Source organism: Rhizobium sp. Leaf453, assembly GCF_001425605.1.
Lineage (GTDB): Bacteria > Pseudomonadota > Alphaproteobacteria > Rhizobiales > Rhizobiaceae > Pararhizobium.
Genome location: NZ_LMRG01000008.1, coordinates 57,672 through 114,470, shown reverse-complemented (window position 1 = coordinate 114,470; position 56,799 = coordinate 57,672). Strand labels below are relative to the sequence as shown.

54 protein-coding genes and 1 riboswitch (2 of these 55 running past the window's edge) are annotated in these 56,799 nt (G+C 61.0%); of the genes, 36 read left to right on the top strand and 18 right to left on the bottom strand.

The annotated features are described in order from the left end of the window. The 3 genes in view from ASG68_RS11610 to denD are tightly spaced (each overlapping or abutting the next) and all read right to left on the bottom strand, a layout consistent with a single transcriptional unit that may run on beyond the window. On the bottom strand, positions 1-1,090 hold the 5' portion of the coding sequence (locus ASG68_RS11610; RefSeq protein ID WP_062578240.1) for an IlvD/Edd family dehydratase. Its footprint begins 695 nt before the window's first position; 1,090 of the gene's 1,785 nt are visible here — the first part of the coding sequence; the start codon lies at positions 1,088-1,090; its stop codon lies off the left edge, out of view. Further along, positions 1,087-1,998: an NAD(P)-dependent oxidoreductase gene (locus tag ASG68_RS11605; protein ID WP_062578238.1), complete on the bottom strand. Its 912-nt coding sequence runs from the start codon at positions 1,996-1,998 to the stop codon at positions 1,087-1,089. The genes ASG68_RS11610 and ASG68_RS11605 overlap by 4 nt, the downstream gene beginning before the upstream one ends. Next, positions 1,998-2,981, bottom strand: a complete 984-nt coding sequence (gene denD / locus ASG68_RS11600; protein WP_062578236.1) for a D-erythronate dehydrogenase — start codon at positions 2,979-2,981, stop codon at positions 1,998-2,000. The genes ASG68_RS11605 and denD overlap by 1 nt, the downstream gene beginning before the upstream one ends. A gap of 183 nt (positions 2,982-3,164) precedes the next feature. Here denD and ASG68_RS11595 point away from each other — a divergent pair, with 183 nt between their 5' ends. From ASG68_RS11595 to ASG68_RS11570, 6 genes are all read left to right on the top strand, one after another. Then, a complete protein-coding gene (locus ASG68_RS11595; protein WP_082478583.1) occupies positions 3,165-4,598 on the top strand; it encodes an FAD-binding oxidoreductase in 1,434 nt (477 codons plus the stop codon). 26 nt (positions 4,599-4,624) lie between these two features. Then, positions 4,625-5,341 carry a FadR/GntR family transcriptional regulator gene (locus ASG68_RS11590; RefSeq protein ID WP_062578234.1) on the top strand — a complete coding sequence of 239 codons (717 nt, stop codon included), beginning with the start codon at positions 4,625-4,627 and terminating at the stop codon, positions 5,339-5,341. Between the two features lie 203 nt (positions 5,342-5,544). Continuing rightward, the gene (locus tag ASG68_RS11585) at positions 5,545-6,705 is read left to right on the top strand and encodes a fumarylacetoacetate hydrolase family protein (protein WP_062578232.1); all 1,161 of its coding nucleotides are present in this window, start codon (positions 5,545-5,547) and stop codon (positions 6,703-6,705) included. 19 nt (positions 6,706-6,724) lie between these two features. Beyond that, positions 6,725-7,258, top strand: a complete 534-nt coding sequence (locus ASG68_RS11580) for a TRAP transporter small permease (protein ID WP_062578230.1) — start codon at positions 6,725-6,727, stop codon at positions 7,256-7,258. Then, on the top strand, positions 7,258-8,535 hold the full coding sequence (locus ASG68_RS11575) for a TRAP transporter large permease (protein ID WP_062578228.1): 1,278 nt from the start codon (positions 7,258-7,260) through the stop codon (positions 8,533-8,535). Before ASG68_RS11580 ends, ASG68_RS11575 begins: the two co-directional genes overlap by 1 nt. A 44-nt stretch (positions 8,536-8,579) precedes the next feature. Then, a complete protein-coding gene (locus tag ASG68_RS11570; RefSeq protein WP_062578226.1) occupies positions 8,580-9,584 on the top strand; it encodes a TRAP transporter substrate-binding protein in 1,005 nt (334 codons plus the stop codon). 86 nt (positions 9,585-9,670) lie between these two features. Here the strand turns inward: ASG68_RS11570 and ASG68_RS11565 are convergent, their stop codons facing one another. Further along, a complete protein-coding gene (locus ASG68_RS11565) occupies positions 9,671-10,594 on the bottom strand; it encodes a DMT family transporter (protein ID WP_062578223.1) in 924 nt (307 codons plus the stop codon). A gap of 18 nt (positions 10,595-10,612) precedes the next feature. Next, positions 10,613-11,815, bottom strand: coding sequence for a mandelate racemase/muconate lactonizing enzyme family protein (locus ASG68_RS11560; protein ID WP_062578222.1), 1,203 nt, complete (start codon positions 11,813-11,815; stop codon positions 10,613-10,615). 493 nt (positions 11,816-12,308) lie between these two features. Between ASG68_RS11560 and ASG68_RS11555 the strand changes: the two genes are divergently transcribed. Then, positions 12,309-13,145 carry an alpha/beta fold hydrolase gene (locus ASG68_RS11555; RefSeq protein WP_062603987.1) on the top strand — a complete coding sequence of 279 codons (837 nt, stop codon included), beginning with the start codon at positions 12,309-12,311 and terminating at the stop codon, positions 13,143-13,145. Positions 13,146-13,208: 63 nt separating this feature from the next. On the opposite strand, the gene ASG68_RS11550 is transcribed toward ASG68_RS11555, so the two are convergent. Beyond that, positions 13,209-13,628 carry an Rrf2 family transcriptional regulator gene (locus ASG68_RS11550; protein ID WP_062578218.1) on the bottom strand — a complete coding sequence of 140 codons (420 nt, stop codon included), beginning with the start codon at positions 13,626-13,628 and terminating at the stop codon, positions 13,209-13,211. Positions 13,629-13,729: 101 nt separating this feature from the next. Between ASG68_RS11550 and ASG68_RS30560 the strand changes: the two genes are divergently transcribed. Both ASG68_RS30560 and hmpA read left to right on the top strand, forming a co-directional pair. After that, a complete protein-coding gene (locus ASG68_RS30560) occupies positions 13,730-14,398 on the top strand; it encodes a DUF1971 domain-containing protein (RefSeq protein WP_082478581.1) in 669 nt (222 codons plus the stop codon). A gap of 18 nt (positions 14,399-14,416) precedes the next feature. Continuing rightward, the gene (gene hmpA / locus ASG68_RS11540; RefSeq protein WP_062578216.1) at positions 14,417-15,631 is read left to right on the top strand and encodes an NO-inducible flavohemoprotein; all 1,215 of its coding nucleotides are present in this window, start codon (positions 14,417-14,419) and stop codon (positions 15,629-15,631) included. Between the two features lie 77 nt (positions 15,632-15,708). Here the strand turns inward: hmpA and ASG68_RS11535 are convergent, their stop codons facing one another. The 4 genes from ASG68_RS11535 to ASG68_RS11520 form a co-directional block, all read right to left on the bottom strand. Further along, positions 15,709-17,361 (bottom strand): OFA family MFS transporter, encoded by a 1,653-nt coding sequence (locus ASG68_RS11535; protein ID WP_062578214.1) that lies wholly within the window; start codon positions 17,359-17,361, stop codon positions 15,709-15,711. 240 nt (positions 17,362-17,601) lie between these two features. Further along, positions 17,602-19,620 (bottom strand): cache domain-containing protein, encoded by a 2,019-nt coding sequence (locus ASG68_RS11530; RefSeq protein WP_062578211.1) that lies wholly within the window; start codon positions 19,618-19,620, stop codon positions 17,602-17,604. Beyond that, a complete protein-coding gene (locus ASG68_RS11525) occupies positions 19,613-20,998 on the bottom strand; it encodes a sigma-54-dependent transcriptional regulator (RefSeq protein WP_062578209.1) in 1,386 nt (461 codons plus the stop codon). The genes ASG68_RS11530 and ASG68_RS11525 overlap by 8 nt, the downstream gene beginning before the upstream one ends. Positions 20,999-21,131: 133 nt before the next feature. Further along, positions 21,132-21,338, bottom strand: a complete 207-nt coding sequence (locus tag ASG68_RS11520; protein ID WP_062578207.1) for a hypothetical protein — start codon at positions 21,336-21,338, stop codon at positions 21,132-21,134. 281 nt (positions 21,339-21,619) lie between these two features. Here ASG68_RS11520 and ASG68_RS30555 point away from each other — a divergent pair, with 281 nt between their 5' ends. Both ASG68_RS30555 and ASG68_RS11515 read left to right on the top strand, forming a co-directional pair. After that, complete coding sequence (locus tag ASG68_RS30555) at positions 21,620-21,766, top strand: DUF1127 domain-containing protein (RefSeq protein ID WP_082478580.1); 147 nt, start codon at positions 21,620-21,622, stop codon at positions 21,764-21,766. Between the two features lie 454 nt (positions 21,767-22,220). Further along, positions 22,221-23,312 (top strand): lactonase family protein, encoded by a 1,092-nt coding sequence (locus tag ASG68_RS11515; RefSeq protein WP_062578205.1) that lies wholly within the window; start codon positions 22,221-22,223, stop codon positions 23,310-23,312. A gap of 21 nt (positions 23,313-23,333) precedes the next feature. Here ASG68_RS11515 and ASG68_RS11510 read toward each other — a convergent pair whose 3' ends face one another. Beyond that, positions 23,334-23,567 (bottom strand): hypothetical protein, encoded by a 234-nt coding sequence (locus ASG68_RS11510; RefSeq protein WP_062578334.1) that lies wholly within the window; start codon positions 23,565-23,567, stop codon positions 23,334-23,336. A gap of 406 nt (positions 23,568-23,973) precedes the next feature. Between ASG68_RS11510 and ASG68_RS11505 the strand changes: the two genes are divergently transcribed. After that, positions 23,974-24,801 carry a homocysteine S-methyltransferase family protein gene (locus tag ASG68_RS11505; RefSeq protein ID WP_062578203.1) on the top strand — a complete coding sequence of 276 codons (828 nt, stop codon included), beginning with the start codon at positions 23,974-23,976 and terminating at the stop codon, positions 24,799-24,801. A 69-nt stretch (positions 24,802-24,870) separates the two neighbouring features. Here ASG68_RS11505 and ASG68_RS11500 read toward each other — a convergent pair whose 3' ends face one another. After that, complete coding sequence (locus ASG68_RS11500; RefSeq protein WP_062578201.1) at positions 24,871-25,374, bottom strand: hypothetical protein; 504 nt, start codon at positions 25,372-25,374, stop codon at positions 24,871-24,873. 160 nt (positions 25,375-25,534) lie between these two features. Here ASG68_RS11500 and ASG68_RS11495 point away from each other — a divergent pair, with 160 nt between their 5' ends. The 3 genes from ASG68_RS11495 (at position 25,535) to ASG68_RS11485 (ending at position 28,101) form a co-directional block, all read left to right on the top strand. Then, entirely contained in the window at positions 25,535-26,368 is an 834-nt protein-coding gene (locus ASG68_RS11495) for a hypothetical protein (protein WP_062603982.1), read from the top strand. A 150-nt stretch (positions 26,369-26,518) separates the two neighbouring features. Continuing rightward, complete coding sequence (locus ASG68_RS11490) at positions 26,519-27,547, top strand: GH25 family lysozyme (RefSeq protein ID WP_062578197.1); 1,029 nt, start codon at positions 26,519-26,521, stop codon at positions 27,545-27,547. A gap of 125 nt (positions 27,548-27,672) precedes the next feature. Beyond that, on the top strand, positions 27,673-28,101 hold the full coding sequence (locus tag ASG68_RS11485) for a DUF1801 domain-containing protein (RefSeq protein WP_062578195.1): 429 nt from the start codon (positions 27,673-27,675) through the stop codon (positions 28,099-28,101). 9 nt (positions 28,102-28,110) lie between these two features. On the opposite strand, the gene ASG68_RS11480 is transcribed toward ASG68_RS11485, so the two are convergent. Then, a complete protein-coding gene (locus ASG68_RS11480) occupies positions 28,111-28,947 on the bottom strand; it encodes an IclR family transcriptional regulator (protein WP_062578194.1) in 837 nt (278 codons plus the stop codon). Between the two features lie 381 nt (positions 28,948-29,328). Here ASG68_RS11480 and gcl point away from each other — a divergent pair, with 381 nt between their 5' ends. The 5 genes from gcl to ASG68_RS11455 all read left to right on the top strand — a co-directional run bounded on the left by gcl (position 29,329) and on the right by ASG68_RS11455 (position 34,700). Further along, positions 29,329-31,113, top strand: coding sequence for a glyoxylate carboligase (gene gcl, locus ASG68_RS11475; protein WP_062578332.1), 1,785 nt, complete (start codon positions 29,329-29,331; stop codon positions 31,111-31,113). 22 nt (positions 31,114-31,135) lie between these two features. After that, positions 31,136-31,948: a hydroxypyruvate isomerase gene (gene hyi, locus ASG68_RS11470; RefSeq protein WP_062578192.1), complete on the top strand. Its 813-nt coding sequence runs from the start codon at positions 31,136-31,138 to the stop codon at positions 31,946-31,948. Between the two features lie 5 nt (positions 31,949-31,953). Then, complete coding sequence (locus ASG68_RS11465) at positions 31,954-32,838, top strand: 2-hydroxy-3-oxopropionate reductase (protein ID WP_062578190.1); 885 nt, start codon at positions 31,954-31,956, stop codon at positions 32,836-32,838. 65 nt (positions 32,839-32,903) lie between these two features. Further along, positions 32,904-34,172, top strand: a complete 1,269-nt coding sequence (locus ASG68_RS11460) for a glycerate kinase (RefSeq protein ID WP_062578188.1) — start codon at positions 32,904-32,906, stop codon at positions 34,170-34,172. 108 nt (positions 34,173-34,280) lie between these two features. Continuing rightward, positions 34,281-34,700, top strand: a complete 420-nt coding sequence (locus ASG68_RS11455; RefSeq protein WP_162243612.1) for a DUF4174 domain-containing protein — start codon at positions 34,281-34,283, stop codon at positions 34,698-34,700. Positions 34,701-35,061: 361 nt separating this feature from the next. On the opposite strand, the gene ASG68_RS32760 is transcribed toward ASG68_RS11455, so the two are convergent. Together ASG68_RS32760 and ASG68_RS11450 are read right to left on the bottom strand one after the other, a co-directional pair. Continuing rightward, on the bottom strand, positions 35,062-35,196 hold the full coding sequence (locus tag ASG68_RS32760) for a hypothetical protein (protein ID WP_274534215.1): 135 nt from the start codon (positions 35,194-35,196) through the stop codon (positions 35,062-35,064). A gap of 19 nt (positions 35,197-35,215) precedes the next feature. Then, entirely contained in the window at positions 35,216-36,439 is a 1,224-nt protein-coding gene (locus tag ASG68_RS11450; RefSeq protein ID WP_062578330.1) for a TIGR03862 family flavoprotein, read from the bottom strand. Between the two features lie 250 nt (positions 36,440-36,689). Here ASG68_RS11450 and ASG68_RS11445 point away from each other — a divergent pair, with 250 nt between their 5' ends. The 14 genes from ASG68_RS11445 to ASG68_RS11380 all read left to right on the top strand — a co-directional run bounded on the left by ASG68_RS11445 (position 36,690) and on the right by ASG68_RS11380 (position 52,305). Beyond that, positions 36,690-37,853 carry an isovaleryl-CoA dehydrogenase gene (locus ASG68_RS11445; RefSeq protein WP_062578183.1) on the top strand — a complete coding sequence of 388 codons (1,164 nt, stop codon included), beginning with the start codon at positions 36,690-36,692 and terminating at the stop codon, positions 37,851-37,853. A gap of 46 nt (positions 37,854-37,899) precedes the next feature. Then, complete coding sequence (locus tag ASG68_RS11440; protein ID WP_062609733.1) at positions 37,900-39,507, top strand: carboxyl transferase domain-containing protein; 1,608 nt, start codon at positions 37,900-37,902, stop codon at positions 39,505-39,507. A gap of 11 nt (positions 39,508-39,518) precedes the next feature. Then, positions 39,519-39,902, top strand: coding sequence for a RidA family protein (locus ASG68_RS11435; RefSeq protein WP_062578180.1), 384 nt, complete (start codon positions 39,519-39,521; stop codon positions 39,900-39,902). Positions 39,903-39,914: 12 nt separating this feature from the next. Next, a complete protein-coding gene (locus tag ASG68_RS11430; RefSeq protein WP_062578179.1) occupies positions 39,915-41,900 on the top strand; it encodes an acetyl/propionyl/methylcrotonyl-CoA carboxylase subunit alpha in 1,986 nt (661 codons plus the stop codon). Then, a complete protein-coding gene (locus tag ASG68_RS11425) occupies positions 41,900-42,772 on the top strand; it encodes a hydroxymethylglutaryl-CoA lyase (protein ID WP_062578328.1) in 873 nt (290 codons plus the stop codon). Before ASG68_RS11430 ends, ASG68_RS11425 begins: the two co-directional genes overlap by 1 nt. After that, positions 42,769-43,560, top strand: coding sequence for a crotonase/enoyl-CoA hydratase family protein (locus tag ASG68_RS11420; protein WP_062609731.1), 792 nt, complete (start codon positions 42,769-42,771; stop codon positions 43,558-43,560). Before ASG68_RS11425 ends, ASG68_RS11420 begins: the two co-directional genes overlap by 4 nt. Positions 43,561-43,637: 77 nt before the next feature. Then, entirely contained in the window at positions 43,638-44,009 is a 372-nt protein-coding gene (locus tag ASG68_RS11415; RefSeq protein WP_062578326.1) for an antitoxin Xre/MbcA/ParS toxin-binding domain-containing protein, read from the top strand. Beyond that, positions 44,002-44,517 carry an RES family NAD+ phosphorylase gene (locus tag ASG68_RS11410; protein ID WP_062578175.1) on the top strand — a complete coding sequence of 172 codons (516 nt, stop codon included), beginning with the start codon at positions 44,002-44,004 and terminating at the stop codon, positions 44,515-44,517. Before ASG68_RS11415 ends, ASG68_RS11410 begins: the two co-directional genes overlap by 8 nt. A 103-nt stretch (positions 44,518-44,620) precedes the next feature. Next, positions 44,621-45,835: an ROK family transcriptional regulator gene (locus ASG68_RS11405; protein WP_062578173.1), complete on the top strand. Its 1,215-nt coding sequence runs from the start codon at positions 44,621-44,623 to the stop codon at positions 45,833-45,835. Positions 45,836-46,109: 274 nt separating this feature from the next. Further along, the gene (locus tag ASG68_RS11400; protein WP_156384864.1) at positions 46,110-47,936 is read left to right on the top strand and encodes a tetratricopeptide repeat protein; all 1,827 of its coding nucleotides are present in this window, start codon (positions 46,110-46,112) and stop codon (positions 47,934-47,936) included. A gap of 128 nt (positions 47,937-48,064) precedes the next feature. Continuing rightward, positions 48,065-48,853 carry an SDR family NAD(P)-dependent oxidoreductase gene (locus tag ASG68_RS11395; protein WP_062578169.1) on the top strand — a complete coding sequence of 263 codons (789 nt, stop codon included), beginning with the start codon at positions 48,065-48,067 and terminating at the stop codon, positions 48,851-48,853. Positions 48,854-48,947: 94 nt separating this feature from the next. Further along, positions 48,948-49,192: riboswitch (cobalamin riboswitch) on the top strand. Positions 49,193-49,451: 259 nt separating this feature from the next. Then, positions 49,452-50,495 (top strand): ABC transporter substrate-binding protein, encoded by a 1,044-nt coding sequence (locus ASG68_RS11390; RefSeq protein ID WP_082478577.1) that lies wholly within the window; start codon positions 49,452-49,454, stop codon positions 50,493-50,495. An 89-nt stretch (positions 50,496-50,584) separates the two neighbouring features. Next, positions 50,585-51,544 carry a FecCD family ABC transporter permease gene (locus ASG68_RS11385; RefSeq protein ID WP_156373964.1) on the top strand — a complete coding sequence of 320 codons (960 nt, stop codon included), beginning with the start codon at positions 50,585-50,587 and terminating at the stop codon, positions 51,542-51,544. Beyond that, positions 51,541-52,305, top strand: a complete 765-nt coding sequence (locus tag ASG68_RS11380; RefSeq protein ID WP_062578167.1) for an ABC transporter ATP-binding protein — start codon at positions 51,541-51,543, stop codon at positions 52,303-52,305. The genes ASG68_RS11385 and ASG68_RS11380 overlap by 4 nt, the downstream gene beginning before the upstream one ends. A 52-nt stretch (positions 52,306-52,357) precedes the next feature. On the opposite strand, the gene ASG68_RS11375 is transcribed toward ASG68_RS11380, so the two are convergent. After that, positions 52,358-53,350 (bottom strand): substrate-binding domain-containing protein, encoded by a 993-nt coding sequence (locus ASG68_RS11375; protein ID WP_062578165.1) that lies wholly within the window; start codon positions 53,348-53,350, stop codon positions 52,358-52,360. Between the two features lie 44 nt (positions 53,351-53,394). Continuing rightward, a complete protein-coding gene (locus tag ASG68_RS11370; RefSeq protein ID WP_062578163.1) occupies positions 53,395-54,375 on the bottom strand; it encodes an NAD-dependent epimerase/dehydratase family protein in 981 nt (326 codons plus the stop codon). A gap of 80 nt (positions 54,376-54,455) precedes the next feature. On the opposite strand from ASG68_RS11370, the gene ASG68_RS11365 reads away from it, so the two are divergent. After that, complete coding sequence (locus tag ASG68_RS11365; protein WP_082478576.1) at positions 54,456-55,367, top strand: ATP-binding cassette domain-containing protein; 912 nt, start codon at positions 54,456-54,458, stop codon at positions 55,365-55,367. 39 nt (positions 55,368-55,406) lie between these two features. After that, positions 55,407-56,405: an ABC transporter permease gene (locus ASG68_RS11360; protein ID WP_062578160.1), complete on the top strand. Its 999-nt coding sequence runs from the start codon at positions 55,407-55,409 to the stop codon at positions 56,403-56,405. Positions 56,406-56,427: 22 nt separating this feature from the next. Here the strand turns inward: ASG68_RS11360 and ASG68_RS11355 are convergent, their stop codons facing one another. Further along, positions 56,428-56,799: the 3' portion of a Gfo/Idh/MocA family protein gene (locus ASG68_RS11355; protein ID WP_062578157.1), read on the bottom strand. It continues 621 nt past the right edge of the window; the window shows 372 of its 993 coding nt (coding positions 622-993); the start codon falls outside the window, past its right edge; the stop codon is at positions 56,428-56,430.

Here is a 56,799-nt window from a genome sequence, read left to right as displayed (position 1 = left end):
GCCCTTCCAGATTTTCGGCCATCGTTTTGCCGGTAACCGTCGGACAGTCGCCATCCAGTTTTCCAGCCTGAAGCAGTTCCCACATGATCGCGGGCACGCCACCGGCGCGGTGGAACCGCTCGCCCAGATAGGCGCCTGCCGGCTGGACATTGGCGAGCAGGGGGATATCGAAGCCGTGAACCTGCCAGTCGTCGGGGCGCAGATCGACGCCGGCATGCTTGGCCATCGCCATCAGATGCGGCTGGGCGTTGGTCGATCCGCCGATGGCGGAGTTGACCTTGATGGCGTTGAGGAAGGCGGCGCGGGTCAGGATATCGGATGGGCGAATGTCCTGCAGCACGAGTTCGACGGCGCGCCGGCCGGTTCGGTAAGCCATCTGGCCGCGTTCGCGATAGGCGGCCGGAATGGCGGCGCCGCCGGTCAGCGACATGCCGAGCGCCTCGGCCATGGCGTTCATGGTGGAGGCCGTGCCCATCGTGTTGCAGTGACCGATGGACGGGGCCGAACTCAGCGCCGCTTCCAGGAATTGCTCGCGGTCGATCTCGCCGGCGGCATATTTGCGGCGCGAGCGCCAGATCACCGTGCCGGAGCCGACCAGATCGCCGTCATGGTAGCCGTCGAGCATTGGGCCGCCGGAGAACACGATCGCCGGAATATCAACGGTCGAGGCTGCCATCAGCGCGGATGGTGTGGTCTTGTCGCAGCCGGTCGTCAGGACGACGCCGTCGAGCGGATAGCCGTAGAGGATTTCGACCAGACCGAGATAGGCGAGGTTGCGATCGAGGGCGGCGGTGGGGCGCTTGCAGTTTTCGAACAGCGGATGGGTCGGAAATTCGATGGCAATGCCCCCGGCATCGCGAATGCCGTCGCGCAGGCGTTTCGCGAGTTCGAGGTGGTGGCGGTTGCACGGGTTCAGATCACTGCCCGATTGGGCGATCCCGATGATCGGCTTGCCGCTGCGCAATTCCTCCGGCGTCGTGCCGTAATTCATGAACCGCTCGAGATAGAGCGCGGTCAGGTCGAGATGGTCGGGATTGTCGAACCAGTCCTGCGAGCGCAGCCGGCGTTTTTCGTTCTGGTCTTCACTCACCGGACCTTCTCCCCATGGTGGCCGTTGATCTTTTCGAGATGCAGCAACAGGCCACTATGGTCGGTTTCGCCATGGCCGTCGGCAACGAAATCACTGAATTCGTTCCGTATCACCGATGTCAGCGGCAGGTCGAGTGCGAACAGTTCCGCCATCGCGGCGACGGCGTCGAGATCCTTGAGCTGCAGCCGCGACAGCCCGCCGGGCTGGAACGCGCGATCCACCATCCGCTTGCCGTGAAGCTCCAGAATGCGGCTTTCGGCAAATCCGCCCCGGATCGCATCGCGGAATTTGCCGCGATCGGCACCACCGGCTTCCACCAGCATCATCGCCTCGGCAACGGCCCCGATCGTGATGGCGACGATCTGCTGGTTGGCGAGCTTGCAGATCTGGCCTGCGCCGGACGGGCCGACATGGGTGACTCGGCCGAGGATGGAGAATATGTCGGCGGCACTGTCGATGATTGTGCTATCGCCGCCCGCCATGATCGCAAGCGTGCCTGCTTCAGCGCCAACGACGCCGCCGGAAACAGGTGCATCGATATGATGCACCTGCCGCTTGGCCAGCATTTCAGCATGCTGACGCGCGATCGGGGGCGCGATTGACGATGTGTCGATGACAACGGCGCCGACTTTCAGCACGTCCGCCACGCCCTGATCAATCAGGACGCTGCTGACAGCATTGCCGTCACTCAGCATGGTGAAGACGACATCGGCATCGCGCGCCGCGTCGGCTGCCGTGGCCGCGATGGTTACTCTTTCCTCCGCCAGAGCATCCGTCTTGGAGCGATCACGGTTCCAGGCCGTGACGGCATAGCCGGCTTTCAGCAGGCGGCGTGCCATCGGCGCGCCCATCAGGCCGGTCCCGAGAAAGGCGATGCGCTCCCCTTTTTGCCCCGCTCCGGTGGTCATCACAAACGGCCTCCAAGCTCATCCTCGATATGGACCTTGATGATGTCATCGAAGGACTTTTCGGCGGTGAAGCCGAGCGAGGTTGCGCGCTTTGCCTCAAATCCCGGTGCCCAGCCGGCGCACATGCGCATGATCATTTCGTCGGGCTCTCGGCGGATCAGCGCCACCGCCTTTTCGCCGGCGACGCGGCGAAGCGCCTCGATCTGCTCGCCGACCGTCGCGCTAAGCCCCGGCATCGAGAGGTTACGCCGGGGGCCGACCTTCTCGACGTCGATCGTCGCGCCATGGGTAAGAAAACCGACGGCGGACCTGGGCGATGCATGCCAGTGGCGTACGTCGTCCGGAACGGGCAGGACGGCTTCCTGCCCGACAAGCGGCTCGCGCAGGATGTTCGAGAAGAAGCCGGAGGCCGCCTTGTTTGGTTTTCCGGGACGAATGCAAATCGTCGGAAGGCGAATACCGATGCCGTCGAAAAAGCCGCGCCGCGAATAGTCTGACAGCAGCAGTTCGCAGATCGCCTTCTGCGTTCCATAGCTGGTCAATGGCGTGCTGTGAAACTCGTCCGGAATGGGGTAGGGCAGCGGGGCGCCGAAGACGGCGATGGAGGAAGTAAAGACCACGCGCGGCTTGTAGCCATCTTCGCCATGGGCGATGCGGATGGCGTCGAACAGATAACGCGTGCCGTCGAGGTTGATGCGATAACCCTTGTCGAAATCGAGTTCGGCTTCTCCCGAAACGATGGCCGCGAGGTGAAAGATCACGTCTGGGCGCCTTGCGATGAGCCGCGTTGCTTCGCCCGGTGCGGAAAGGTCCACGGTTTCCAGCACCACCCTGCCGCCAAAACCGTCCGGCGCGTCGGGCGCCACCACATCAACGAGCGTCATGGCCTCGATCGGGTGACCGCCCAGACTTCCGTCCCTGGCCAGTCTCTGCGTCAGCTTGCGTCCGACCATGCCTGCGGCGCCAATTATCAGAATATGCACGTGATCCTCCTCCCGGTTTTCTGCGCACCGCTCTGAAGCGAAAGAGTCGGCATTGCAACAAAACTATTGTAAGGTTGTCTGATAACCTTATATCATCTTTTTGAAAACAGAATATTTGATCCGGCGCCACCGGGTCATGCCCAAAAGGCGAGAGCGATCGTGAACGGAGAAGTTGACGCGGTGATGGGGTCTAGCCGGCAAGCGGCCTGCGTCGATGCGTTGGTTCGGGCGCTCGGCGCCGACATGGTCCTGTGCGGCGCGGCAACCGAAAAATACTGCCGGGATTGGCATGGCGACGTGACGTCGGGAGCGGTTGCTGTCCTGCGTCCGCGCACGACGGAAGAAGTATCCGCGGCCGTCAAGGCTTGTACCGCGATCGGCCTGTCCATTGTTCCGCAGGGTGGCAATACGGGTCTGGTGCTGGGCGCGATACCCGATAGACCGGACGATCAGGTCGTGATCAGCCTGGAGCGAATGACCGGTATCCGGCGTATCGACGCTGGCGATTTTTCCGCCGTTGTAGAGGCCGGCTGCATACTTTCGGAATTCAAGGATGCGGTCGCGGGCGAAGGCATGTTCTTCCCACTGGCGCTCGGCGCGCAGGGCTCCTGCCGTATTGGCGGCAATGTGTCGACCAATGCCGGCGGCATCAACGTTCTGCGCTATGGGATGACGCGTGAACTGGTGCTCGGCCTCGAAGTGGTGCTGCCGGATGGTTCGATCTTCGATGGATTGTCGACGCTCCGCAAGGATAATCGCGGCATTGATTTGAAGCAGATGTTCATCGGCGCCGAGGGTTCGCTCGGCATCATCACCGCCGTTGCGGTGAAGCTGACACCGGAGCCGGATCAGGTCGCCACGGCGCTTCTGGGGCTCAATTCGCTCGACGACGCCATCGCGCTTTTCCGCCGGGCTCGGCGTGATTGCTGCGACCTGATGTCTGCCTTCGAGTTCATGCCGCCGCTTGCCTTCGTTCTGGCCCGCGAGGCGCTTCCTGACCTCGCTATGCCGATCTCCGGCGATTACCCCGCCTATGTGCTTTTGGAAATATCCGGGTCAGGGCTGGTCGATATCGACGACCTGATGGAGCGGTTTCTCGGTGCCGTGATGGAGGAGGGATTGGTCCCGGACGGTGTGATCGCAAGCTCAAAGGCGCAGGCGCGCAACCTCTGGCTTTTCCGAGAAGGCATGAACGAGGGGCAAGCGAAGCGTGGACCGCATCTGCGCACCGATGTCTCCGTTCCGCTGTCGCGCCTTGCCGATTTCGTTCGCGACGCGGAAGAGGCCGTAGTTCATGCCGTGCCGGACGGTGTCTGCGTCTCCTACGGCCATGTCGGCGATGGCAATGTTCATCTGAACGTGCTGCCACCCGCTGGCCTGCCGCGTGAGGAGATCGATGCGCGCATCTATACGGCGAAACAGGCGATCAATACGGTCGTCGATGCCTATCATGGATCGATCAGCGCGGAGCACGGTATTGGCCGTTTGAAAAAGGCCGACTATGAGACACGTATCCCGCCGATCCGGCGCGAATTGCTGACGGCATTGAAACACGCCGTCGACCCGCGGGGTGTGATGAATCCGGGTTGCCAACTGGATTTTGAGCGGCGTTCATAGGCGGTAATGGATTGGGGCGAAACGGCATGTCGATGGATTTTGGACAGATCAGGCGCAACGAGCATCTCCCGGCGCGGATTGCCGCCCAGATTGCGCGCGAGATCACCGAGGGGCGTATTCCGCCGGGGGGCAAGCTGCCCACCGAACACTTCCTGGCCAGCAGTTTCGGCGTTAGCCGCTCGGTGGTGCGCGAGGCGATTGCCCAGTTGCGCAACGAGGGGCTGGTCGAGACCCGGCAGGGTGTCGGAGCCTTCGCAACCGAGATCAAGGCGCGCCAATCCATCCGGATCGAGCAGGACGATCTCCACGACCGCGCGATCTTCCGGGATCTTTTCCAGTTGCGGATGCCGCTGGAAATCGAAGCCGCCGGACTCGCTGCGATCCATCATGCCGAGAGCGATCTCGCCAAGCTCGATGAAGCCCTGGCGGCGATGATGGGAACGGACAAATGGACGGACCAGGGAATTGTCGCTGACCTCATCTTCCATCGCGTCATCGCGTCGGCGACTGGCAACGAATATTTCGCCCTGTTCGTCGGGTTCATCGCCGAGCGCATCAGCCTTGCCATCAACGCAGCCCGGGCGACGGCGGTGCTGGAGGAAATCGTTGAGGTGACGATTGCCGAACATGTGGCGATCCGCGATGCCATCGCCAGCCGGGATCCGCACCGCGCACGCGCCGCGATGAGGCAGCATCTGCTCGGCGCCGCCAATCGACTTGATCTTGTCATGGAAGCCAGCTGAAAAAACTTCCGGCAGGTGATGCTTGCCGTTTGTGAGCCGAACGCCATCTTCCCGAAGATGTCATTTATCCCGGGAGTGGATTTTCGGCGCTGGACAGCATAAGCAACTACGACTAAAAGGTAGCGCTACCATTGTCAGACAGCCTGACAATCTGGCAAGATGGCAGGAGGGCCGACTTGCTGCAGACGTGAGGGAGGTATTGCTTGGATTCCACCAATTCGCTTCGTGCTACGGACATTCTGCCGGAAGATTTAGCCGGCGCGCTGCTTGTCGGCCGCGTCTGGTCGAAGTCTGCCGATGGTCCGTGCCCGGTTCTCGTCCGGGGTGATCGGGTCCTCGACCTGTCGTCAATTTCCGCGACTGTTTCCTCGTTGCTCGAACGCGGCGACCTCGCCGGCAAGCTGAAATCGGCGCATGACCTTCCCGACCTCGGGTCGGTCGATGATTTCCTGTCGGGACAGGCCGGTACATTGCTGGCACCGATCGACCTGCAGGCGATCAAGGCCGCCGGCGTCACTTTTGCCGACAGCATGCTGGAGCGGGTGATCGAAGAACAGGCCAAGGGCGATGCAAGCCGCGCCCTCGATATCCGCAAGCGTCTGGCGCCGGTTCTGGGAGACAGCCTTCGTGGCGTGGTTGCCGGGTCTGAGCAGGCGGCAAGCGTGAAGGCGCTTCTGCAGGACATGAATCTCTGGTCGCAATATCTTGAGGTCGGCATCGGCCCGGATGCCGAAATCTTCACCAAGTCACAGCCGATGTCGGCGGTCGGTTGCGGTTCGAAGGTCGGCATTCATCCGATCTCGGAATGGAACAATCCGGAGCCGGAAGTGGTGCTGGTCCTGCGCTCCTCCGGGGAAATTATCGGTGCCACGCTCGGAAACGACGTCAACCTTCGGGATGTCGAGGGACGTTCTGCTCTGCTGCTGGGCAAGGCAAAGGACAACAACGCATCCTGCGCCATCGGCCCGTTCATCCGCCTTTTCGACGGCACGTTTACGCTTGAAAAGTTGGGCAAGGTGCGTGTTGTATTGTCCGTCGAGGGACAGGACGGTTTCCGGATGACGGGCGAGAGCCCGATGGAGGCAATCAGCCGCCAACCCGCCGATCTCGCCCGGCAATTGCTCAATCGCAATCATCAATATCCGGATGGTGCCGTCCTTTTCCTCGGAACGATGTTTGCCCCCGTCAAGGACCGGCGCGGTGCGGGCCGGGGATTTACGCATGAAATCGGCGACCGGGTGGAAATCGCGACGCCACTGCTCGGCCGTCTGGTAAACTGGGTCGATCGCAGTGACGCCTGCCCCGAATGGACCTTCGGCGTTGGTGCGCTGATGAAAAACCTGGCCAAGCGCGGCCTGATGTAACGCAAACTGGGAGGGACGCGTGCAAAAGGTAATCGACTATTTTTACAAGACTCTTGAAGTCCTGCTGATCCTCCTTCTCTCGGGAATGGCGATCATGGTCTTCGTGAATGTCATCATGCGCTACGCCATGAATTCCGGCCTGACGGTGTCGGACGAACTCGCACGGTACTTTTTCATCTGGCTGACTTTCATTGGCGCCGTCGTCGCATTTCGGGAGCACGGTCACCTGGGCGTGGAGACGCTCGTTGCGCTGCTGGGGCGCAAGGGGCGTATCGTTTGCATGATCCTCAGCAATCTGGTGATCATCGCCTGTTCTGCCATCTTTTTCTGGGGCACCTGGATACAGTTGCCGATCAACTGGAGCATGAAGGCTCCGGTCACCGGCCTGTCCATGGGCTTCGTCTACGGCAGTGGTTTCTTTACCGGGTTCTGTTGCGTGATCATCGCGCTTGAGCGCCTTTTCCGCCTCGTCACTGGCCGGGTGACGCAGGAGGAGCTTGAAGCTTTCGCGGGCGAAAACCTCACGATCGAACAGATGGCGGAGCGGACCTGATGACACTTTTCGTTTTCGTCGGCTCGCTGATTGGCGCCATGGCAATAGGCGTGCCTGTCGCGTTTTCCCTGATGTTCTGCGGCGTCATTCTCATGTGGTACATGGGAATGTTCAACACGCAGATCATCGCGCAGAACATGATTGCCGGTGCCGATACGTTCACCTTGCTTGCCATTCCCTTCTTCATTCTGGCCGGGGAACTGATGAATGCCGGCGGTCTGTCACGGCGCATCATCGATTTTGCTATCGCGTGCGTTGGGCATATTCGCGGTGGCCTCGGGATTGTCGCGATCGTGGCTGCGCTGATCATGGCCAGCATCTCCGGTTCTGCAGCAGCCGATACGGCCGCACTCGCCGCCATCCTCATCCCCATGATGGCCAAGGCTGGTTATAACGTTCCCCGCTCTGCCGGTCTCATCGCAGCCGGCGGCATCATCGCACCGGTTATCCCGCCGTCCATGGCGTTCATTGTCTTCGGTGTGGCCGCCAACGTTTCGATCACGCAGCTCTTCATGGCCGGCATCGTTCCCGGCCTGATGATGGGCCTCGCGCTGGTCGTCACATGGCTGATCGTTGTGCGCAAGGACAAGGTGGAGGCGTTGCCGCGCGCGTCGATGGCGGAACGTCTTCGTGTGACCACTCGCGCACTTTGGGCGCTGGGCATGCCCGTCATCATCCTCGGCGGCATCAAGGCCGGTGTGGTGACACCAACGGAAGCGGCCGTTGTCGCTGCGGCCTATGCCTTGTTCGTTGGCATGGTCATCTATCGCGAACTGACGCCAAGGGAGCTTCCGCGCGTCATCCTGCAGGCCGCCAAGACCACATCCATCATCATGTTCCTGGTTTGCGCAGCGCTCGTTTCGGCCTGGTTGATTACCGCTGCCAACATCCCGGCGGAAATTACCGGCCTCATTGAACCGTTGATCGACCGCCCGACCCTGCTGATGTTCGTCATCATGATCCTGGTGCTGATCGTCGGCACTGCCCTGGATCTGACGCCGACAATCCTGATCCTGACGCCCGTCCTGATGCCGATCATCAAGCAGGCAGGCATCGACCCGGTCTACTTCGGCGTCCTGTTCATCATGAACAACTGCATCGGCCTTCTCACTCCACCGGTTGGCGTCGTTCTCAACGTCGTCAGCGGCGTCGGACGCGTTCCGCTGGGCAAAGTGACGGTGGGTGTCTGGCCGTTCCTGTTGGCCCAAACGCTCGTGCTTCTGCTCCTGGTCCTGTTTCCGGACCTGGTCATCGTACCGGCTCGCTGGCTGCACTGAGGCCAGAAAGTCCATTTCTCGTTCAACATCCATGGGAGGATATCATGAGAAAACTGCTACTTGCCACGACTGCGATCGCATTCACCCTGTCCGCCTCCGTGCCGGCATTCGCCGAGTTCACCGAGCGCAACATCCGCGTCTCCAACGGCATCAATGCCGATCACCCCGTCGGCAACGGCATTGCGGCGATGCAGAAATGCCTTGATGAAAAGTCGGGCGGAAAGCTGAAGCTGACGGCATTCTGGGGTGGCGCTCTCGGTGGCGACCTGCAGGCAACACAGGCACTCCGTTCCGGCGTTCAGGAGGCCGTCGTGACCTCGTCCTCGCCGCTCGTCGGCATCGAGCCGGCCCTCGGCGTGTTCGATCTACCGTTCCTCTTCGCCACCTCGGAGGAAGCCTACAAGGTCCTGGACGGCAAGTTCGGCGAGATGATGAACGAGAAGCTGGCAGCCGTCGGCCTTGTCAATCTCGCATACTGGGAGAACGGCTTCCGTAACCTTTCCAACTCAGTTCGTCCGGTGAACAAGTGGGAAGACCTGGAAGGCATGAAGGTTCGTGTCATGCAGAATAATGTCTTCCTCGACACCTTCCAGAACCTTGGCGCCAACGCAACGCCCATGGCGTTCGGTGAAGTCTTTTCGGCTCTGGAAACCAAGACGATCGACGCCCAGGAGAACCCCTATGTGACCATCGACACGTCGAAGTTCTTCGAAGTGCAGAAATACGTCACCCAGACCAACCATGCCTACACGCCGTTCCTGTTCCTTTTCTCCAAGGCGATCTTCGATACCTATGCGCCGGAGGAGCAGACAGCGCTGAGGGAATGCGCCGTGGTCGGCCGTGACGTCGAGCGCCAGGTGATCGGCGACCTCAACAAGAAGTCGCTTGAGAAGATCAAGGCTGCCGGCCTCGAGGTAAATGTGCTTTCGCCGGAAGAACAGGCCCGCATCCGCGAGAAGTCCATGGTCGTCTATGAGAAGCACAAGGCCGAGATCGGCGCCGATGTCGTCGATGGCATCCTGGCCGAGCTTGCCGCGATCCGGAAGTAACCACGGCATACGCTGCCTTTCGGCGGCCTAACGATCAGAAGAGCCCGCTGTGTCGCCAGCGGGCTCTTTGCGTTGACGAGATCGCCTCACGGCACGTCGAGGGGCGTGTCCGGTTGGTGCTTCTTCAATTGTTGCTCGCGGAAGAAGATGAACAGCCCCGAGCCGATGATCAGCGCCGCGCCGAACATCATGGTCAAGCGCGGAACATCGCCGAAGAACATCCAGCCGAAGACGATCGCCCACAACAGCAGCGTATATTGCAGCGGCGCGACCGTCGCGGCATCGGAGATTTTTAGCGCCCGGTTGACGAGCATGTGCGCCCCCATCGCCACCGCGCCCAGCAGGCACAGCAAACCGAACTCCGGAACAGACGTCAGCGGTTTCCAGTCCGATGGTGCGAAGATCAGACCGGCAAGCCCGGCGCCGGCGAGCTGGAACAGAACCAGCGTCTTGTCGGGTGTCGCCCGCAGCTTTCGGCCTGAGAGCAACATGAAGGCAAAGGCGAAAGTGCCGACGATCGAGATGATGGCCGGCATGGTGAACATGGCCTTCGACGGTTCCAATGTAATGATCACGCCGATGAACCCGACAAAGATCGCTGTCCATCGGCGCCAGCCAACCTTCTCGCCTAGCAGAAGCGGCGAGGCAGCCGCGACGTAGATCGGCGCGGCCAGCCAATAGGTCATCACATCGGCCAGCGGCAGGTACATGACAGCGTAGTAGAAGCAGAACACTTCCATCGTTGAGAACAGCACGCGGGCCGCCTGCATCAGCGGCCGTTCGGCTTCGATGATCGGCTTCCATCCTGCCCGCCAGAGAAACGGCGCCAGGATGAAGAGCGCCGCCAGACTGCGAATGAGGATAACCTGTCCGAGGCCGTAGCTGGCCACCAGCCATTTGCCCATCGCGTCGTTCAACGCAAACATCAGCATGCCCAGCAACATCAGGCCCGGTCCGGCAATCGAACCGAGGCGCATGCCAGTCACGGCGGTCTCATTGTTGGTGGACATGAATATCCCCTGCGACCATCAGATCGACGAACTGTCGGAAACCCGGCGGCTGACGGTGAACGCGCGCGCAAGGTCGGGATTGAGTTCCATTCCGAGCCCTGCGCCCGGCGGCACGGTGATCATCCCGTTGCGGACCTCCGGAAGGGCGGTGACCAGGTCGCGGTACCATGTGTTATAGAAGGCACGCACGCTTTCCTGAACCAAGGCATTCGGTGCATTCAGCGAAAGATGGGTCGATGCGCAGAGCACGACCGGTCCGGTGCAGTCATGAGGAGCGACCGGAAGGTGCCAGGCCTCGGCCATGGCGGCGATCTTGCGCGCTTCCGACAGGCCGCCGCACCAGCTGATGTCGAGCATCACCACGCCCGCCGCTCCCGTTTCCAGATAGTCGCGGAAGGCCCAGCGCGACCCGAGCGTCTCCGACGCGGAAATCGGTGCCGGCGACACCTCCGCGTAGCGCTTGAGACTGGCGAGGCTGTCCATCTTGATCGGGTCTTCGTGCCAGAATGTCTTGTAGGGTGCGAGCGCCTTGGCGATCTGTATGGCGGGCAGTAATTGCCACATCGAATGGAATTCCACCATGATATCCATGCGATCACCGACGGCGGAGCGGATTTTCTCGAACGGTTCGAGCGCCTGTTTCAGGTCCGGCATCGATATGTACAGTCCGCGCGATTTTTCAGCGGCCGCGTCGAACGGCCAGATTTTCATCGCCGTAATGCCTTCTTCGAGCAGCGAGTGGGCGAGTTCATCGGCGCGGTACAGAAAGCCGTTCAGGTCGTCATAGCCCTTTCCGTCGGACAGGCCGTAATTGGCAGTCGTCTGCCCGGTCGCCTTCTTGATGTATTCGGTGCCGGCACAGGTGTTGTAGGTCCGGATTTCCCTGCGGGTGAAGCCGCCGAGCAATTGCGCGATCGGCAGGTTGGTTGCCTTTCCGAAAAGGTCCCAAAGCGCGATGTCGAAGGCGGAATTGCCGCGCACCTCGGCGCCGGATGATCGGAAACCGAGATAGCCGACGAGGTCGGCGGCAAGCCTGTCGATCTCCAGCGGGTCGCGGCCGATCACGCGCGGCGCGATATATTCGTGGATATAGGCTTCGACCGTTTCAGCGCCGAAGAAAGTTTCTCCCAGCCCCGTTAGCCCTTCGTCTGTATGCACCAGGATCCACAACAGATTGGCGCGCTCGGCAACGCGCACCGTTTCGAGACGGGTAATCTTCATCTTTTCCTCCCTGGCCGGAATCAATGCGACTGCAATGGATCCGGCCCACACGTATTGCCATCAGATCCCCGATATATAAACCACCGGCAGTGGTTTTGGTGGAGGAGACTGATCATTTGTCGGCTATGCGCGGGCAATCTTTTAATCTGGCACGATGCCACGATTGACGTGAGGACCGAAACTGACTGAATGTCATGTTCTCAGTTCTGCATCACCGTATGCGCAGCGACCTGCTCCTCGAAGAGTTCGAGAAGGGGCACTGGAAATCGGGACGGGCGCACTTCGGTCGTCCCGATTACTGTGAATGAAGCAATTAATTCGAAATTATTCCTGCAATTGATGGCCGCATCTTTTCCGATGAAGATACCTCTCGTCACCGATCCGTTGCGTGCCGGCGTTACGGTCCCGCGGATCGCGGAAGCGGACTATACAATGCTTTTCACCCGCAGCATCGGCTGCCGCCAATGCCAAAACAACCGAAGGAGAACCGGTAATGAGTTACGTAACGACAGAGGACGGCGTTGATATCTTCTACAAGGACTGGGGTCCGAAGGACGCGCAACCGATCATGTTCCACCACGGCTGGCCGCTGTCTGCCGACGACTGGGACGCCCAGATGCTGTTCTTCCTGTCCAAGGGTTTCCGGGTTATTGCCCATGATCGCCGTGGTCACGGCCGGTCGTCCCAGGTTTGGGACGGCCATGACATGGATCACTATGCAAGCGACGCCTTTGCCGTTGTCGAGGCTCTGGACCTGAAGAATGCCGTCCATATCGGCCACTCTACAGGCGGCGGCGAAGTCGCGCGTTACGTCGCCAAGCATGGCGAACCGTCGGGTCGGACCGCCAAGGCCGTCCTGGTCTCGGCCGTCCCGCCGCTGATGCTCAAGACGGGCTCCAATCCCGAAGGACTTCCCCTCGAAGTCTTCGACGGCTTCCGTGCTGCGCTTGCTGCCAATCGCGCGCAGTTTTTCCGCGACGTTCCGGCCGGCCCCTTCTACGGCTTCAACCGTGATGGTGCGAATGTTCAGGAAGGTATCATCCAGAACTGGTGGCGGCAGGGCATGATGGGCAGCGCAAAGGCCCATTACGACGGGATCAAGGCTTTCTCAGAGACCGACCAGACCGAAGACCTCAAGGCGATCAGCGTTCCCACCCTCGTTCTGCATGGTGACGACGACCAGATCGTGCCCATTGCAGATTCCGCGCTGAAATCGGTCAAGCTGTTGAAAAACGGTAGCCTGAAAGTCTATCCGGCCTTCTCGCACGGCATGCTGACCATCAATGCCGATGTCCTGAACGCCGATCTCCTGGCTTTCATCAAGGGCTGATCAGCCAAGTCCAAGCGCGGCACATCGCTGCCGCGCCTCTTCGAAGGGGCCGGGCGGGCTCGCTTACGCCGCCCCGAGAAGTTTCCGCAGTTCCGGTTTCCTGCGGATCAGGTCGGCAATCGTATACTTGTCGAAAACAGCCGCGAAGGCGGTCGAGGCCTCCGCAAGAACCGGCTGTACGCCGCAGGCGGGCGCGATCGGGCAACCGCCGCATTCGATGAGTTCATCGAGCCCCTCGGTGTGGCGAAGCACCGCGCCGAGGTTGATCTCTTCCGCCGGCCGGGCAAGCCGGATCCCGCCGTTTCGTCCCCGAACCGATTCGATGAAGCCGGCACCGGAAAGGTCGTTGACGACCTTCTTGAGATGATCCTGCGAAATATCGAAATCGTCGGCAATCTGCCGGATCGAGCCGAGTTGCCCCTCGGTTAGGCCGAGATGCATCAGCACCCGGATGCCGTAGTCGGTATATTTTGTCAGCCTCATGCAGCCCTGCGTCAAAACGCCCGATTAAAAAGATGCATTTTAGTAGCACCTTTTAGCGAAACGGAATAGGTGTATCTAAAATACCTGTTTTGGAGAGATCGATGACCCATCAGTTCGGCGAGGCGGATATATCCCGGATACTCGACCGGTTTTACCAGCGGGTGAGGGCGGATGAGCAGCTAGGCCCGGTTTTCGCCGTTGTGGAGGATTGGGACGACCATCTGACGCGACTGGCCGAATTCTGGTCGTCGCTGATGTTTACGTCGGGTCGTTACAAGGGCAACCCGCTGGCCATGCATCTCATCCATGCCGACAGGATCCGGCCTGCCATGTTCATCCGCTGGCTGGAGCTTTGGCGCCAGACCACCGTTGAACTCGCGCCGCCGGACATCGCCGGTGACATGCAGGATCGGGCAAAAAGGATCGCGGACCGGTTTTCCCTGATGATCTGCAACTTTGAGAACCTGCCGGAGGAAGCCAAAGCGCCACCGGTGTCGCCAGTGCCGTATCGGATTTCGTCGCTCTTCGACGAGGTCACGCTGCCGAGGGCCTTGCTGGGCTCGCACGCGCTGAAGGCTGGGACCTGGGCGATCGTGCGCATTGAGGAAGGGCAGGTGCGCTACCGCCAGGATGGCATGCCAGACGTCAAACTCCTGGAGCCCGGCATCCCCGGCCTCGTGCCGCCCGAAATCCCCCACAGCCTCGAACTCGCCGGCCGCGTGAAACTCCGCATCGAGTTCTACGACCGTCGCCCGACCGCCCAGCATTGATCAAGAAAGGTGAACACCATGCCCCGTCAACTCTCCGCAGAAAGCATTGCGATCGTCAAGCAGAGCGTGCCCGCGCTGGAAGCCCATGGAAGCGACATTACCAAGGCCATGTATGCCCGCCTCTTCCGCGACGAGCATATCAGGAACCTCTTTAATCACGCCAACCAGGGCGAGGGCGGTTCGCAGGTCCATGCGCTGGCCGCCGCGATCCTTGGTTATGCCCGGAACATCGAAAATCTGGGTGCCCTGACGCCTGTCGTCGAGCGCATTGCCCACAAGCATATTGGCTATCACATCCTGCCGGAACACTATCCTTATGTGGCCGAAGCGCTTCTCGCGGCGATCGGTGATGTCCTCGGCGACGCTGCCACGCCTGCCTTGCTGGATGCCTGGGGCGAGGCTTACTGGTTTCTCGCCGACATCCTGAAGGGACGCGAAAACGATCTTCGCCGCGATATCGAAAGCCAAGGCGGAGGATGGACGGGATGGCGGCGCTTCACGATTGCCGAGAAGATCAGGGAAAGCGATGTCGTCACGTCCTTCGTTCTCAAGCCGTCCGATGGCGGCCGCGTCATCCGTCATCGGCCGGGTCGGTATCTGACTTTCCGTCTGACGCTCGCGGATGGCAGCCTGGTCAAACGAAACTATTCGATTTCCTGCGGGCCGAACGATGAATTCTATCGTATTTCGGTCAAGCGCGAGGCCGAAGGGCAGGGCGGCTCCCGCTACCTGCATGACGATGTCGATGTCGGCTCGGTGATCGAGGCGACACCGCCGGCGGGCGACTTCTTCCTGCCGGATGAGCCGGGCGCTCCGGTCGTGCTCGTATCCGGCGGTGTCGGCCTGACCCCGATGGTCAGCATGCTCGAAGCGATCGCGGGTGAATATCCCGATCTGGAAGCCCATTTCATTCACGGAGCCTTGAATAGTTCCACCCATGCGATGGACAAGCATGTCAGAAGCCTTGCTTCAACGCGCGACCGGGTCACGGTTCGGACGTTCTACAGCGATCCGGCGGCCAACGATGCGGCGGGCCTCTCGCACGACTATGACGGCTTCATCACCGTCGATTGGCTGAGATCGCAGACACCTTTCGAGACCTCGCATTTCTATCTGTGTGGACCGAAGCCGTTCCTGCGGGCGCTGGTTCCGGCGCTTTCGAAAGCCGGCGTCTCGCCTGATCGCGTCCATTTCGAGTTCTTCGGACCCGCCGACGAACTGTTAGTCGCCTGACTCTCCACGGGAAGATCAGAACCGAGAAAACGGCGATGGCCCGGAAATAACTTCCGGGCCATCGTGCACCATGCCTGTCAGAAGAGCGCGGCGGTCTTCTGGAGAGTGACCCAGACACCCCAGAGGATCGGAATACCGACGACTGCCCAGGCCGCCAGAGCTTTGCCGTCCAATCCGCCGCGACCGATGCCGAATGAGCCTGTGGGGCCGGCATCCATGGTCTTCGACTTCGCCTGCAGGGCCGCAACCTCCTCGGGCTTCATGAACCACTTCTCTGAGAGCGGCCGGACGAAGGCGTTGGCGATCAACCCGAATGCCAGCATGCCGGCCAGGATATACATCGTGAAGTCATACACCTGTTCGCGCGGGATGCCGGCGGAGATCTGGAACTCCCGGATATAGTTGACCACGACCGGGCCGATGATGCCGGCCGTCGCCCAGGCCGTCAGCAGTCGTCCATGGATGGCGCCGACAAACTGGGTCCCGAAAATGTCGGCGAGATAAGCGGGGATGGTCGCGAAGCCACCGCCGTACATCGACAGGATGATGCCGAAGATCAGGACGAACAGCACCTGGCTACCCATATGGGCGGCGGTGGGCGCGAGCGCATAGAGGACGATGCCGAGGATGAAGAACGTGTAATAGGTGTTCTTTCGGCCAATCTTGTCCGACAGCGATGCCCAGAAGAAGCGTCCGCCGATATTGAACAGCGACAGCAGCCCGGCAAAGCCGGCCGCAATCGCCGCGATCGCGGTCTTCTGAGTGTCGTCGAGTTGCATGAAGGTGAGTTCGGGGTGGCCGATGAGACGGCCGCCGAAGATTTCCTGCAGCATCGGCGAAGCCATGCCGATGACGCCGATGCCGGCCGAGACATTAAGGCAGAGCACGGCCCATATGAGCCAGAACTGTTTGGTTTTGTGGGCGTCTCTCAAATGGACGTGGTGGGCCGTGATCATTGCCTTGCCGGTGGAGGCGGGCGGTGTCCAGCCATCCGGACGCCAGCCGGCCGGCGGAATGCGGTAGCCGAACGCGCCGCCCATCATGAAGACGAAATAGATCACCGCCATGACGAGGAATGTCTGCCAGACGCCGACGGAGTCGGGCGTCTTGAAATAGTTCATCAGCATGTCGGCGAGCGGCGCGCCGATCATGGCGCCACCGCCGAAGCCCATGATAGCCATGCCGGTCGCCATGCCGCGCCGGTCGGGAAACCATTTGATCAGCGTCGAGACCGGCGAGATATAACCAAGCCCGAGGCCGACACCGCCGATGACGCCGGCGCCGAGCCACATCAGCCACAATTGATGGGTCTTTACGCCGATCGCCGCTACGGCAATGCCGCCGCACCAGCAGAGGGCGGAGACGAAGCCGGCCTTGCGTGGCCCGGCGCGCTCGAGCCAGCCGCCCCAGAGGGCGGCGGATGAGCCGAGAAGAACGAAGAAGAGCGTGTAGATCCAGCCGAGATCCGCGACGCGCCAGTCGCAGGTGGTCGTAAACAGCGCGGTCAGCAGATTGAGATCGGCGCAGGCGACCGGCTGCGTGATACCGATGGACTTGGACAACGGCAGCCAGAAGACGCTGAAGCCATAGGCCATGCCGATACAGAGATGGATGGCGAGCGCTGCGGGCGGCACCAGCCAGCGATTGAAGCCGGGTTGCGCGATGATGCGCTCCCGATCGAGAATCCCGCCGGGATAGACGCCCGGTAACGTATCGGTCGATGCAGTCATGAATGCTCCTCCAGGTGTATCGGTCACTGTCTTTGCCGGAGGAAGGCGTGTGGTTGGTCGCGGCTCCTCCGCCGCGATGTTGTTTCAACCGATCGTGTGGCCACCGGCTGCCTACGCTTCCCCCGTTGTTGAGGGTGCAATCGGCGTGCCAGCTAGAACATTGTTTGATTTCAGTATGTTGGGGATTGCCTGCACGTGCCGAAGGACATTTTGTCCGTTCGGTTCGGACAAAATGTCCGGTCAGGCAGCCTCGGGAAGCCAGATGGTGAAGGTGGCGCCGGCGCCCGGGCTGCTCCGCACGCCCATTGTCCCGCCCTGCCGGCGGATCAGGGTCTGGCTGATCGAAAGCCCGAGCCCGGTACCTTGCTCGCGTTTCGTCGTGAAGAAGGGATCGAAAATCCGGGCCACGAGATCAGGCGCCATGCCGACGCCGGTATCGCTGACAACGATTTGCACGCCGGGCCGCCCCTCAGAGGTGTGATCCCGGGTCATCAGCGAGAGCGTGCCGCCCGACGGCATTGCATGAATGGCATTGACGATCAGATTGACGATGACCTGCTGCAGTTCGGTGCGGTTCATCAGCACCAGCAGGGACGCGGTATCCTCACGCCGCACCCCGATCGCTGCCCTGGCGAGCAGATGCTGGACCAGCGGCAGGCAGTCGGCAACCACCGCACCCGGCGAATGGCGATCGAGAATGCCGGCAAATTCCTCCGGCCGGGCGAATTGCAGGAGCTTGGTGACGATCTGGCTGATCCGGTGAATCTGTTCGTCGAGCAGCCGGAATTCGGTCTCTGCTAAGTCGGCCCGATCACCGACGACCGAGCGGATCACTTCGAGATTGCCTTGCATGACAGCGATCGGATTGTTGATCTCATGGGCGACGCCGGCGGTGATTTCGCCGATGGCCGCGAGCTTTTCCGACATGATCAGTTGCTTGGTGGTCGCTTCGAGCTTGCGATTAGCCAGTTGCAGTTCATGCGTCCGTTCATCCACACGCGCATTGAGTTCCTCGTTCCACAGCCGCAATTCCCTGTCGCGCTGCTGTAACTGGTCGAGCAGGTGATCGAGATGCACCGCGACACGGCCGATTTCGTCATGGCTGTCGACCGGGCCTGTTCGGGCGCCGAGATCGCCTGTCTCGACCTTGGCGATCGTGACGTTCACCCGCTCCAGGGGTTTGAAAATGGCGCGCGCCCAGCGCAGGAAGATCGGCACGCTGGCTGCGGCGATTGCCAGGAACGCGAGCGCGATGCTGATGATGGTCTGGTATTTCGCCGTGGTGAAAGGCTTTTCGAGAAAGCCGACATAGAGCATGCCCACCCGCTTGTCATGGCTGTCGACGATCGGCTCGTAGGCCGAGATGTACCAGTCATTGACCACGAAGGCGCTATCCAGCCATGTCTTGCCGTCGTCGAGAACGGTCGAGCGGACCGAGGCGGAGACACGCGTGCCGAGGGCGCGCCGTCCCTCGAATAGACGGACATTGGTGCTGATACGGACGTCATCCAGGAAGAGGGTCGCGGTCCCTTGGCTGCCTTCGGGCAGGCTGGCCTCGCGATAGACAAGGTCGTTGATGGTGTCGATGAAGAGAAGGTTCTGATTGAGCAGGGTGCCGCCGACCAGGATGGCACTGCTGCCATCGGCGAGCAGGATCGGGTTCGCGCTTTGCACGACCATTCCACGCGTCTCTTCCGTCCGGTCTGTCGGAACGGCATTCGGAGTCGGCACCAGAGCGACGCGTGCCCGCTCAGCCAGCGCCGGATGAAGCTTCATGAGATCCGCCGGCTCGAAAATGTCGATTGCGGTCCTTGCCTGTCCCCCGATTGCTGCACGCGCGATCGGCCAGTCCGTTCGCAGCTGTGGCGCCGTCTGATCCGAACTCGACGCCACCAGGGTTCCGTCCGGCCTGATGATATACAGGAAGTCGAGTTCCAGCCGCGCGCGGTTCTCGCCCAGCAATCGTTTCATCGCCGGCTGACCCAGCGTTGCCGCGTCGCGAAATTGCGTGGAGTTAGCGAGAGCCGTCACGTGCTCGCCGGTGTTTTCGAGAATGCGGGCGAGATATTCATGGGCGATCGTGAGGTCGCCATTCACCTTGGAGATCAGCGCAGCATCGAATTTTGCATCCCAGCGATAGATGGTGATCCCGAGCAGCAGGGGGAGGATGACCAGCATCGGCAAAAGTGCGATGGCCAGCAGCCGGTAGCGCACGGAACGGGCGGGACGTGTGACGACCGGAGCAGCGCTATCAGCCATCCCAGCTCGCCAGCTTGCGATCGATGGTCTTGCGGGAAATTCCGAGCAGCCTTGCCGCCTCGTCGCGCTGACCGGCGCAATCGGACAGCACGGCGAGAATATGCCGTCGCTCGACATCCTCGAGGGTCATGTCGCCGGAGGTCGCGAAGCGATCAATCGATGGACCGAAATTGTCCTGGAAGCGGCCAAGGATCAGCGTCCGTTCGATCAGGTTTCGTAATTCGCGGACATTGCCGGGCCAGTCATAAGCCGCGAGCGCCCGGCGCGTCTGCTGATCGATGGGGACCGGCGGCATGCCGAGCTGTTGCGCCAGTTTTGCCATGAAGAGTTCCGCGAGTTCGAGCGCATCCCCCGCGCGATCCTTGAGGGGTGGCATGTGGATCTGCATCACGTTGATGCGGAAGAACAGATCCGCGCGGAAGCGGCCTGCCTGGACCTCCTTTTCCAGCTCGGCATTGGTGGCGAAAACGAAGCGCAGATCGACCGGAACTTCCCGCTCGGAGCCGACGGGGCGCACGCGCCGATCCTCCAGCACGCGAAGCAGCTTCGTCTGCGTGGCGGCCGGCAGTTCACCGATCTCATCGAGGAAAAGCGTACCACCTTGGGCATGCAGGAATAGCCCCTCCCGATCCCGCGCCGCGCCGGTAAACGCGCCTTTCAGATGACCGAACAGTTCACTCTCGATCATGTCGGACGGAATGGCCGCGCAATTGACCGGCACGAACGGCTTGGACGCGCGATCGGACAGCGTATGCAGCGAACGCGCCGCAACCTCCTTGCCGGTGCCGGATTGTCCGGTCAGCAGGACCGATGTCGGCAGTGGGGCGACCCTGGCGATGGCATCCCGCACGCGGGCGATCGCAGCCGACTGGCCGATCAGCCGGTCGCGAAGAAGGATGTGATCGGAAGTGGCCTTCAGTTCATAGCGGAGGACATAGTTTTCGCGCTGCAGCCGCAGGCGGTCCAGGCAGCGCGCGACGGCGTTCAGAATCTGGTTGGACCGAAACGGCTTCAGGACGAAATCGACCACGCCTGCGCGCAGAGCCTGGATCGCCGTATCGAGATCGGCATAGGCGGTCATCAGGATGGCATCGGCAAAGAAGCCGATGGCACGCTGTTCCGCCAGCCATTCCACGCCGTTCTTCTTCGGCATGATGTTGTCGAGAATGACGACGTCGTAGTGATGCTGGTCAAGCTTGCGGGATGCATCCTCAGTATCGACGGCTTCCTCGATATGCTTGCAGCGCGGGCCGAGTGTGCGCATGAGAAAGTTGCGCATGCCGGGCTCGTCATCGACGATCAGGATGGAGGCCTGGGCAAGCCACGGTCCGAATTCCGGGTCGGCGGCTGCGTGGCTTGTGCTACGCGCGGTCTCCATTGGCTCGTGTCTCCTTCTCCCGCGCCTAGAATGCGGAAAGCGGGCAGGATGACAAGTGACAATTCCGGAAGACGAGGAATCCTGTCATTTCGCTGAAATTCGCTTGTGGATTCAGCAGTGAAGATGGCGTGTGTTACTCCTCGATCAGGCCGTCGAATACCTCTAGCATGGCATCAGCGATGGCCTGTCCGAGATCGGTGGCGCTCTGCGCGAGTGCCTTCTCGTCCATATCCCGTGCGGCGATCGCGAAGGCGGCACCCTGTGTCGTGACGATTTCCTGGGCACGCTGGATTGCCCAGAGTGCAAAGTCACTGCGACTTCCGATTTCGGTGGTTTCCATCTTTGTTTCCCTGATTTTGCGGACGGTAGCCATATATCGACTACGAGCGGATGAGTCAGCCTTTGGACCTGACATTCCAAAGCCGTGTTCGACATTATTGCTCTGGTCGATATGCGCATGATTCAACAATAGGCGCGGGACCTGTGCAGGTTGTGCATGGGTGGTTTGAGCTATTGGCGCTGTTGCTGCCGAGGGGACGGGCGTATGTTGTCTTCATCAAACGACGCCGGGGCCAAACAAAGCTGCTGACGCCAAAACGAACCTCAGGAAAGGGGATCATCATGAACGTAGCACGCACCCTGAACAATTGGCGCAAGTATCGTCAGACCGTTAACGAGCTTGGCCGCATGACCAACCGTGAACTGAACGACCTCGGCATCAACCGCGCCGACATCCAGTCGGTTGCCCGCGCTGCCGTCGCTTTCTGATCCAGATCAGAGTTGAAATTCCAGAAACGCCTGCTTCATCGAAGCGGGCGTTTTGCGTTTCCGGATGGTGATTCCGGCGTCTCGATTCAAGCGATTGAGATGTGCGTCTGGCGCATAGCTGCACTGCAACATAATGCCTCGAAATTAGCCAGGAATCGTTTAGTATTATTTTTAACGAAGCGATGCACCTCCTCCCGCAGAGCTTCGTGTCAGCAAGCGGTCCACTCCTCCTCCCAGGACTGTTTGCAGGAACAGCGGCACTCCTCCTCCCAGTCGCTGTTCGGTTCTTATCGGAAAGCCTGCCGCACCTCCTCCCGCGGCAGGCTTTTTGGCTTTTGGGAACCTGCGGCGTCAGTGACACACCGTGAACATCGATCGCGGTGGAGTGTTGAGCTAGCGTTACCGCCTCAAATATGTCATCCGTCCGCATCGTCCGCCAAAAGGGGAGTTCGGGGTGGGTCAACAATTCTATCTCGCCGTCGGTTCTCTCAACAGGCAAGCGCCCTATTTTCAGGGTGCGCGCGGCGAGGGGCTGACGATTTACTCCTTTGACGAAGCGAGGCTGGAATGGAAAAGGATCGCCTCGACCAAAAGCGTGGACAATCCGACTTTCCTTGCTGTCGATGCGGCAGGTGGCGTGATCTACGCCAATTCCGAAGTATTCGGCTGGCATGAAGGCACGCTGAGTGCCTTTCGTTTCGATGCGAGAGAGGGATCGCTCACCTATCTCAACAAGCAGCCAACGCTCGGCAGCATCACTGCTTACAACATGGTAACCAGAGACCGGCGCTTCGTGCTGGCCGCAAATTACGCGATGGGAACGGGTGGCCCGGACAAATCGGTCGCAGTATTCCCAATCCTTGAAAATGGTGGTTTGGCGCCGGCGTCCGGTTCGCTGCGGCTTGAAGGGAAGTTGGGGCCGAAGGCTGATCGTCAGGAGCGTCCGCATGCGCATATGGTCACCGAGGTGCCGGAGGGCGGCAGCGTGCTGATTGCCGATCTCGGCCTCGATTTGATCGCACAGTTTAGACTGGCCGGTAACGGCACATTGTCTCCCGTCGCGTCGGTGCATGTGCCTGCAGGCAGCGGGCCGCGTCACATCGCCCAGCACTTCAACGGTCGCTTTCTCTATGTTTCGAACGAGCTCACCTCGACAGTATCCTTCATTCGCCGTTCGCCTGGCGATTTGACTGTCGAACAGACCATCTCCACCATTTGGCCGCGTACCACGTCCCATGCCGCCGATATCCATTTGTCGCCGGACGGGCGTTTTCTCTATTGCTCGAACCGCGGCGATGACAGCATTGTCTCCTTTGCGGTCGATCCAGTAACGGGCACGCTGACCCTTCTGGACATTGTTCCATCCGGCGGAAAGACGCCGCGCAATTTCACGCTGACCCCGAGCGGTAAACATCTGCTGGTTGCCAATCAGAACGGCGACAGCATCGTCATCTTCACGCGGGACGAAGAAACGGGGGCTTTGACGGATAGCGGCAAACGCATCGAGATCGGCACGCCCGTCTGCGTGAGGCCCTTCATCCTGTGACGGACGAAAGGCAGACAGGCGTCACTCTGCCGAGAATTTCACCGTGACGCCGCGTTGGCGAAAGTACGCCTGCATCAGTTTGCGGCCGGAGCGGTTGTTCTGCACGAGTTTGGCCGGATCGAAGACAGCTTCCTTCTCGCCGGCGCGTGCCAAGGCCGCCTTGAGCGTCGCGATATGAGCGTCGATGTCGGCATTGTCAGCCTGAAGCGATTCATAAACGCGGTTGATGGCGTCTGCTACGGTCGGTTCGCTCACTGTCATGCTCCTGTTGTTGTCTCGCCGGCGCTTGCCGGATTCTTCGGCGTGACCCTATCGTGATGAAAAAGGCTTGCGTCAATGGGTAACCATGGATTGGGGCGTGGCTTTCAAGGATGTGTCAACAGCGAAGAGCTGTGGGAACGGATGTGCTGCGCTGAAACCTCGCGACAATATTAGGGGAATTGTATAAGCCTTGAATGGCTGCCCTGCCTCCAGATTTTTATAGGGTATTGGCTGCGCAGCCCGCCGGATACGTTTAGACTGGTCTTTCAAAAATGGAGATTGTGATGGGTATCGACGTGCTCCCGCAACTCGACGGTCGGCTGATGGCGACGGAGGTGGATTTGAGACCTGGCTCCAATATGTCGACGGTTTCAAACTGCGCCATTTCTGCGGTTTTGAATTGCTCGATGACGCACGGGGCGCGGCCTGCCTCGAACAATACCAGCGAAAGCTCGTGGAGGCGGCGGTCGCCCAGGGTTTCGGCGTGATCAATGAGGGACTGCATTATCGGGCCAGTCGCGATTGGGGCACACTGATCGGCTATTCCCGTGAGGCACTGGAGGAGATCAATATTCGCGGCATCGAATTCTACCGCGCCATCGCCCGCGAATACCATTCCGCCGAAACGCCGATGATCGTCGGCGGGGCGATCGGACCACGCGGCGATGCCTATCAGACCGGCGTAATCATCGATGCCGCGTCCGTGCAAGATTATCACGCCGAGCAGATACTGACCCTGAAAAAGGCCGGTGCAGACATGATCACGGCGATGACGTTTTCGTCCGTCGAAGAGGCCATCGGCATTTCCAGGGCGGCGGCCTCCGTGGATATTCCGATCGCCGTGTCCTTCTTCGTTAAGGGTGGGGGACTGCTTTCGGGCGGCGAAACACTTGAGCAGGCGATTGAGGCGGTCGATGCCGCCACCGGTGCCGCGCCGGCTTACTACATGATCAACTGTACCCATCCCACCGAATTCGAGCCGGCCTTGACCGCCGGAAGCTGGGTGAAGCGCCTGGGCGGCTTCATGCCGAACGCGGTTGCGATGGAAACGCTGGAACTCTGCAAGCTCGGACATCTGGAAGACGGCGATCCCGAAGAACTTGGCGGCCAAATGGCGGAATTGGCGCGGCGCTTCCCGCATATCAATGTCTGGGGTGGCTGTTGCGGAACGGATGGCCGCCATATCGGCAGGATTGCCCATAGGGTCGGCCAGATTCGTTGCACCTGACGGATTGGCCGTTCCATCCAAGACAACATCGGCAATCGTCTTGCGACCGGGCTTGAGTATCGCGCCCCGTTAGAAGCCGTAGATGGCGATGATAACGGAAAACGCGATAACGATCAGGATGCCGATGAAAGTCATGGCGCTGGCGATGAGGGCGGCGGCGACCGGATGGACGTTGCGCCATGCAAGCGTTGCGGCAGCGATTGCGAGGACGGGCGATATCACGAAGTAGACCGGGGTAAATTTATCGTCGCCGTGGAAGTTGAGCCCTTGCTCAAGGGTGAAGGGGACGGTGGAAAGCCAGCCCAGCATCAGGCTCGCGGCGACGGTAAGGGTGGTGTCGCGAAGATCGCGCCGGGCGGCAAGCAAGAAAGCGATGACGGCGGCAGCGACCTGAAGCACGCCCATGGCCGCCTGGACCCACCCACCAAACCCGGACGCCTGGTTCGGTACGCCCATGAACACATAGGCCACGGACGACAGCCCGATATAGACCTGCAGCGCGGCCGTGAGGACGAGCAAGGGCCACGCGACCCGCGCAGCCAGGGTTGTGTTCTGTTGTTCACCGCCCGCCATGTTCAGCTCTGTGGAATTCGGGCCGCTCTGCCGGGAAAGGCATTGCTTCAGTCCGGAAATGTCACTCCGAACGACGACTTTGGCAATCCCCGGAAAAGCGATACGCTCACGCCCTAATCCGCGCGTTTGTCATTTCAAACACAGTATGCAACTTTCCCTCATGACCCTTCAAATCGCCATTCTACGCTGCCTTCTGGTTTCAGCCGCGTTCCTCTCCGGTACACAGTTCGCCTTCGCTGAAGACGGATGCGGTGGGCAGGCGGCTGCGATTATCCAGCGGGCCTATCCGGATGCAGTGAAAACGTCGGAGACTGGGTTCAGCTTCAATAATCTGGCGATCACTTTGCCGGCGGAGAGCGCCAGCGACGATCCGCATGCCATGATCTGCCGCATCTGGCCGGCGCATCCCGAAGTGATGCTGGTTGCGGTGCCGCTGATCGGGGCGCAATCGAATGATGGCAATGAGGGCGATCTTGAATTGCTGGTGCTCGATGCGGCGAGCCTCGATGTCCGGCAGCGTCTCTATCTAGCCGGTCGCATGGCGGATGATGCGGTGCGGATCACGAAGATTGCCTTCGACACGGCGCGTTACCGGCTGGCGCGGCAGCAGATGGCGTTCGGCCTGCGGATTTTCCAGCATGGCAGTTCCGGGCTCAATCCGTTCGGCGAGGTCGGGCTTTCGCTTTATACGATCGCGAATGGCAAACTCGTTTCTGTGCTTGCCGGCATCACCGTGAGTGACAATCACGGTGAGTGGGATACGAATTGCGCGGGAACCTTCGACGAAACGAGCCGGACGCTTTCGATGCAGTCCACCGCCCACAACGGCTATGCGGATATTCTGGTGTCGGAGACTTCCTCGACGACGGTCGCGAGCGTGGCGGCGAATGGCGAATGCGTGGAAAAGCGTGACGGTCCGAAAGAATCGACCATGCGCCTGACCTACAATGGTCGGGAATATGCCGTGCCCGATGACCTCAAATCCCTGGATTGAGCCGTAGCAAAGCGCCGCCGTCACCACCGTCGTTTTTGCGCAACGCTTCCCGAATTAATTCGGATTCAGCATTTGTTGGTAATTTTCCGTTAGCAATTGAAGACAATGGGGGCGGGGTGCGCCCGGATTTTGTTTTGCGTGCGGGTTCCAATGCGTTTTTCGGCTCTTTCAGCACTTCTTCTTGGCGGTATTGCCCTGGCTGGATGCACGTCCAGTTCCGGCCCGGAAAGCCTGTCTGCCGGGTTGCCTTCCAAGGAGGTTACAAGCTCGGTCGCAAGCGGCCCTGTGCCGGCAAATGATGTCGGCGCGATCATCGCCGCCGCCGAAAATGAAAGTCATCCGGAACAACTGGCCTGGGCGGGGCAGGTGCCGCAGCCGCAGGCCTTCGAATCCGTGACCACCGAGGCCATGACCGTTCCGGCCGAGCGCCCTGTCGCGCTGATGATGCCGGATAATCCGGAGGCGCAGCCGCGCACTCGCCGCGGTCGTGCGCAGATCTACAGCCGCCAGTTCCGTGATGCCCATCCGATCAACTTCGGCAAGGCTTCGCCGCGAAAGATGGCCGTGCATGGTGTCGATATTTCCCGCTGGCAGGGCGAGATCGACTGGGCAAGGCTGCGCACGCAGGGCGCCAACTTCGCCTATATCAAGGCGACCGATGGCGGCGACCATCTCGACCCGATGTTCAAGAAGAACTGGAAGCGGGCGAAGGACGCCGGCCTGAAGCGCGGCGCCTATCATTTCTTTTACTGGTGCCGCACCGCCGGTGAACAGGCCGAATGGTTCATCCGCAACGTGCCGCGCGATCCCGATGCGCTGCCGCCGGTGATCGATGTCGAATACAATGGAGAATCCAGCTGCCGCTTCCGCCTGTCGCGCGCCAAGACGCTCGAGAAGATGCAGGTCTTCATGGACAAGCTGGAGCGTCATTACGGCAAACGCCCGGTGATCTACACCGCGCCGGACTTCTATCGCGACAACCTGACGGGCGAATTCAAGAACCATCCGTTCTGGCTGCGCTCCGTCGCTGCCCATCCGTCGAAGGTCTATCCGGACCGCAAGTGGCTATTCTGGCAGTACTCCGGCTCCGGACTGTCGCATGGCGTCGAGGGCAAGATCGACCTGAATGTCTTCCATGGCAGCGAGGACGACTGGCACGATTGGGTTGCGCGGAATTGATCTGAACGGCCACCGGCCGCCTCATATCCTTGATACTGCAGTTTCACGCCGGGATCCCGGCGTGGATTTTTGCCGACGTCGCCATAAATCAAGGGTCGAGGAGCCGTATGTGAGGAGGAAAATCCATGCCGAAGAAGGTTGAAGCTGAAGACGCAAGTGGGCCGTCACCATCCGAGCGGATCGACGGGCGGATCGCCGAACTGACCGATTGGCGTGGCGCGACGCTTGCGAGGGTCCGTGATCTCATCAAGCAGGCGGATACTGATATTGTCGAGGAATGGAAATGGCGCGGCGTGCCCGTGTGGGAGCATGACGGCATTCTCTGCACCGGCGAAACCTACAAGGCCGTGGTCAAACTGACCTTTGCCAAGGGCGCCTCGCTGGAGGACCCCACCGGCCTGTTCAATTCCAGTCTTGAAGGCAATACGCGGCGGGCGATCGATCTGCGCGAGGGCGAGGAGATCGAACCGGCGGCATTTCAGGCGCTCATTCAGGCGGCGGTGGCGCTCAACGTGACGGCGCGATCGGCGAAGAAGAAGCCGAAGGCGAATTAAGGCAGCATATCAGCGGGTAGGAAACCGCCCGCCCATTGCCCGCGTCAGGTCATCGGCAGCGGCCCGTACCGCTGGGCCGAGCTCGGCGAGCGTCGCGTCCGGCAGGCGCACGGCCGGTCCCGAGATCGAAATTCCGGCGATCGCCTCGCCATATTCGTTGAAGATCGGCGCGGCGAGGCAGCGCATACCCAGCGTGTGCTCCTCGTCGTCGATCGACCATCTCCTTGCCCGGATGATTGCGAGGTCTGCCAATAGCTTCGGCAGGCTGTCGCGGGTCTTCTCCGTGAAGCGGGCAAGCGGGCGCGGCGACAATAGGCGCTCGATGTCGCCATCCGGCCAGGTCGAGAGAATGGCCTTGCCGATGCCCGACGCGTGGATCGGGCCACGGCGGCCAGGACGGAAGAAGGCACGCATCGGCGCATGGCTTTCGACCTGCGAGATGAACACGACATCGCCGCCATCCTCGATGCCGATATTGGCGGTTTCGCCGGAGCGTTCCATCAACTGCTTCAGGAAGGGACGGCTGATCGTGCCGAGCTTGCGGAAGCGCAGGAAGGCATTGCCGATCTCAAAAGCTTTAAGCCCGATGGTCCACGCACCGGTCTCGGCGTCATGGGTGACCATGCCGTGGCCGGCAAGCGAGGTGAGCAGGCGATGGACCGTGGATGGCGCCATGCCGGATTTATCGGAAAGTTCGGTCAGGACGGCGCCATCAGACGACGCCACGAGATCGAGCAGCGTCAGGCTGCGATCGAGAACCTGCACGGAGGACGGAACGGCATTTTCACCGGCCTTGCGGCCGCGCTTTCCGCGTTGGGTGTCCTGTTTAAGTGGCTGGTCGGGCATGGTGGGTCCGTGGTTTTCTTCGGCAATGACATTTCAAGTATCGATGAGCGCAGAGCGATCTTCCTCTTCTCCCCACCGGGGAGAAGGTGGCCCGGAGGGCCGGATGAGGGGGCCGAAGGCATCTTTGATATGGCTTCGGCGTAGCCGGAGCCGCCCTCATCGCCTCTTTTCACTCGGCACTTTTCCCCGCTGGGGAGAAGAGGAAGATCGCTTCCGCTATCGGAACTCCCTTTTACATCTATCAGCGTTGAAGTTCCTCTCCATTCATGTCCGATTCATTGAAAATGTTTATTTCCACATGATGGGAATGATTTCCATTTAGAAATTGCGCGGCCGGAAATTTGATCTACCCTGATCCTCACGACGATGGAGGATCAAGTCATGGCGAAAATGCGCGCGGTTGATGCGGCGGTTCTGGTTCTGGAGAGAGAAGGCGTGGATTGTGCCTTCGGTGTCCCTGGTGCTGCGATCAATCCCTTTTATTCGGCGCTGAAGGCGCGCGGTTCGGTGCGGCATATTCTGGCGCGGCATGTCGAGGGTGCTTCCCATATGGCCGAGGGGTACACCCGCGCCGAGCACGGAAATATCGGTGTCTGCATCGGCACATCAGGCCCGGCCGGTACAGACATGATCACCGGGCTTTATTCGGCCTCGGCGGATTCGATCCCGATCCTCTGCATCACCGGCCAGGCGCCCCGCGCCCGGCTCGACAAGGAGGATTTCCAGGCAGTCGATATCGCCAAGATCGCGGGGCCGCTGACCAAATGGGCCGTGACCGTCATGGAGCCGGCGCTGGTGCCGTTCGTCTTCCAGAAGGCGTTCCACCTGATGCGCTCAGGTCGGCCCGGTCCGGTGCTGATCGACCTGCCGGTCGATGTCCAGTTGGCCGAGATCGAGTTCGATATCGACACCTACGCCTCGCTCGAACCCTACAAGCCATCGGCCACGCGGGCTCAGGCCGAGAAGGCGATCGCCATGCTGAACGAGGCGGAGCGTCCGCTGATCGTCGCCGGCGGCGGCATCATCAATGCGGATGCATCCGATCTGCTCACAGAGTTTGCCGAGATCACCGGCATCCCGGTCATTCCGACGCTGATGGGCTGGGGCACGATCCCCGACGACCATCCGCTGATGGCCGGCATGTGCGGGCTGCAGACATCGCATCGCTACGGCAATGCCAACCTGCTCGCTTCCGACTTCGTGCTCGGTGTCGGCAACCGCTGGGCCAATCGGCACACCGGCAACGTTCCGACCTATACGGAAGGCCGGAAATTCGTCCATGTCGATATCGAACCGACCCAGATCGGCCGCGTCTTCGCACCGGATTTCGGCATTGTCTCGGATGCGGGGGCAGCGCTGAAGCTGTTCCTCGACGTTGCGACGGAATGGAAGACAGCGGGCAAGCTGAAGGACTGGTCGGGCTGGGCGGAAGAATGCCGCGAGCGCAAGCGGACCATGCTGCGCAAGACGCATTTCGACCAGACGCCGCTGAAGCCACAACGTGTTTACGAGGAAATGAACAAGGCGTTCGGCCGCGACACATGCTACGTCTCGACCATCGGCCTCAGCCAGATTGCCGGCGCGCAATTCCTGCATGTCTACAAGCCGCGCAACTGGATCAATTGCGGTCAAGCCGGCCCACTCGGCTGGACGCTACCCGCAGCGCTCGGCGTGCGCGCTGCCGATCCGGATCGTCCGATCGTGGCGCTGTCCGGCGACTATGACTTTCAGTTCATGATCGAGGAACTGGCCGTCGGCGCCCAGCACAAGCTGCCTTACCTTCATGTGGTCGTGAACAATTCCTATCTCGGCCTCATCCGTCAGGCGCAGCGCGGTTTTGCCATGGATTTCGAGGTGAGCCTTGCCTTCGACAACATCAATCACTCCGGCGATGCGGAGAAGGGTTATGGCGTCGATCATGTAGCGGTGGCCGAAGGGCTGGGTTGCAAGGCAATCCGGGTCCGCAGCCCGAACGAATTCCAAGAGGCTTTCTCAAGAGCCAAGGACCTGATGGACGAGCACCAGGTGCCCGTTGTCATCGAGTTCATTCTGGAGCGCGTCACCAACATTTCCATGGGCGCCGACATCAATTCGGTCGTCGAGTTCGAGGAGCTTGCCGAGCGCGGCGAGGATGCCCCGACGGCGATCATGGCGCTCATCGATTGAGTGAGAACAAGGAGGACATTTCATGCCCAAGTTTGCGGCAAACCTGACCATGCTCTTCAACGAATTGCCGTTTCTCGACCGGTTCGCGCTGGCCGCCAAGGCAGGCTTCGATGCCGTCGAGTATCTCTTCCCCTACGACTTCGACGCCAAGGCGCTAAAGGCGGCGCTGGAGGTCAATGGCCTCACCCAGATCCTGCACAACCTGCCGGCCGGCAACTGGGCCGGCGGCGAGCGCGGTATTGCCATCCTGCCGGACCGGGTCGACGAATTCCGCCGTGGTGTCGCCTCGGCTATCGATTACGCGACGACGCTTGGCTGCACGCAAATCAACTGCCTCTCCGGCATCGCGCCGGTCGGCGTTTCCGACAGCGTGCTGCGCGCCACCTTCGTCGCCAACCTGAAGCTGGCGGCGACGGAACTGGGTAAACACGGCATTCGGTTGCTGATCGAGCCCATCAACCGCTTCGATATTCCTGGCTTCTACCTCAACACGGTGGAACAGGCAGCCTCGATCATCGCCGAAGTCGGCAGCGACAACCTGTTCATCCAGTACGACCTCTACCACCAGCAGCGGACCGAGGGCGAGTTGGTCGCAACTTTCAAAAAGCACCAGGCGCAGATCGCCCATGTCCAGCTGGCCGATAATCCCGGACGCAACGAACCGGGCACCGGCGAGATCAACTATCCCTTCGTTTTCGAGGCGCTCGATGCGGCCGGATACGACGGCTGGATAGGCTGCGAATACAAGCCGCGCACGACGACATCCGAAGGACTGGGATGGCTTGCAGCCACCAGATCCGCCCGCAGTGCAGATATCATCAAGATCAGGAGCTAAGCATCATGGCCACAATCGGCTTTATCGGACTGGGTATCATGGGCACGCCGATGGCGCGCCACCTGCAGGATGCCGGCCACACCGTCGTTACCTCGAAATTCCATATCGCGCCGAAGCAGGAACTGCTCGATAACGGCCTGCAGTTTGCTGAAACGCCGAAGGCGCTGGCTGAGCAGGTGGACATCACCATCCTGATGCTGCCGGACACGCCGGATGTAAAGGACGTCCTGTTCGGCGAGAACGGCGTTGCCTCCGGCCTGTCCAAGGGTAAGCTGGTCATCGACATGAGCTCGATCTCGCCGATCGACACAAAGGAATTCGCCAAGACGGTTCGCGAAACGGGCGCCGAATACATGGACGCGCCGGTCTCGGGCGGCGAAGTCGGTGCGAAGAATGCGTCGCTGTCGATCATGGCAGGCGGCACCGAGGGGAGCTTCGACCGCGCGCTGCCACTGTTCCAGCTGATGGGCAAGAACATCACGCTGGTCGGCGATTGCGGAGATGGACAGGTGACCAAGGTCGCCAACCAGATCATCGTCGCGCTGACGATCGAGGCGGTTTCCGAGGCGCTGGTGTTCGCGTCGAAGGCCGGTGCGGATCCGGCCCGGGTTCGCGAGGCGCTGATGGGTGGCTTTGCCTCTTCGCGCATCCTAGAAGTCCACGGTGACCGGATGATCAAGCGCACCTTCGATCCGGGTTTCCGCATCTCGCTGCACCAGAAGGACCTGAACCTTGCATTGCAGGGTGCGAAGTCGCTCGGCATCTCGCTGCCGAACACGGCGGCGACACAGGAACTGTTCAACAACTGCGCCGCCAATGGCGACAGCGGTCTTGATCACTCGGGCCTCGTCAAGGCGCTGGAGCGCATGGCCAACCACGCGGTCGCCTGACGATCCGGGCGGGCGGTTGCGGGGAGGCAACCGCCCACTTCTTTTGTAAAATGAGGACGACAAGCATGGCCGTGATCGCCAACCCCAAGGCCTTTCTAGAGGCTCTGTTTCACACGGCCGTTGCTGCTGCCGATCCAGCCAAGGTGCTGGCTGCCAATCTGCCCGAAAAACCGAAAGGCCGCACCGTGGTCCTCGGCGCCGGCAAGGGCGCGGCCCAGATGGCGCAGGTATTCGAGAAACTATGGGACGGGCCGCTCTCCGGCGCCGTCGTCACGCGCTACGGTTATGCCGCACCCTGCGAGCGGATCGAGGTTTTGGAAGCTGCGCATCCGCTGCCGGACGAAAATGGTCTTACGGCCTCCCGGCGGTTGCTCAAGGAAGTGAGCGGCCTGACGGAAGAAGATCTGGTCGTGGCGCTGATCTGCGGCGGCGGTTCGGCACTCCTGCCATTGCCGGCAGGCGACCTGACACTGGATGACGAGGTCGCAGTCAACAAGGCTCTGCTCTCCTCCGGCGCGCCGATCAGTGCGATGAACGCGATCCGCAAGCATGTGTCCGGCATCAAGGGCGGAAGGCTGGCGGCAGCCGCCTGGCCGGCCAAAGTGGTCTCGCTTGTTGTATCCGATATTCCCGGCGACGACCCGGCGCTGGTGGCCTCGGGGCCGACCATTCCGGACAGGAGCACCCGCGAGGATGCCCTTCGCCTGATCGAACGCTATCGCCTGGACCTGCCGGAAAAGGTCATGGCCTTCATCCGCAGCGAGGCCTCCGCCGCACCCGATCCGTCCGATACCAAATTCCGGCGCAACGATATCCGCCTCGTCGCCTCCGCCGCCGTTTCACTGGAAGCAGCAGCCGAACGGGCAAGAGCAGCCGGGATCGAAGCTGTCATCCTGTCCGATGCGATGGAAGGCGAGGCGCGCGAAGTCGGCCGCATCCATGCGGCGATCGCCCGTGAAGTTGTTGCCCGCGACCAGCCGTTCCGCAAACCGGTGCTCATCCTGTCTGGCGGCGAGACGACGGTGACCATTCGAGGCAAGGGCAAGGGCGGGCGCAATACCGAATTCCTGCTGTCATTGGCGCTCGGGATAGATGGCGCTGGGGGCATCTCCGCGCTGGCGGCCGACACGGACGGCATTGACGGATCGGAGGACAATGCCGGTGCCTTTGCGAACAGTTCGACCATATCCCGGCTGGCTTCAGCCGGCATGGATGGGGCGGCATTTTTGGATCGAAACGACGCCTGGACTGCTTTCGATGCAATCGGCGACATCTTCAAACCCGGCCCGACCGGCACGAATGTCAACGATTTTCGGGCCATTCTGGTGCAGTGAGCCGTCCGCCGCTCCCCTTGCCGTGCCTGATAGCCAAGAAATTCCGGAACCAAATCGGCGCATGACCGGTTCCTTGCCCATGCGATCAATGGAACAGGGATGAAGGCGATGTTGAAATCATTGTCTGGCGATGTGTTCGGTATCGATGTCGATCCGCAACAGGGCGGCATGAGCCTCGCCGACTTCGAATGGCGCTACCGTGTCCTGATCATCTTTCCGGACGACGCCCATGTTGAGGCAACCCGGCAGGCGAGCATGCTGCTATCCGAGGCTGAGGGCTTGCGCGACCGGGACATCATCGTACTGGAAGTCGGACGCAACGAGGTCAAGGCGCTGTTCGGACCTGAATATGACCTCAACTGCTATGCCATCCGCTCCGATCTCGACGTGACCAATGGCTTCTTCGCCCTGAAGCTCGTCGGCAAGGACGGGACGGTAAAGTTCAGTTCGGATGAGGTTGTTTCCGCTAGTGAAATTTTCGCGTTAATCGACCAAATGCCGATGCGGCGGAAAGGCGTGCATCATTAAGGTATCGGCAGAGCTTGCTGTTTTCGCTCGAGCCAAATCCATCGTCTTCCGGATTGTAAGCCGTCTCGATCATCTCAATGAGTGCTGTATCGTTAACGATCCGGAGAAGCGGAAGGCTGCGCTGTGCGGACTTTAGGGTACCCACGCGCCACTCCTTCTCTCCATCCCAGAGCCACCACACATTCACGGTATTTGTAGCGGGGTCGCGGGCGCCGTTGCGGAATATAGGAAAAGGCTGTGCGTGTTGTGGCACAGGAAGATTATCGACGATCACGACAATCTGCTGGTTGACAGCCGATCCAAGCGGAAAAAAGATGAGGAATTGCGGCTCATCCAGAACAATTTCCGCCAAGTTTGAAGGTCAGACCGGATGAACTCCCTTGAAGACGCGGATCAAAGCACCGTACATCGCGTTCTTATGCGAATACTGGGCGTAAGCTAAGCCACCCTGTGTTACGATCTCCACCACATCGCCGATTTTTACCCGTTTTGCCATTCGTCCCTCCGCTGAATTTTCACCGTGGCAATTCTGCAATGCGAAGCCATTGGTCCATCCCACGCGCAGCTTCGCGTCCTGTCGCAAAACAGGCCGTCAGCAGATAGCCGCCCGTCGGGGCTTCCCAGTCAAGCATTTCGCCGGCGGCGAAGAAGCCGGGCAAAGCTTTCAGCATGAACTGTTCGTCGATCCCGTTGAGATGGATGCCTCCCGCTGAAGAAATCGCCTCGGCGATCGGGCGGGGGCGGACGATGGGGATGGGCAGGGACTTCAGGAGTTCGGCTAGCCGATCCGGATCAAGGCTGTTTGCCTCTGGGTGGACTTCGCGGACCAATGCGGCCTTGACGCCGTCGAGACCGGCGCCCTTGCGCAGGCGGGTGGAGAGGCTAGCTTTCCGGTCCTGACGCTGGAGGTCCTTGGCGAGGCGTTCGTGTGTTCGTCCGGGGACGAGATCGACCGACAAGGCAACCTTTCCATCGCGTGTCAGGGCGTCGCGCAAGGCGGCTGAATGTGCATAGACGAGGCTTCCCTCGATGCCATGTTTCGAGATCACGAATTCACCGGGGAAGGTACCGGCTTGCGAGGTCGTCGTGACCGACTTCAACGGCGCTCCGGCAAATCGGGCTCTGAAAATGTCGCTCCAACCGACATCGAAGCCGCAGTTGGCGGGCTGGAGAGGATTGATTGCTACGCCGCGATCCGCGAGCAACGGGACCCATGCGGCGTCCGATCCGAGACGCGGCCAGCTTGCGCCGCCGAGGGCAAGAAGGGTGGCATCGGGATGCATGGTCATGGCGCCATCCGACGTCTCGAATTTCAGGCCGCCCTCCGCGAATCCCATCCACCGGTACCGCGTCAGGAGCCGGACGCCCTGAGCCTCGAGCCGGCGTAACCACGCGCGCAACAGAGGCGAGGCTTTCATAGCTGTTGGAAAGACGCGACCAGATGTCCCGACGAAAGTTTCAGTGCGGAGTTCCGCCGCCCAAGCCCGCACGTCATCAGGCGTAAAAGCGTCAAGCGCCGGACGCAGCCGTTCCGTTGCCGACCCGAACCGCGTGGCAAACCGCGCATAATCCTCGGAATGGGTGATGTTGAGGCCGGATTTGCCGGCGAGCAGGAATTTGCGGCCGAAGGTCGGCATGCCGTCATAGACGGTGACCGCATGACCGTATGACGACAGGACCTCCGCCGCCATCAGGCCTGCCGGCCCACCGCCGATGATTGCGATCTGTTTTCCCGTCATGCTTCGTCCATCGTCGAATTCCGAGATTTTGTCTTGGAGCCTTGTGGAATTTCGCGCAAGCGAAATGACGGGCGGCGAAAGCCTTCGCGACCGCAAACAACCGGCTCGGCCTTCCGCATTTTACAAATCGTGCGCCCAAGCCTCTGTCGTGGTTCGGAAATTGTTGTGGGGGTATGATAGTCTCGCAAATCGGAGGTTGCCGGATGAAGAGGAGTTCGTCCGGCGGCAATGGAATAAGGGAGGAGGCCGCATGTATTCGGGAGGATTGCGCTTTGCCGTTGGCGATGACATCGAGGCCCTGCGTGAAAGCGTGCGCCGTTTTGCCAGTGAACGGATTGCGCCGCAGGCGGCCGATATCGACCGGACCAACAGTTTTCCCATGCCGCTCTGGCGGGAAATGGGCGACCTCGGCCTACTCGGCATCACGGCAGCGGAAGATTTTGGCGGTGCCGGTCTCGGTTATCTCGCCCATTGCGTGGCCATGGAGGAGATCAGTCGCGCCTCTGCCTCCGTTGCGCTCAGCTACGGTGCCCATTCCAATCTCTGCGTCAACCAGATCAGCCGCAATGGCTCCGAGGCGCAGAAGGCGCGATACCTCCCGAAACTGATTTCCGGCGAGCATGTCGGGGCGCTGGCCATGTCGGAGCCGACAGCCGGATCCGATGTCGTGTCGATGAAGCTCCGGGCCGACAAGCGCGGCGACCGCTATGTGCTCAACGGCAACAAGATGTGGATCACCAACGGGCCGGATGCGGATGTGCTGGTCGTCTATGCCAAGACCGATCCGCAGGGCGGGCCGCGTGGCATCACCGCCTTTCTGATCGAAAAGGGCTTTGCCGGATTTTCCACCGGCCAGAAGCTCGACAAGCTCGGCATGCGCGGCTCGAACACCTGCGAGCTGATCTTTGCCGATTGCGAGGTGCCAGAGGCAAACGTGCTTGGCGCGGTCGGCGGCGGCGTGCGCATCCTGATGTCCGGCCTCGATTATGAGCGCGTCGTGCTCTCAGCCGGGCCGCTGGGTATCATGGACGCTTGCCTCGACGTCGCTGTCCCCTATCTGCATGAGCGAAAGCAGTTCGGTCAGTCGATCGGCGAATTCCAGCTGATGCAGGGCAAGGTCGCGGACATGTATGTAACGCTGAATGCCGCCCGCGCCTATGTCTACGCCGTGGCCGCCGCATGCGACCGGGGAGAGACGACCCGCAAGGATGCGGCTGGTTGCATTCTCTATGCCGCCGAGAAGGCAACCGCGCTGGCGCTCGAGACGATCCAGGTTCTCGGCGGCAACGGCTATACCAACGACTACCCGGCCGGCCGTCTGCTGAGGGACGCTAAGCTTTACGAAATCGGCGCGGGGACGTCGGAAATACGGCGTATGCTGATCGGCCGGGAGATTTTTGCCGAAACGAGGTAGGCACGGATGCTGGACGGCGAAATATTTGGTCAATCGGGGAGGATGAATGACCGTTCTGAAATCGCAAATCTCGACATCTTCTGAAGCGTTCCGCGCCAATAGCGCGGCGATGGCGGAGCAGATGCGCGCGGTCGAGGACGCGGCGCTGCTGGCGGCCGGGGGCGGCGGTGAGGTTGCGAGGGAAAGGCATGTCAGCCGCGGCAAGATGCTGCCGCGCGATCGGGTGGCGCAACTGATCGATCCGGCGACGCCGTTCCTGGAGGTCGGACTGACGGCGGCACATGGTCTTTACAATAGTGAAGCGCCGGCGGCCGGGCTGATCACTGGGATCGGCCGCGTTTCGGGCCGCGACTGCATGATCGTCTGCAATGATGCGACTGTCAAAGGCGGCACCTATTATCCAATGACGGTGAAGAAACATCTGCGGGCGCAGGAGATCGCGGCGGAAAACAATCTGCCCTGCCTCTATCTCGTCGATTCCGGCGGCGCCAACCTGCCGAACCAGGACGAGGTCTTTCCGGATCGCGAGCATTTCGGCCGAATCTTCTACAATCAGGCCAACATGTCGGCTGCGGGCATTCCGCAGATCGCTGTCGTGATGGGCTCCTGCACAGCGGGCGGGGCCTATGTGCCGGCGATGTCGGATGAGGCCATCATCGTCGAGGGGCAGGGGACCATCTTCCTTGCCGGGCCGCCGCTGGTTCGCGCTGCGACCGGAGAGGTCGTGTCGTCGGAGGATCTCGGCGGCGGCGATGTGCATACACGGCTGTCCGGCGTAGCCGATCATCTGGCCCGTGACGATGCGCATGCCCTGGCGCTCGCTCGTCGCGCGGTCGCCAATCTCAACCGTCCGAGGATTACGACGGTCGAGCGGCAGCCGTCGGAAGAACCGGCTTACGATCCCGACGACATTCCCGGTATCGTGCCCGCTGACCTGCGCACGCCTTACGATATCCGCGAGGTGATCGCCCGCATCGTCGATGGCTCGCGGCTGGATGAATTCAAGGCCCGCTATGGCACCACGCTGGTCTGCGGTTTCGCCCATGTGCATGGCATCCCCGTCGGCATCATCGCCAACACTGGCGTGCTGTTTTCGGAATCGGCGCTGAAGGGTGCGCATTTCGTCGAACTGTGCTCGCAGCGCAAGATTCCGCTGGTTTTCCTGCAGAACATCACCGGCTTCATGGTGGGGCGGAAATACGAGACGGAGGGCATTGCCAAGCACGGCGCCAAGCTGGTGACGGCAGTGGCGACGACGAGCGTGCCGAAGATCACCATGCTGGTCGGCGGCTCCTTCGGCGCGGGCAATTACGGCATGGGCGGGCGGGCCTTTTCACCGCGCTTCCTCTGGACCTGGCCGAACAGCCGGATTTCCGTGATGGGCGGCGAGCAGGCGGCCGGTGTTTTGGCCACGGTGCGCGGCGAGGCGCTGAAGCGCGCCGGCACGCCCTGGAGCGAGGACGATGAGGCCAAGTTCAAGAAGCCGGTGCTCGACCTGTTCGAGACCCAGAGCCACCCGCTCTATGCTTCGGCACGGCTCTGGGACGACGGCATCATCGACCCGCGCAAAAGCCGTGACGTGCTGGCTCTCTCTCTGTCAGTAGCGCTCAATGCGCCGATCGGCGATACCCGTTTTGGCCTGTTCAGGATGTGAGGAGAAAGAGCATGAAACGCGATATGTTCAATGCCAAGAATGCCCCTCAACCACGCGGCGGCTATTCGCAAGCCGTGCGACTGGAGGAATTCAGCCGGGTTCTGTTCGTCAGCGGCCAGATCCCGACGGATACGGATGATACGCTGGCCTCGGGTTTCGAGGCACAGGCGCGACAGGTCTGGCACAATGTCGATGCGCAGTTGAAGGCGGCGGGAATGTCGAAGGCCGATATCGTCAAGGTCACGACCTATCTCGCCGATCGGCACCACACCATGGCAAACCGCGAAATTCGCAGCGAATATCTTGGTAGTCTGGCGCCGGCGATGACGGTGGTGATCGCCGGCATCTTCGACGAGGCCTGGCTGCTCGAAGTGGAAGTGATTGCCGCGCAATAACCGGGATAGCTGATGTTTTCGAAAATTCTCATTGCCAATCGCGGCGAGATCGCCTGCCGGATCATCCGCACGGCGCGACGGCTGGGCGTGCGCACGGTCGCCGTCTATTCCGATGCGGATGCGGCGGCGCTGCATGTCGAACTGGCAGACGAAGCATTCCGGATCGGCCATGCGGCGGCGAGTGAAAGCTACCTGTCGATCGACCGGATTCTCGCGGCGGCGGAGCGATCGGGCGCGCAGGCCATTCATCCCGGCTACGGCTTCCTGTCGGAAAATGCCGAGTTCGCTGAGGCCGTCGAGGCGGCAGGTCTTGTCTTTATCGGTCCGTCACCATCTGCCATTCGCGCCATGGGCCTGAAGGATGCGGCGAAGGCGCTGATGGAACAGTCGGGCGTGCCCGTCGTTCCCGGTTATCACGGGGACAATCAGGATACCGAATTTCTCGCAACCCAAGCCGACGAGATCGGCTATCCCGTGCTGATCAAGGCGCGGGCGGGCGGCGGCGGCAAGGGCATGCGGCGGGTCGATCAACCCTCGGATTTCGCCGCTTCGCTGGCAGCGGCGCAGCGGGAGGGTATGGCTGCCTTTGGTGACGGTACGGTGCTGATCGAAAAATACCTGCTGCAGCCGCGCCACATCGAAATTCAGGTGTTCGGCGATCGCCATGGCAATGTCGTGCATCTCTTCGAGCGGGACTGCTCGCTGCAGCGGCGGCACCAGAAGGTGATCGAGGAGGCACCGGCGCCGGGCATGACGGCGGAAATGCGCCGGGCGATGGGCGATGCGGCGGTGCGCGCAGCACGCGCCATCGACTATTGCGGCGCGGGCACGGTCGAGTTCATCGCCGATGTATCGAGCGGTCTCTGGCCGGACAAGTTTTTCTTCATGGAAATGAACACGCGTCTGCAGGTCGAGCATCCGGTAACGGAGGCGATCACCGGCGTCGATCTCGTGGAATGGCAATTGCGTGTGGCGAGCGGCGAGCCTTTGCCTATGAAACAGTCCGATCTTTCGATCGAGGGCTGGGCCTTCGAGGCGCGGGTCTATGCCGAGGATCCTGCGCGCAGCTTCCTTCCGTCGACGGGCACGCTCTCGCATCTGGCATTCCCAAGTAACGGTGTGCGAGTGGATTCCGGCGTGCGCCAGGGAGGCCGGGTCAGCACTTATTACGACCCGATGATCGCCAAGCTGATCGTGCACGGCCCGACCCGGACGGCTGCGCTCGCCCAACTGACGGCGGCGCTTGACGGCAGCCATATTGGTGGTGTCGCAAACAATCTGGATTTCCTCTCCCGCCTCAGCCGCCAGCAGGATTTTGCCTTCGGCTATCCCGACACCGGGCTGATCGACCGGGAGGTGGAAAACCTCACGATGGCCGAAACGCCGACCGATACGGTGATAGCGCTTGCCGCCGTCTTTTCCCTCAATGCCCTGAGCACACCGGAGGCTGGCGATCCGTGGACGTCGCTCGGCCATTGGCAGCTCTGGGGACAGGCGACACGAACAACGGTGCTGGACCGGGCGGGCGATCATCATGTCATCCGCGTCGCAGCGCGCGGCCACGACCTATTTGCTGTCCATGTCGGCGGCCGCGTCATTCCCGTTCGGATTGGCAGCCGGTTCGAGGGTGGCTGCCATGCCGAGGTTGAAGGTCGGCAGGCACGGGTCGAGGTGCTGGAACGGCTGCACGGACTGACATTGATCGTCGATGGGAAGACCCATGATTTCCATCTGCCGGATCCGCTCGACGCGATCGCAGCAGCGGAAGCCGGCAGTGATCGTCTCGTGGCGCCGATGCCGGGATTGATCAAGCTGGTGCGGGTTCGCGAGGGCGATACGGTTGCCAAGGGCGACGCGCTGATCGTCATGGAGGCGATGAAGATGGAACTGACCCTGTCGGCGACGCGAGACGGCATCGTCGAAAGCCTTTATGTGGCCGAAGGCGACCAGACCAGCGAAGGTACGGTGCTGCTTGCGTTGAAGACCGAGAGCGCATGATGGCGGTGGGCAAGGGTTCGAACCGAGTTTCGATTGTCGAGATGGCGCCGCGCGACGGGTTGCAGAACGAGGCGGCGCTGATCGATACGAAAGACAAGATCAGGCTGGTCGACATGCTGTCCGGCTGCGGTTTCGATCGCATCGAGGTGACCAGTTTCGTCAGTCCGAAATGGGTGCCGCAACTCGCCGATGCCGCCGAGGTCATGGCCGGTATCAGCCGCAGGGACGGGGTTCACTACGCCGTGCTGACACCCAATCTCAAGGGGTTCGAGGCGGCACTGACGGCGGGCGCGGACGAGGTGGCGATCTTCGCCTCGGCGTCGGAAAGCTTTTCGTGGCACAATATCAACTGCTCGATCGACGAGAGCGTCGAGCGGTTTCGCCCGGTTGCGGAGGCTGCCGCGGCGCAGGGTATTCCCATGCGCGGCTATGTCAGTTGCGTCGTCGAATGCCCCTATGAAGGCGCGATCGAACCGGCGAGCACGGCCAGCGTTGCCGACCGCCTTCTGGCGCTCGGCTGCTTCGAGATCAGCCTCGGCGACACGATCGGCCGGGGCAGGCCGGAGGCGATCGATGCGATGCTGGCACGCGTGCTCGACACCATTCCTGCCGATCGGCTTGCCGGCCATTTCCACGATACGGCCGGTCGGGCGCTGGAGAATATCGGCGTTGCCCTGAAACGCGGCATAAGGGTGTTCGATGCCTCCGTTGGCGGGCTCGGCGGTTGCCCCTATGCACCCGGCGCGAAGGGCAATGTCGATACGCTCGCGGTTGACCGATACCTGACCGCGTTAGGGTTCGAGACCGGGCTGTCGCAGCAGGCCCTCGAGGAGGCATCGGCCTTTGCCCGCAGCTTGAGGAGCACGCCGTGACCTTCGAAACGATCCGGTTGGCAACCGACACGCGCGGCGTGGCACGCCTGACGCTGGCTCGCCCGGACAAGCACAATGCGCTTTCGGCGGCGATGATCGAGGAACTGACGACCGTGGCCAGACAACTCGGTGCTGACCCTGCCATCCGCGTGGTGGTCCTAGCCGGGGAGGGGGCAAGCTTTTGCGCTGGCGGCGATCTCGGCTGGATGAAGGCGCAGGTCGATTCCGACCGGGCGACGCGGATTGCGGGCGCACGACGCCTGGCGCAGATGTTCCAGGCCCTGAACAGCATTTCCAAGCCGGTCATCGCCTCTGTCCATGGCAACGCGTTCGGCGGCGGCATCGGTCTTCTCACTATTGCCGACGTGGCCATTGCCGCCGATACCGCAAAATTCGGGCTGACGGAGACGCGGCTCGGCCTCATCCCGGCGACCATCAGCCCCTATGTCGTGGCGCGGATCGGTGAGGCACAGGCACGGCCGTTGTTCATGTCAGCCAAGATTATCAACGCGCGGGAAGCGCAGGCGGCGGGGCTCCTGGCACAGGTCGTGCCGGCGGACAGCCTGGATGCGGCGGTCGAGTCGGAAATACAGCCCTATCTACAGGTCGCCCCCGGCGCCGCCGCCGCATCGAAAGCCCTTGCCCGGTCACTTGGCATGCCCATTACCGGCGACGTCATCGAGGCGACGATCGAGCGACTGGCCGACACGTGGGAAACGGAGGAGGCGCGGGAGGGCATCTCGGCCTTCCTCGAAAAGCGAAAGCCATGGTGGCAAAATCCCGCCTGACGGCATCCCTGCTTGAAATGCGCATGATTTGATCTTATTTTGACAATGTAACTATCAAAAGTCGATTGGATCATGCCATGACAGCCTTGAGCTTCGATATGACCGCAAGCAGATTCGGTGATGGACAGTCGCCGTTCCTGTCAGCGTCGCGCGTTTCGGAACAGCTCGGCGTCACCCTGTCTGAACTTGCCCGCCTGATCGGCGTCGCGCGCAACACGCTGACGGCGAAATCAGGCGCGCGCAAGGTCGACAGCGCACTGAGCCAGGTCGTCCGTATCCTTGCCATGGCCAGCGAAATGGCCGGCGACCAGAACCGCGCGACGATCTGGTTCAAGCACCAGCCCATTCCCGGCTGGGCCGGAAAGACGGCTTATGATCTGGTGAGCGAGGGCAAATCGGACAAGGTACTCGCCTATCTCGAGGCGGTACGATCCGGCGTCTATGCCTGACAAGACCACCAAGTCGATGCAGCTTTGGCGCGCCTTCGTTCCGAAATGGGCGTTTGCACCCCTGTCGGGCGAGGGCGCGTCGCGCTTCGGCGGTCGCTGGAATCCCGTGGGTTCCCCGACGATCTATGCCGCCCGTGAGCTTTCCACCGCCTGGGCCGAATACAATCAGGGCTTCGTCCAGCATCCAGCGCTGATCGCCCAACTTGAACTCAAAGGCGCGGCGCTGGCGGACCTGACCGATGCCGATGTGCTTGCGGATCTCGGCTGCGTTGCCGAGATTCATCAATGCGAATGGCGCATGCAACTGGACAAGGGCGAAGTACCGGAAACCCATCACCTGCGCTTGCGGCTGATCGAGCTCGGTTTCGACGGTGTAGTCTATCCGTCCTTCATGTCTCCCGGTGGCTCGTGTGTTGCACTCTGGCGCTGGAACGCGCCCGGCACGCCGCGTCTAGACGTCGTCGATCCGGATGGACGACTGCCGAAGACCTCCGCATCCTGGCTCTGAATCGCTTCCTACTCGGACAAGACATGCCAGCGGCATTTTCGTTTGACAGAGTTTTACAGGTCTCTATTAGTTCGGTAATAGAACGAATTAATCCGAGGTGGCTGTGAGCGAAACCCTGCGTCTCTCCCGAAAGTTCTCTCAACGCGCGGTGATGGAAGCGATCGTCCAGAACGGGCCCATTTCGCGGGCATCGATCGCCAAGCAAACCGGTCTCTCCAAACAGACGATTTCCGAGATCGTCCGGCAACTGGAAGAGGATGAGTGGGTGCGCGAAACCGGACGCACCAGCGGCCATGTCGGTCGTAGCGCCGTCACCTATGAACTTGTTCCGGATGCCGCCTATATCGCCGCCGTCGATCTCGGCGGCACCAAGATCCGCCTTGCGATCACCGACCTTGCCTGTCAGGTCTTTGCCGAGGAGGTCGCCTCGACCGACCGGCGTGGCGGCCAGTTCGTCGTGGACCAGATAGCCGAACTGTGCCGCCGGGCGGCTGAGCAACTCGGCATTGCGCGCGACCGCATCCGCATCGCCGTTATTGGCGCGCCGGGCGCACCCGACAGCGCAACCGGCCGGATCCTGATGGCACCCAATATCGCCGATTTCGACACGATGAACGTGGCTGCGGCCTTCGAGGAGGCGCTGGGCATGGCGGTCATCCTGGAAAACGACGTCAATCTCGCGGTTCTCGGCGAAAATTGGCTTGGTCAGGGGCAGGGCATCGACAATCTTGCCTTCATCGCCGTCGGCACTGGCATTGGCGGTGGATTGATGGTCGGCGGTCAACTGGTGCGCGGCGCGACGAATGCGGCCGGCGAACTCGGTTTCCTGCCGTTCGGCGCCGATCCTTTCGAGCCGGAATCCCTGCGAACCGGCGCTTTCGAGCGTGTTGCCGCGTCGATCGCCATCGTGGAAAGCTACCGCGCTGCCTGTGGCGAGACCGTGCCGGTTCCCGTGATTTTCGAACGGGCGGCGGCCGGCGACCGGCATGCCTCGGAAACACTGGACGAAACGGCGAAATATCTCGCTAGAGGCATCAGTGCGATCGCGGCGATTGCCAATCCGCAGAAGGTGATCATGGGCGGGTCGATCGGGCTGCGCCCGGAACTGATCGACCGGGTGCGCGCTTTCCTCCCCTTGTGTTTTCCTTATCCGATCGAGATCGAGGCGAGCCAGCTCGGCCCGCGCGCCGCCATCGTCGGCGCCGCCGCGATCGGGCTTGGTCATCTGCACAATGCGCTGTTCGGCGCCGATGCACCCGACGGCCGAATGTCACTGCCGCCCGCGGAGACGGTCAGCTTTAACGGGATGGGCAGATAAGTTGGCGCCTGTCGTCGAGCAGCACCGAAATCTGTAGCATCCGTGATGGGTTAGCTCGAGATAGCCGCTGGCGGGATTACTGGAAGACAGGGCTATCCCCGAATTCGGCCAGTAGTCACACAGCGATATCAAATATATTGATATGCTTATATTAAAGCCTTGCGAAAATTGTACCAATAACAATCAGATAAGGTTGAACTTTACCATTTGTAAAACGATCGAGAGATTTTTTTACAGTTCTATATGCTTTCTTTCGCGAGGAAGCGTTTGACCGATGCCCCGGATTGGTGTGTTACTATCACTTGAAGTTGAATGCTTGGGGGCAAGCGTGAGCGGCAAGCGAATAATCGAGCGGCCAATCTGCGATCGGATCGGACAGGCGGAGGGCCTGGCGGAAATCGAACGGCTGCTCTCTGATCCGCATTTCCAGTCCCCCGAACGAAATCGAAATTTCCTCCGCTTTGTCGCCACCAGATATTTTGAAGGTCAGGAAGAGGCGATCAAAGCCTATACAATTGCGGTCGATGTCTTCGGTCGCCCAGCCAATTTCGACCCTTCCACCGACCCGATCGTGCGCATCGAAGCGACCCGCCTGCGTGCCGCGCTAACGCAATACTATGATTCACACGGACACCAGACCGATATCCGCATCGACCTTCCCCGGGGGCGTTATGTGCCGGTTTTCACGCGGGTCACGCGGCACGAAACGAACGACGAACCGGACGAGGAAGCGATTTGCCCCCTCCGCACCGCCGACGCAGATTTGCCGTCTCCGTCGTCGCCCGCTAAAGCCCGGCAGAACTCGATTATCTCCAGCGTGGGACTCGCTTTGGCCTGGCTGCTCGCCGGGGGCTGTATCGCCTCATATATTCTGACGAATGGCTTCGGTACCTGGGGACAGGGCAGTGTAACCCAAAAGCCCTTGGTATCCGTCCTCATGGATAGCAGCAACAACGCGGAAGCAGGCGATATCCGGAATTATCTGATCGTCGCCATGTCACAGTTCCAGACGGTTCGCCTGACATCAGTCGCGGGCGCTTCCACATCCTGGACATTGGGAGAGTGGACGGATTCCACGCTGACCTCGTCACTACGGGGCAGGGCGCCGCCGCAAAGCTACCGGGTCGTTGTCAAATATGAGGCGGTTGCCCAGGAACGCCTCATCTGGTGGCAGGTCGAGAATGCTGCCAGCGGAGAAGCGTTGATGTCCGGGGTGGAGCGGCAGAGCAAGGGCGCGGCGGATATCACGGCCAAAAATTGGGATCTGGCAAACAAGCTGGCGCGCACGCTAGCCGGCACCAGAGGCGTCATCAACAATATCGAGACGCTACGCGATCTGAATGCTCCGTCGCTCGGCAATGGCTGCATTCTCAGGGCCAGGGCAGCGCTCGGGCAGGGCAATGCACAGGAGATCGCAGAGACGCGCGGCTGCCTGGAACAAACTCTGGCGATCACACCGAATGATGCAGGAGCAAAAGCTGAACTGGCGATCGTCTTGCTGACGATTGATTCCCCGGATGCACGCACCGAGCTTTCCGAGCGCGCCGACAAGCTCGCCAACGAAGCCGTGTCGCTTGCTCCGTTCTCTGACCGTGCCCGATATGCGCTGATGATCAGCCAATTCCAGATCGGCCGGGTTCAGGCGGCAATTGAAACCGGTTATGCCGGGATGGAGTTGAACGCCAATGGCAGTGATATTCCGGCTCGCCTCGGCCTCTATCTCTTCACGATCGGGCGATGGGAAGAGGGCAACGGCCTCGCATTGCGAGCTGCACGCATGGAAAACACCGCGCTCCCAGACGTCCTGCTGACGCGCGCATTGAGCGCTTATCGACTCGGACGGTTCGAAGACGCACTCGCTTTGTCTCTACAACTCGGCCCATCAAAAACCTTTCTGCCCATGGTCGTCGAGGCCGCGGCAGCCGGGCAGTTGGGCAAGACAGTGGACTTCCCTGAAGCCGTGAAAATGGCAGCCGGCAATCCGGGTTTCGCTGATGCCTTTCGAAACAGCATGACCGCCCGGCAATTCGCGCCGAAGATGACGGATCTGCTGCTTGCTGGATTGAAGAAGGGGCCTCATTCCAACACCGCCTCACCCTGACTAGGCGCTCCGGGCCGCAAATGATCTGCCTTGGAACGAGCCGCGAACACTTTAATAAAGCTGGCTAATCCTGTGCCGGACGCTATTCTCCGATCCGGCAATTTCGCTGGATCAGTCGAGGGCGGGTTATGTCAGAAGCACAATGGAACGGGGTGAAGATTCCGGATCTGGACGGAAAGGCCGTCCTCATAACCGGAGCATCAACGGGGATCGGCGCAGCACTCGCGCGTGCCTTCGCGGCCCAGGGGGCGATTGTCGCAATTCACTACAATGCAAGCGAACAACCCGCTGCAGATTTGCTGACGGAAATCACCGGAGCGGGCGGCAAGGGTATTCTCGTGCAGGGCGACGTTTCTGCCGATGGCGTCACGGAACAGGTAGTAGAGGAGGCCGCGTCCCATTTTGGCCGGCTGGATGGCCTGATCAACAACGCTGGCGGCATGCTCGGCCGTGTCGCGACCTCGGAAATGAGCGACGCCCACTACGAGCGCGTCATGGATCTCAATGCCCGCTCCGTCCTTGCGGCAACCCGCGCAGCGCATCCCTGGCTGAAGAAGCAGGGCGGCTTCATCATCAATACGACGTCGATCGCGGCCCGCAATGGCGGCGGTAATGGTGCGATCCTTTACGCAGCCTCTAAGGGATTCGTTTCAACCATCACGCGCGGCCATGCCAAGGAATTTGCCGGGGATAATATCCGTGTCAACGCGGTCGCGCCGGGGATCATCTCCACACCGTTCCATGATCGCTATACCAGCCCGGAAATGCTGGAAACGCAACGTAAGACCGTTCCGCTGGGCCGCGTCGGCACGCCGGAGGAATGTGTCGGAACCTATCTGTTCCTCGCTTCGCCGACGCTCTCCGGCTACATCACGGGCCAGGTCATCGAGGTCAATGGCGGCCAACTGATGCCCTGAGCTGACGTCCGCGACCGTCATCCGGACAATCATCGAAACGGCCCGCGGACCCACGCGGCCGTTTTTCCATATCTTGACGACCGCGTCGTGCTCGGACTAAGTCAATCGTGACGGTTCCCCGATGGATGACTTCGAGGGGATTAATAGGGAACACGGTGCGGAAGACCCAACAGGGACCAAGACCGTGGCTGCCCCCGCAACTGTAAGCGGATTGCCGATCGCCGATGTGACGCCTTTGAAAGCGTCGTGCCACTGCCGGACCTTAAGAGGTCAGGCGGGAAGGCAGCGAGAGACAGATATCCGCGAGCCAGGAGACCTGCCGTCGAAAGCAATATCCACGAACCCGGGCGGGGTTGCCCGGAACAGGAGCCCAAATGACCACTTTCGATCGCCGTACTAGGCACACGTCCCTGATTCCTTCTCGAGCGGAACGCTTCGCCCGCATTTAGGCAACTGGAAGACCTGCGTCTTTGCAACTTGAGCCGGTGCGCCCGGCCGAGCGCACCGCGCTACACGGTCTTTTCTTTTTGCCGATTTTCCCGACCCCGAAGCACGCCCGATTCCGGCGTCTGCTTCCGTTTTCCCAAGAAGGTTCAGCATGTTACACACATCCACTGCCGCCTCCCGCTGGCTCTCATCGCTGTCAGCTGGCGTCCTCGTGCTCGCCGGGCTCTCGACACCGGCCTTCGCGGAAGCCACGACGTATCCCCTCACGATCACCAATTGCGGCCAGACCGTCAGCTTCGACAAGGCGCCGGAAAAGATCGTCTCGATCGGCCAAGGCATGACCGAGATTCTGTTCTCGCTCGGCCTTGCCAACAAGATTGCCGGCACCGCCGTCTGGGTCGGCCCCGATCTGAAGCAGTACGAAGCGGATAACCAGAAGATCAAGCGGCTGGCGGATAACGATCCGAGCTTTGAATCCGTCGTTGGCCAAGAGCCGAATCTGGTCGCCGCCGAATTCGAATGGCATGTCGGGCCGCAAGGGTCGGTCGGCAAGCGCGAGCAGTTTTCCGAGCTTGGCATCAACACCTATATCGCGCCGGCTGATTGCGCCGCCAAGATCAATACGGACGGCGGCGACGGCGTGCGCAAGGAACTCTTCACGATGGATCTGATCTATCAGGAGATCGACGAGCTCTCGCAGATCTTCGACGTTCAGGATCGTGGTGATGCCCTGATTGCCGATCTGAAAGCGCGCGAAGCTGCAGCCGTCGCGTCGATCGGCAGCGCCAAGTCGAATGCACTTCCAGTCGTCTTCTGGTTCTCCAGCAAGGAAGTACAGGGTGATGCCTTCATCGCCGGCAAGAACAGCGCGCCAGCCTATATCCTGGAGACGCTTGGCGCGAAGAATGTCGTGACGACCGAAGAGGAGTGGCCGCTGGTCGGCTGGGAAACGATCGCCGAGGCCAATCCCGCCGTCATCGTTATCGCCACGATGGATCGCCGCCGCTATGCCGCCGATGATCCGGCCGTGAAGATCGATTTTCTCGAAAAGGATCCTGTCACGAGCCAACTTGACGCGGTGAAGAAAAGGCGCTTCGTCCAGATGGATGCGCAATCAATGAACCCGACGATCCGCACGATCGACGGTATCGAGATCCTCGCTCAGGGGATCAAGTCCTTCGGATTGTCGCAGTGAGCCTGGCGCTTTCTCAACCGGTACTGATCGGCCGATGGTGGTGGGCGCGTCTCGCGCTCGCCGCTTCGACCATTCTGTTGCTCGGTTTCATGATCAGTCTCGCCGTCTCTATCGGCGAAATATCCATTCCGCTGGCAACGACGGCGAAGGCTGTGGCGAACCGTCTGTTCGGCGCATCGTTCGAGCTTAGCCGGATCCATCAGGGCATCGTCTGGGATTATCGCCTCAGCCGCGCCCTGATGGCGGCAAGCGCCGGTGCGGCATTGGCCTTGTCCGGCGCCATCCTGCAGGCGCTGCTGCGCAATCCGTTGGCTGAACCCTATGTACTCGGCATTTCCGCCGGGGCATCGACGGGTGCAGTGGCAGTGATGATCCTCGGCTTCGGTTATGGGGTGCTGACGTTGTCGACCGGCGCTTTCATTGGGGCCATCATCGCCTTCGTGCTGGTCTCGGCGCTTGCGGCCGGTGCCGGCGGCGGTGCGGACAGGATCATCCTTGCTGGCGTCGCTGGCTCGCAGCTGTTCAATGCGCTGACGTCCTACATCGTCACGACCTCGGCCAATGCCGAGCAGGCACGCGGCGTGATGTTCTGGTTGCTCGGCAGCCTGTCCGGCGTGCGCTGGACGGATGTCTACCTCGCCGCACCGGTCGCGCTGGTCGGATTTCTTATCGCGATGTTCCATGCCCGCGCGCTTGACGCCTTCACCTTCGGCATCGATGCGGCCGCCTCTCTCGGCATCGCGGTCAATCGCGTCCGCATCGTCCTGTTGGGCGCAACGGCGCTGATGACGGCAGCCATGGTCAGCGTTGTCGGTTCGATCGGCTTTGTCGGTCTCGTCATCCCGCATGCGGCACGCTTCATCGTCGGACCCGGCCACGGAAGGCTTCTTCCCACGTGCGCCATGATCGGGGCGATCTTCATGGTGGCGGCGGACATTGTGTCGCGTGTGATTATTCCCCAGCAGATCCTGCCGATCGGTGTCGTCACCGCCCTGTTCGGCGCACCGGCCTTCGCTCTCATCCTTTACAAGGCGAGGAGGCCGGCATGAGCGTTTCCGTGTCCGATGTCTACTGGTCTGCCGGCAACACGATGATCGTCAATGGCATCAGCATCGAGGTGTCGCCGGGCAAGATGCTAGGTTTGCTGGGGCCGAATGGCTCGGGGAAATCGAGCCTGTTGCGACTCATCTGTGGCCTGCGTAAGGCAAGGAGCGGCGTGATTGCGCTTGGAGATACCGATATCACCCGCATGCCGCGTCTCGACATCGCGCGGCGTGTCGCCTTCGTCGAACAGCAGGCAACCACCGAAATGCAGGTGACAGTACTGGATGCCGTCCGGCTTGGCAGGACACCGCACCGCGGACCGCTGTCGCCATGGAACCTCGTCGACGATGCCGCCGTCAATGCGGCCCTCGATCATGTCGGCATGCGGGACAGGGCGCATCAACTCTGGCACACTTTGTCCGGTGGCGAACGCCAGCGCGTGCATATAGCCCGGGCGCTTGCCCAGATGCCGAAGGAATTGCTGCTCGACGAGCCGACCAACCATCTCGATATCCAGCATCAGCTGGAGATACTGTCATTGGTCGCTCGGCTGCCGGTAACAAGCATCGTCGCCCTGCATGATCTCAATCTGGCAGCGATGTTCTGCGACACGCTGGCCGTTTTGCATCGTGGCAAGGTGGTTGCCGCCGGTGCGCCGGAAGATGTCCTGACAGAAGAGCTGATAGCCGATGTCTTCGGCGTACGAGCCTTCATCGAGTGCTCGGCCCATCACAGGCGCCGGCACATCCAGTATCGGCTAGACTGACTTCCGAACCGGAAATTCGGAGCGCCCGCGGACGGGCGCCCCGGCTTTCACATCACTTCTGTATGCAGGTGTCGGTTGTATCCTTGGTGCATTCATCGAGGCCGGTGAAGACCGGATCTGCGACGGTCTTCCCTTCGATCAGGTCAATCATGACCGTCGGCGCCTTGTAGCCCATTTCGAACGGCCGCTGGCCGACGAGAGCGGTCACGAGGCCTTCTTTCGCGATTGCCACTTCGTCGCCGATCGTGTCGGCGGCACCGATAACGAAGTCGTTGCTGGCAATCTTGTCGGCCAACGGCTTGAACAGGTCGCGATAGGGCTGCGGCGCGCCGAACAGCGGCCAGCCGCCCATGATACCGAAGCCGACCAGATCGGGGTTGGCAGCCAGAATGTCGGTCATCGCCTGCACGCCCTTGGCACCATCGTCATTGGTGAAGACAGGGCAGCCCGCGACTTCGGTCCAGCCGCCTTCGCCCTTCAGTTCGGTTAGGCCTTCCTTGCCGGACAGCGAGTCACGCCATCCCTGCGCACGGCGCAGGATGTTGTCGGCGCCCGGATTGCCCTGGATCGAGCAGACCTTGCCGCCCGCCGGATGTGCTTCCTTCATGTAGTCGCCGATGCGCTTGCCCATCAGATAGTTGTCGGTGCCGAGATAGGTCTTGCGCAGTGCTGCGTCTTCAACCGTCAGGTCGGCATCGAGCGTCATGATCGGGATCGTAGGCGCGGCAGTCTTGATCGTCTGCGCGATCAGCTTGGCATTGGATGGCGAGATCGCCATGGCCACCGTACTGGGCTTGCCGAGCATGTCCTGGACGATCTGCGCTTCGCCGGCTTCATCCGATGTGGATGCCGGGCCTGTGTAGAAGCACTCATATTCAGAGCTGGCGTTTTCCGAGTTCCATTTCTGGCAACCCTGATTGATCGCTTCGAAGAAGGGATTGTCGAGCCCCTTGACGACGATGACGAGCTGCTTCTTTTCCTGGGCCACGGCGGATCCCGCCACAAGGGCGAGTGTCGCGGCTGCAAGCAATAGTGCTTTTCTCATTGCTTCCTCCCATTAAAACGGCGAACGACGCGTCCGCCACGCGACTAACCCGGGTACCAGACGATGCGAGGATCACTTGCCGAACGCTCGTATTGCCATGCCGAGTCAATGAGCAATTCCAGATCGTATTTCGGTTGCCAGCCCAGCAGGTACTTGGCCTTGCTGTTGTCCATCCAGTTGGAATGGTACTGGCTTGGTATCTCGATGCTGCCGAGACCACGTGTGGCCGCGAGATGGTCCGCCACCGCCCGGTAATCTACCGGCCGGTCCATGCTGATATTGAAGCGCTGCCGCTTGGTGCGCGGATTGTCCAAGGCTGCGAGGATCGCTGCAACCAGATCCTCCACATGGACCAAATTGCGCTTCAGCGACCGCCCATCCGCATCAAGCAAGAGCGGCACAGTTCCGTCCTTGGCATAGCGCTGGGCGTTCTCCGCCGGTACCATCGTCTTCCAGTCGGGGCCGCCGAAAACATCATCACCAAAGGACAACGTGTACCTGAAGTCGTCCTTTTCCATGATCCACGGCGCACGCAGGCAACAGCCGTTCAGATCATACTGGATGCCGAACTGTTCCAGCATCACTTCTTCCAGGACCTTCGACAGGGCGTAGCTGCCCGGGTAGGCCTGGTGCGTAGTCTTCTCGGTGATCGGACCGTCGTGACGATAGAAGAAATGGCCGATGCCGGCATCGCCGCCGATGAGGATGAATTGCCGTGCAGTCAGACTAACGCGAAATTCCTCCAGCAGCCAGAACAGCCCTTTGACGGTAACATCCATCACATCTTCGGGCGTTTCCTTGCAGGTGGCGAGATGGACGACATGGGTCACGTCGCGAAGCGCTGCGGTCACGACATCGCGATGGGCGATCGATCCCCGTACAACCTCTATCCGGTCCGATTCATCGCATGACCGGTTGTGGCAAAGCGCACGAATGCGCGCATTAGCAAATCGCGGATCGTCAAGCAGCCCAGCGATGAAGTGCCGCCCGACCTTGCCGGTCGCCCCGGTAACAAGGATCAGCATGCTCGCCTCCCGCGAGCAGCTAATAGGCACATTCTTGGTTCGTCAACGGCTATTTGTAATATAATTAAAATATTATCCGCATGGGCCACAATGCCCGACATTCCATTGACGCTTCGGCAGTGTTTTGCATTAATGCGCCGTATCGCCATGCTTGGGAGGAGACCTGCACGGCGAAGAGCGGTGTCTGTCTGCGCCATTCGTGCGTACCAGGATTTTGCCGCTTGCCTAGTGGCGGGGAGGCTAGAAGGCTGGTGGCGGTTCTCGAACTGACCAATATTTCCAAACATTTCGGCGCCATCCAGGCGGTCAACGATGTGTCATTTTCGCTGGAACCCGGGCAGGTGGTCGGCCTGATGGGCGACAACGGCGCGGGCAAGTCGACGCTGGTCAAGATGATCGCTGGCAATTTCCGGCCGAGCCACGGCACGCTGAAGCTGGATGGCCGGGAGATTGTCATGCACCGGCCGGTGGAGGCCCGCCAGCACGGTATCGAGATCGTCCACCAGGATCTGGCCCTGTGCAACAATCTGACGGCGGCGGCCAATGTCTTCCTCGGCCGTGAACTGCACCGGGGCGTCTGGCCGTTCCGCGTCCTCGACTACAAGACGATGTACCAGCGCGCCGGCGCGATCTTCAAGGAACTCAAGTCCGAGACGCGGCCCCGCGATCTGGTCAAGCAGATGTCGGGCGGCCAGCGTCAGGCGGTCGCAATCGGTCGCACCATGCTCTCGGAGGCGAAGATCGTCCTGATGGATGAGCCGACGGCGGCCATCTCGGTGCGGCAGGTGGCAGAAGTCCTGAATCTCATCCGGCACCTGCGCGACAGGGGTATCGCTGTGGTGCTGATCAGCCACCGCATGCCCGATGTCTTCACGGTCGCCGACCGGGTGATCGTCATGCGCCGTGGCCGCAAGGTGGCGGACAAGGCGATCGCGGCGAGTTCGCCGGAAGAAGTGACAGGACTGATCACCGGTGCCATCGAGCAGGTGTGAACAACACGAACGTTGGCGCGACAAGGAAAGAGACCGACGATGGCAGTGACGCTGGACCAGACGATCGAACATAAGCAGCAGAATTGGCTGGGCGGCGTTCTGAGCGGCCAGACCTTCTGGGTGCTGATCGCCGTTGTCATCGCCTGCGTCTTCCTCTCTTTCGCCACCGACTCGTTCGCGACGGCAAAAAACCTCTACAACATCACCCGAAACGTCACCTTCGTGGCGATCATCGCGCTCGGCATGACGATCGTGATCATTACCGGCGGCATCGATCTTTCGGTCGGTTCGGTCCTGTGCCTCTGCAGCATGGTCGTGGCGGTGACCATGAATGCGGGCTACAGCATCGAGGTGGGGATCGCGGCGTCGATCGCCGTTGCTCTCATTGTCGGCGGGTTCAACGGGGTGCTGATCGCCTATCTCGGCTTTCCACCCTTCGTCGTCACACTCGGAATGCTGTCCATTGCGCGCAGTCTCGCCATGGTCGCGTCTAACAATACGGTGGTGTTCGAGTTCGGCCCGGACCATGACAAGTTGCTGGCGCTCGGTGGTGGCGCATGGCTGTTCGGCATCGCCAATCCGGTGCTCTACATGGTCGTTCTCGCGCTGCTGACCGGCTTCGTGCTGCGCTGGACCCGCTTTGGCCGCTATATCTTCGCCATCGGCGGCAATGAACATGCGGCGACCCTCACCGGCGTGCCGGTGCGGCGCATCAAGGTCGCGGTCTACATGATCTCCGCACTGTCGGCAGGTGTCGCCGGCATTATCCAGACCGGCTGGCTGGGCGCGGTGACGACCAATCTTGGCGCAGGCATGGAACTGCAGGTTATTGCCGCTGCCGTCATTGGCGGCGCCAACCTCGCCGGCGGCGTCGGCACCGCCTTCGGCGCCCTGATCGGAGCCGCCCTCATCGAAATCATCCGTAACAGCCTCGGCCTTCTGGGCATCAACGCCTTCTGGCAGGGCGCCTTCATCGGCGGCGCGATCATCCTGGCCGTTCTGTTCGACCGCATCCGCAATTTCCGCCAAAGCGAATAGCGCGTGCGAGAAATTGCGTGTTTCAGGCCGTCGTACGCTCCGTTGGATAGACGAGGCCGATTTGCTTGCGGATTGTATCCAGCGTTGCCATGATCGCCACACTATCTTCCGGAGACATACGTGCCGACGGTTTTCCGGAGCGGACGAGATCCTCCATCTCGAAGGCCTGGAATTGCATACCGCGCCCGTCAACCGTTTCCGTGAACGCTTCGATCACCGTGCCCTGCTGATCCAGCACCTTGAAGGAGGTCGGTGCGTACCAGACGGAAGCAATCTCGATGCGCGCCTTGGTGCCGTAGATCAAAGCCACATTCGGTCCTGCGCAATCAAGCGCCGAGACGGTCGTCGAGATCGTACCGCCTTCGTGCTGCATCAGCGTCGCGATTTCGGCGTC

What these genes read in the sequence shown, in the direction of transcription:
- ASG68_RS11605 (WP_062578238.1), bottom strand. Translation starts at nt 1,998, where the DNA reads ATGACCACCGGAGCGGGGCAAAAAGGGGAGCGCATCGCCTTTCTCGGG.
- ASG68_RS11595 (WP_082478583.1), top strand. Translation starts at nt 3,165, where the DNA reads ATGGGGTCTAGCCGGCAAGCGGCCTGCGTCGATGCGTTGGTTCGGGCG.
- ASG68_RS11590 (WP_062578234.1), top strand. Translation starts at nt 4,625, where the DNA reads ATGTCGATGGATTTTGGACAGATCAGGCGCAACGAGCATCTCCCGGCG.
- ASG68_RS11575 (WP_062578228.1), top strand. Translation starts at nt 7,258, where the DNA reads ATGACACTTTTCGTTTTCGTCGGCTCGCTGATTGGCGCCATGGCAATA.
- ASG68_RS11570 (WP_062578226.1), top strand. Translation starts at nt 8,580, where the DNA reads ATGAGAAAACTGCTACTTGCCACGACTGCGATCGCATTCACCCTGTCC.
- ASG68_RS11565 (WP_062578223.1), bottom strand. Translation starts at nt 10,594, where the DNA reads ATGTCCACCAACAATGAGACCGCCGTGACTGGCATGCGCCTCGGTTCG.
- ASG68_RS11560 (WP_062578222.1), bottom strand. Translation starts at nt 11,815, where the DNA reads ATGAAGATTACCCGTCTCGAAACGGTGCGCGTTGCCGAGCGCGCCAAT.
- ASG68_RS11555 (WP_062603987.1), top strand. Translation starts at nt 12,309, where the DNA reads ATGAGTTACGTAACGACAGAGGACGGCGTTGATATCTTCTACAAGGAC.
- ASG68_RS11550 (WP_062578218.1), bottom strand. Translation starts at nt 13,628, where the DNA reads ATGAGGCTGACAAAATATACCGACTACGGCATCCGGGTGCTGATGCAT.
- ASG68_RS30560 (WP_082478581.1), top strand. Translation starts at nt 13,730, where the DNA reads ATGACCCATCAGTTCGGCGAGGCGGATATATCCCGGATACTCGACCGG.
- hmpA (WP_062578216.1), top strand. Translation starts at nt 14,417, where the DNA reads ATGCCCCGTCAACTCTCCGCAGAAAGCATTGCGATCGTCAAGCAGAGC.
- ASG68_RS11535 (WP_062578214.1), bottom strand. Translation starts at nt 17,361, where the DNA reads ATGACTGCATCGACCGATACGTTACCGGGCGTCTATCCCGGCGGGATT.
- ASG68_RS11530 (WP_062578211.1), bottom strand. Translation starts at nt 19,620, where the DNA reads ATGGCTGATAGCGCTGCTCCGGTCGTCACACGTCCCGCCCGTTCCGTG.
- ASG68_RS11525 (WP_062578209.1), bottom strand. Translation starts at nt 20,998, where the DNA reads ATGGAGACCGCGCGTAGCACAAGCCACGCAGCCGCCGACCCGGAATTC.
- ASG68_RS11520 (WP_062578207.1), bottom strand. Translation starts at nt 21,338, where the DNA reads ATGGAAACCACCGAAATCGGAAGTCGCAGTGACTTTGCACTCTGGGCA.
- ASG68_RS30555 (WP_082478580.1), top strand. Translation starts at nt 21,620, where the DNA reads ATGAACGTAGCACGCACCCTGAACAATTGGCGCAAGTATCGTCAGACC.
- ASG68_RS11500 (WP_062578201.1), bottom strand. Translation starts at nt 25,374, where the DNA reads ATGGCGGGCGGTGAACAACAGAACACAACCCTGGCTGCGCGGGTCGCG.
- ASG68_RS11495 (WP_062603982.1), top strand. Translation starts at nt 25,535, where the DNA reads ATGACCCTTCAAATCGCCATTCTACGCTGCCTTCTGGTTTCAGCCGCG.
- ASG68_RS11490 (WP_062578197.1), top strand. Translation starts at nt 26,519, where the DNA reads ATGCGTTTTTCGGCTCTTTCAGCACTTCTTCTTGGCGGTATTGCCCTG.
- ASG68_RS11485 (WP_062578195.1), top strand. Translation starts at nt 27,673, where the DNA reads ATGCCGAAGAAGGTTGAAGCTGAAGACGCAAGTGGGCCGTCACCATCC.
- ASG68_RS11480 (WP_062578194.1), bottom strand. Translation starts at nt 28,947, where the DNA reads ATGCCCGACCAGCCACTTAAACAGGACACCCAACGCGGAAAGCGCGGC.
- gcl (WP_062578332.1), top strand. Translation starts at nt 29,329, where the DNA reads ATGGCGAAAATGCGCGCGGTTGATGCGGCGGTTCTGGTTCTGGAGAGA.
- hyi (WP_062578192.1), top strand. Translation starts at nt 31,136, where the DNA reads ATGCCCAAGTTTGCGGCAAACCTGACCATGCTCTTCAACGAATTGCCG.
- ASG68_RS11465 (WP_062578190.1), top strand. Translation starts at nt 31,954, where the DNA reads ATGGCCACAATCGGCTTTATCGGACTGGGTATCATGGGCACGCCGATG.
- ASG68_RS11460 (WP_062578188.1), top strand. Translation starts at nt 32,904, where the DNA reads ATGGCCGTGATCGCCAACCCCAAGGCCTTTCTAGAGGCTCTGTTTCAC.
- ASG68_RS11455 (WP_162243612.1), top strand. Translation starts at nt 34,281, where the DNA reads ATGTTGAAATCATTGTCTGGCGATGTGTTCGGTATCGATGTCGATCCG.
- ASG68_RS32760 (WP_274534215.1), bottom strand. Translation starts at nt 35,196, where the DNA reads ATGGCAAAACGGGTAAAAATCGGCGATGTGGTGGAGATCGTAACACAG.
- ASG68_RS11450 (WP_062578330.1), bottom strand. Translation starts at nt 36,439, where the DNA reads ATGACGGGAAAACAGATCGCAATCATCGGCGGTGGGCCGGCAGGCCTG.
- ASG68_RS11445 (WP_062578183.1), top strand. Translation starts at nt 36,690, where the DNA reads ATGTATTCGGGAGGATTGCGCTTTGCCGTTGGCGATGACATCGAGGCC.
- ASG68_RS11440 (WP_062609733.1), top strand. Translation starts at nt 37,900, where the DNA reads ATGACCGTTCTGAAATCGCAAATCTCGACATCTTCTGAAGCGTTCCGC.
- ASG68_RS11435 (WP_062578180.1), top strand. Translation starts at nt 39,519, where the DNA reads ATGAAACGCGATATGTTCAATGCCAAGAATGCCCCTCAACCACGCGGC.
- ASG68_RS11430 (WP_062578179.1), top strand. Translation starts at nt 39,915, where the DNA reads ATGTTTTCGAAAATTCTCATTGCCAATCGCGGCGAGATCGCCTGCCGG.
- ASG68_RS11425 (WP_062578328.1), top strand. Translation starts at nt 41,900, where the DNA reads ATGGCGGTGGGCAAGGGTTCGAACCGAGTTTCGATTGTCGAGATGGCG.
- ASG68_RS11415 (WP_062578326.1), top strand. Translation starts at nt 43,638, where the DNA reads ATGACAGCCTTGAGCTTCGATATGACCGCAAGCAGATTCGGTGATGGA.
- ASG68_RS11410 (WP_062578175.1), top strand. Translation starts at nt 44,002, where the DNA reads ATGCCTGACAAGACCACCAAGTCGATGCAGCTTTGGCGCGCCTTCGTT.
- ASG68_RS11400 (WP_156384864.1), top strand. Translation starts at nt 46,110, where the DNA reads ATGCCCCGGATTGGTGTGTTACTATCACTTGAAGTTGAATGCTTGGGG.
- ASG68_RS11395 (WP_062578169.1), top strand. Translation starts at nt 48,065, where the DNA reads ATGTCAGAAGCACAATGGAACGGGGTGAAGATTCCGGATCTGGACGGA.
- ASG68_RS11390 (WP_082478577.1), top strand. Translation starts at nt 49,452, where the DNA reads ATGTTACACACATCCACTGCCGCCTCCCGCTGGCTCTCATCGCTGTCA.
- ASG68_RS11385 (WP_156373964.1), top strand. Translation starts at nt 50,585, where the DNA reads ATGATCAGTCTCGCCGTCTCTATCGGCGAAATATCCATTCCGCTGGCA.
- ASG68_RS11380 (WP_062578167.1), top strand. Translation starts at nt 51,541, where the DNA reads ATGAGCGTTTCCGTGTCCGATGTCTACTGGTCTGCCGGCAACACGATG.
- ASG68_RS11375 (WP_062578165.1), bottom strand. Translation starts at nt 53,350, where the DNA reads ATGAGAAAAGCACTATTGCTTGCAGCCGCGACACTCGCCCTTGTGGCG.
- ASG68_RS11370 (WP_062578163.1), bottom strand. Translation starts at nt 54,375, where the DNA reads ATGCTGATCCTTGTTACCGGGGCGACCGGCAAGGTCGGGCGGCACTTC.
- ASG68_RS11365 (WP_082478576.1), top strand. Translation starts at nt 54,456, where the DNA reads ATGGGCCACAATGCCCGACATTCCATTGACGCTTCGGCAGTGTTTTGC.
- ASG68_RS11360 (WP_062578160.1), top strand. Translation starts at nt 55,407, where the DNA reads ATGGCAGTGACGCTGGACCAGACGATCGAACATAAGCAGCAGAATTGG.